This window comes from Bradyrhizobium sp., from assembly GCF_035570375.1.
Classification (GTDB): domain Bacteria; phylum Pseudomonadota; class Alphaproteobacteria; order Rhizobiales; family Xanthobacteraceae; genus Bradyrhizobium.
On sequence record NZ_DATMLW010000043.1, the window covers coordinates 1 to 51,703 of the forward strand.

Annotated in this window: 48 protein-coding genes; 27 read left to right on the top strand and 21 right to left on the bottom strand. The window is 61.7% G+C overall.

The features are described from left to right. Window positions 1–164: 164 nt before the first annotated feature. Window positions 165–4,058, bottom strand: coding sequence for a methionine synthase (metH, locus tag VNX23_RS05170; RefSeq protein WP_325628110.1), 3,894 nt, complete (start codon window positions 4,056–4,058; stop codon window positions 165–167). Between the two features lie 3 nt (window positions 4,059–4,061). Further along, the gene (metF, locus tag VNX23_RS05175; RefSeq protein WP_325628111.1) at window positions 4,062–4,976 is read right to left on the bottom strand and encodes a methylenetetrahydrofolate reductase [NAD(P)H]; all 915 of its coding nucleotides are present in this window, start codon (window positions 4,974–4,976) and stop codon (window positions 4,062–4,064) included. Between the two features lie 387 nt (window positions 4,977–5,363). On the opposite strand from metF, the gene VNX23_RS05180 reads away from it, so the two are divergent. Next, complete coding sequence (locus VNX23_RS05180; protein WP_325628112.1) at window positions 5,364–6,383, top strand: LLM class flavin-dependent oxidoreductase; 1,020 nt, start codon at window positions 5,364–5,366, stop codon at window positions 6,381–6,383. Between the two features lie 76 nt (window positions 6,384–6,459). Further along, complete coding sequence (locus tag VNX23_RS05185) at window positions 6,460–7,341, top strand: hypothetical protein (protein WP_325628113.1); 882 nt, start codon at window positions 6,460–6,462, stop codon at window positions 7,339–7,341. Window positions 7,342–7,584: 243 nt separating this feature from the next. Here VNX23_RS05185 and VNX23_RS05190 read toward each other — a convergent pair whose 3' ends face one another. Together VNX23_RS05190 and VNX23_RS05195 are read right to left on the bottom strand one after the other, a co-directional pair. Beyond that, window positions 7,585–8,445, bottom strand: coding sequence for a prephenate dehydratase (locus tag VNX23_RS05190; RefSeq protein WP_325628114.1), 861 nt, complete (start codon window positions 8,443–8,445; stop codon window positions 7,585–7,587). A 34-nt stretch (window positions 8,446–8,479) separates the two neighbouring features. After that, window positions 8,480–9,220, bottom strand: a complete 741-nt coding sequence (locus VNX23_RS05195; RefSeq protein WP_325628115.1) for a 3-deoxy-manno-octulosonate cytidylyltransferase — start codon at window positions 9,218–9,220, stop codon at window positions 8,480–8,482. Window positions 9,221–9,452: 232 nt separating this feature from the next. Between VNX23_RS05195 and VNX23_RS05200 the strand changes: the two genes are divergently transcribed. From VNX23_RS05200 to VNX23_RS05225, 6 genes are all read left to right on the top strand, one after another. Further along, window positions 9,453–10,001, top strand: coding sequence for a cytochrome c family protein (locus VNX23_RS05200; RefSeq protein WP_325628116.1), 549 nt, complete (start codon window positions 9,453–9,455; stop codon window positions 9,999–10,001). Between the two features lie 246 nt (window positions 10,002–10,247). Beyond that, on the top strand, window positions 10,248–12,143 hold the full coding sequence (locus tag VNX23_RS05205) for an extracellular solute-binding protein (protein ID WP_325628117.1): 1,896 nt from the start codon (window positions 10,248–10,250) through the stop codon (window positions 12,141–12,143). Between the two features lie 14 nt (window positions 12,144–12,157). Further along, entirely contained in the window at window positions 12,158–14,041 is a 1,884-nt protein-coding gene (locus VNX23_RS05210) for an extracellular solute-binding protein (protein ID WP_325628118.1), read from the top strand. 3 nt (window positions 14,042–14,044) lie between these two features. Then, window positions 14,045–15,154, top strand: a complete 1,110-nt coding sequence (locus VNX23_RS05215) for a microcin C ABC transporter permease YejB (RefSeq protein WP_325628119.1) — start codon at window positions 14,045–14,047, stop codon at window positions 15,152–15,154. A 145-nt stretch (window positions 15,155–15,299) separates the two neighbouring features. After that, a complete protein-coding gene (locus VNX23_RS05220; RefSeq protein WP_325628120.1) occupies window positions 15,300–16,496 on the top strand; it encodes an ABC transporter permease in 1,197 nt (398 codons plus the stop codon). A 9-nt stretch (window positions 16,497–16,505) separates the two neighbouring features. Next, on the top strand, window positions 16,506–18,143 hold the full coding sequence (locus VNX23_RS05225) for an ABC transporter ATP-binding protein (protein ID WP_325628121.1): 1,638 nt from the start codon (window positions 16,506–16,508) through the stop codon (window positions 18,141–18,143). A gap of 121 nt (window positions 18,144–18,264) precedes the next feature. Here VNX23_RS05225 and VNX23_RS05230 read toward each other — a convergent pair whose 3' ends face one another. After that, window positions 18,265–19,110, bottom strand: coding sequence for a C40 family peptidase (locus VNX23_RS05230; RefSeq protein ID WP_325628122.1), 846 nt, complete (start codon window positions 19,108–19,110; stop codon window positions 18,265–18,267). Next, on the bottom strand, window positions 19,103–20,488 hold the full coding sequence (locus VNX23_RS05235; protein WP_325628123.1) for a leucyl aminopeptidase family protein: 1,386 nt from the start codon (window positions 20,486–20,488) through the stop codon (window positions 19,103–19,105). Before VNX23_RS05235 ends, VNX23_RS05230 begins: the two co-directional genes overlap by 8 nt. A gap of 340 nt (window positions 20,489–20,828) precedes the next feature. Between VNX23_RS05235 and VNX23_RS05240 the strand changes: the two genes are divergently transcribed. Then, complete coding sequence (locus VNX23_RS05240; protein WP_325628124.1) at window positions 20,829–21,032, top strand: hypothetical protein; 204 nt, start codon at window positions 20,829–20,831, stop codon at window positions 21,030–21,032. A gap of 207 nt (window positions 21,033–21,239) precedes the next feature. Beyond that, window positions 21,240–22,049: a tetratricopeptide repeat protein gene (locus VNX23_RS05245; RefSeq protein WP_325628125.1), complete on the top strand. Its 810-nt coding sequence runs from the start codon at window positions 21,240–21,242 to the stop codon at window positions 22,047–22,049. 69 nt (window positions 22,050–22,118) lie between these two features. Here the strand turns inward: VNX23_RS05245 and VNX23_RS05250 are convergent, their stop codons facing one another. The 10 genes from VNX23_RS05250 to VNX23_RS05295 all read right to left on the bottom strand — a co-directional run bounded on the left by VNX23_RS05250 (window position 22,119) and on the right by VNX23_RS05295 (window position 31,005). Beyond that, complete coding sequence (locus tag VNX23_RS05250) at window positions 22,119–23,093, bottom strand: type II secretion system F family protein (RefSeq protein WP_325628126.1); 975 nt, start codon at window positions 23,091–23,093, stop codon at window positions 22,119–22,121. A 9-nt stretch (window positions 23,094–23,102) separates the two neighbouring features. Further along, window positions 23,103–24,080, bottom strand: coding sequence for a type II secretion system F family protein (locus tag VNX23_RS05255; protein ID WP_325628127.1), 978 nt, complete (start codon window positions 24,078–24,080; stop codon window positions 23,103–23,105). Between the two features lie 10 nt (window positions 24,081–24,090). Continuing rightward, complete coding sequence (locus VNX23_RS05260; protein WP_325628128.1) at window positions 24,091–25,566, bottom strand: CpaF family protein; 1,476 nt, start codon at window positions 25,564–25,566, stop codon at window positions 24,091–24,093. 23 nt (window positions 25,567–25,589) lie between these two features. Next, window positions 25,590–26,855 carry an AAA family ATPase gene (locus tag VNX23_RS05265; protein ID WP_325628129.1) on the bottom strand — a complete coding sequence of 422 codons (1,266 nt, stop codon included), beginning with the start codon at window positions 26,853–26,855 and terminating at the stop codon, window positions 25,590–25,592. Then, window positions 26,852–27,592 carry a CpaD family pilus assembly protein gene (locus VNX23_RS05270; protein WP_325628130.1) on the bottom strand — a complete coding sequence of 247 codons (741 nt, stop codon included), beginning with the start codon at window positions 27,590–27,592 and terminating at the stop codon, window positions 26,852–26,854. Before VNX23_RS05270 ends, VNX23_RS05265 begins: the two co-directional genes overlap by 4 nt. A gap of 21 nt (window positions 27,593–27,613) precedes the next feature. Further along, on the bottom strand, window positions 27,614–29,080 hold the full coding sequence (locus VNX23_RS05275; RefSeq protein WP_325628131.1) for a type II and III secretion system protein family protein: 1,467 nt from the start codon (window positions 29,078–29,080) through the stop codon (window positions 27,614–27,616). 15 nt (window positions 29,081–29,095) lie between these two features. Next, window positions 29,096–29,887: a Flp pilus assembly protein CpaB gene (gene cpaB, locus VNX23_RS05280; RefSeq protein ID WP_325628132.1), complete on the bottom strand. Its 792-nt coding sequence runs from the start codon at window positions 29,885–29,887 to the stop codon at window positions 29,096–29,098. A 127-nt stretch (window positions 29,888–30,014) separates the two neighbouring features. Then, complete coding sequence (locus VNX23_RS05285) at window positions 30,015–30,539, bottom strand: prepilin peptidase (RefSeq protein ID WP_325628133.1); 525 nt, start codon at window positions 30,537–30,539, stop codon at window positions 30,015–30,017. An 83-nt stretch (window positions 30,540–30,622) separates the two neighbouring features. Next, window positions 30,623–30,763, bottom strand: coding sequence for a hypothetical protein (locus VNX23_RS05290; RefSeq protein WP_325628134.1), 141 nt, complete (start codon window positions 30,761–30,763; stop codon window positions 30,623–30,625). A 77-nt stretch (window positions 30,764–30,840) separates the two neighbouring features. Then, window positions 30,841–31,005, bottom strand: a complete 165-nt coding sequence (locus VNX23_RS05295; RefSeq protein ID WP_325628135.1) for a Flp family type IVb pilin — start codon at window positions 31,003–31,005, stop codon at window positions 30,841–30,843. Between the two features lie 318 nt (window positions 31,006–31,323). Here VNX23_RS05295 and VNX23_RS05300 point away from each other — a divergent pair, with 318 nt between their 5' ends. Together VNX23_RS05300 and VNX23_RS05305 are read left to right on the top strand one after the other, a co-directional pair. After that, on the top strand, window positions 31,324–32,151 hold the full coding sequence (locus VNX23_RS05300; protein ID WP_325628136.1) for a sterol desaturase family protein: 828 nt from the start codon (window positions 31,324–31,326) through the stop codon (window positions 32,149–32,151). A 131-nt stretch (window positions 32,152–32,282) separates the two neighbouring features. Beyond that, window positions 32,283–32,783, top strand: coding sequence for a pilus assembly protein N-terminal domain-containing protein (locus tag VNX23_RS05305; protein WP_325628137.1), 501 nt, complete (start codon window positions 32,283–32,285; stop codon window positions 32,781–32,783). A gap of 171 nt (window positions 32,784–32,954) precedes the next feature. Here VNX23_RS05305 and VNX23_RS05310 read toward each other — a convergent pair whose 3' ends face one another. From VNX23_RS05310 to VNX23_RS05320, 3 genes are all read right to left on the bottom strand, one after another. After that, on the bottom strand, window positions 32,955–33,167 hold the full coding sequence (locus tag VNX23_RS05310; RefSeq protein ID WP_002714433.1) for a cold-shock protein: 213 nt from the start codon (window positions 33,165–33,167) through the stop codon (window positions 32,955–32,957). Window positions 33,168–33,441: 274 nt separating this feature from the next. Beyond that, entirely contained in the window at window positions 33,442–33,741 is a 300-nt protein-coding gene (gene infA, locus VNX23_RS05315; RefSeq protein WP_325628138.1) for a translation initiation factor IF-1, read from the bottom strand. Between the two features lie 37 nt (window positions 33,742–33,778). After that, a complete protein-coding gene (locus VNX23_RS05320) occupies window positions 33,779–35,197 on the bottom strand; it encodes a DEAD/DEAH box helicase (protein WP_325628139.1) in 1,419 nt (472 codons plus the stop codon). A 550-nt stretch (window positions 35,198–35,747) separates the two neighbouring features. Between VNX23_RS05320 and urtA the strand changes: the two genes are divergently transcribed. From urtA to VNX23_RS05390, 14 genes are all read left to right on the top strand, one after another. Further along, entirely contained in the window at window positions 35,748–37,067 is a 1,320-nt protein-coding gene (gene urtA, locus VNX23_RS05325; RefSeq protein ID WP_325628140.1) for an urea ABC transporter substrate-binding protein, read from the top strand. 201 nt (window positions 37,068–37,268) lie between these two features. Next, entirely contained in the window at window positions 37,269–38,882 is a 1,614-nt protein-coding gene (gene urtB, locus VNX23_RS05330; protein ID WP_325628141.1) for an urea ABC transporter permease subunit UrtB, read from the top strand. Then, window positions 38,879–40,048, top strand: a complete 1,170-nt coding sequence (urtC, locus tag VNX23_RS05335) for an urea ABC transporter permease subunit UrtC (RefSeq protein ID WP_325628142.1) — start codon at window positions 38,879–38,881, stop codon at window positions 40,046–40,048. Before urtB ends, urtC begins: the two co-directional genes overlap by 4 nt. Window positions 40,049–40,052: 4 nt before the next feature. Beyond that, entirely contained in the window at window positions 40,053–40,814 is a 762-nt protein-coding gene (gene urtD, locus VNX23_RS05340) for an urea ABC transporter ATP-binding protein UrtD (protein ID WP_325628143.1), read from the top strand. Window positions 40,815–40,817: 3 nt separating this feature from the next. Further along, window positions 40,818–41,513 carry an urea ABC transporter ATP-binding subunit UrtE gene (urtE, locus tag VNX23_RS05345; protein WP_325628144.1) on the top strand — a complete coding sequence of 232 codons (696 nt, stop codon included), beginning with the start codon at window positions 40,818–40,820 and terminating at the stop codon, window positions 41,511–41,513. A gap of 41 nt (window positions 41,514–41,554) precedes the next feature. Then, window positions 41,555–42,391: an urease accessory protein UreD gene (locus VNX23_RS05350; RefSeq protein WP_325628145.1), complete on the top strand. Its 837-nt coding sequence runs from the start codon at window positions 41,555–41,557 to the stop codon at window positions 42,389–42,391. A 131-nt stretch (window positions 42,392–42,522) separates the two neighbouring features. Next, window positions 42,523–42,825: an urease subunit gamma gene (locus VNX23_RS05355; protein ID WP_325628146.1), complete on the top strand. Its 303-nt coding sequence runs from the start codon at window positions 42,523–42,525 to the stop codon at window positions 42,823–42,825. Between the two features lie 111 nt (window positions 42,826–42,936). Further along, window positions 42,937–43,242: an urease subunit beta gene (locus tag VNX23_RS05360; RefSeq protein ID WP_325628147.1), complete on the top strand. Its 306-nt coding sequence runs from the start codon at window positions 42,937–42,939 to the stop codon at window positions 43,240–43,242. 43 nt (window positions 43,243–43,285) lie between these two features. Then, a complete protein-coding gene (gene ureC, locus VNX23_RS05365) occupies window positions 43,286–44,998 on the top strand; it encodes an urease subunit alpha (protein WP_325628148.1) in 1,713 nt (570 codons plus the stop codon). A 65-nt stretch (window positions 44,999–45,063) separates the two neighbouring features. Continuing rightward, window positions 45,064–45,666: an urease accessory protein UreE gene (locus VNX23_RS05370; RefSeq protein ID WP_325628149.1), complete on the top strand. Its 603-nt coding sequence runs from the start codon at window positions 45,064–45,066 to the stop codon at window positions 45,664–45,666. A 76-nt stretch (window positions 45,667–45,742) separates the two neighbouring features. Then, complete coding sequence (locus VNX23_RS05375) at window positions 45,743–46,432, top strand: urease accessory protein UreF (protein WP_325628156.1); 690 nt, start codon at window positions 45,743–45,745, stop codon at window positions 46,430–46,432. After that, window positions 46,429–46,845 carry a hypothetical protein gene (locus VNX23_RS05380; RefSeq protein ID WP_325628150.1) on the top strand — a complete coding sequence of 139 codons (417 nt, stop codon included), beginning with the start codon at window positions 46,429–46,431 and terminating at the stop codon, window positions 46,843–46,845. The genes VNX23_RS05375 and VNX23_RS05380 overlap by 4 nt, the downstream gene beginning before the upstream one ends. A gap of 24 nt (window positions 46,846–46,869) precedes the next feature. After that, window positions 46,870–47,526 (top strand): urease accessory protein UreG, encoded by a 657-nt coding sequence (gene ureG, locus VNX23_RS05385; RefSeq protein WP_325628151.1) that lies wholly within the window; start codon window positions 46,870–46,872, stop codon window positions 47,524–47,526. Window positions 47,527–47,801: 275 nt separating this feature from the next. After that, on the top strand, window positions 47,802–49,460 hold the full coding sequence (locus tag VNX23_RS05390) for a CHASE domain-containing protein (protein ID WP_325628152.1): 1,659 nt from the start codon (window positions 47,802–47,804) through the stop codon (window positions 49,458–49,460). A gap of 20 nt (window positions 49,461–49,480) precedes the next feature. Here the strand turns inward: VNX23_RS05390 and VNX23_RS05395 are convergent, their stop codons facing one another. Then, complete coding sequence (locus tag VNX23_RS05395) at window positions 49,481–50,026, bottom strand: sigma-70 family RNA polymerase sigma factor (protein WP_325628153.1); 546 nt, start codon at window positions 50,024–50,026, stop codon at window positions 49,481–49,483. Beyond that, window positions 50,027–50,233, bottom strand: a complete 207-nt coding sequence (locus VNX23_RS05400) for a NepR family anti-sigma factor (RefSeq protein WP_325628154.1) — start codon at window positions 50,231–50,233, stop codon at window positions 50,027–50,029. Between the two features lie 247 nt (window positions 50,234–50,480). Here VNX23_RS05400 and VNX23_RS05405 point away from each other — a divergent pair, with 247 nt between their 5' ends. After that, on the top strand, window positions 50,481–51,281 hold the full coding sequence (locus VNX23_RS05405) for a response regulator (RefSeq protein ID WP_325628155.1): 801 nt from the start codon (window positions 50,481–50,483) through the stop codon (window positions 51,279–51,281). Window positions 51,282–51,703: the final 422 nt, after the last annotated feature.

Consider the following 51,703-nt stretch of genomic DNA (forward strand, 5'->3'; position numbering starts at 1 on the left):
TTGAATCCATCGTCGTCCCGGGCAAGCGAAGCGCGACCCGGGACCCATAACCACCGATGTCGATGTTGTGCGAAGCTGGGGCCGCCGATCCCTTCAACACAGGCGTTGGTGGTTATGGGTCCCCGCCTTCGCGGGGACGACAAAGAAGGTGTTGCCGGATGAACTTACCCCGCGCCCACCTTTTTCCTGCGATACGCCAGATGCACCGCGCAATTGCAGCCCGGCGGATGCGACTGCAACTCCGGCGAGGCGATGTCGTTGGCGGGTTTTGCGGACGAGGGCGCAAGCTTCGGCATCGCCTCTTTGAGGCTGCGATCCTGCGCCGACTGGTCTTGCGCAGGGATGTAGTTCAGGACCGGCGCGAGCCAGCGCTCTGTTTCCGTCACGCTAAAACCCTTGCGCGCGGCATAGTCCTCGACCTGGTCGCGCTCGATCTTGCCGACGCCGAAATAGAAGCTTTCGGGATTGCCAAAATAGAGCCCGGACACCGACGAGCCCGGCCACATCGCAAAGCTCTCCGTCAGTTTCACGCCGGTCTTCTTCTCGGCGTCGAGCAGCCTGAACAACGTCGCCTTTTCGGCGTGATCGGGCTGCGCGGGATAGCCGGGGGCGGGGCGAATGCCCCGATATTTTTCGAGGATCAACTCCTCGTTGGAGAGCGCTTCGTCCGGAGCGTATCCCCAGAACTCGCGGCGCACCCGCGCGTGCATGCGCTCGGCGAACGCTTCGGCAAGGCGGTCGGCGAGCGCCTTGCAGATAATCGAGGAGTAGTCGTCATTGGCCTTCTTGAAGTGGTCGGCAACTTCGTCCTCGCCGATCCCGGCTGTGACCACGAAGGCGCCGATGTAATCGGGCAGGCCAGAGGAGGCCGGCGCAACGAAATCGGACAATGCCGCATTGAAGCGGCCCTCGCGTTTTTCAAGTTGCTGGCGCAGCGTATGGAAGGTCGCAATCGGCCTCTCGCGCGCTTCATCGGCATAGACGACGATGTCGTCGCCTTTGGCATTCGCCGGCCAGAACCCGATCGTGGCCTTCGCGGTGAACCATTTCTCCGCGACGATGCGCTCAAGCATCCTGCGCGCATCCTGATAGAGCGATCGCGCCACCTCGCCGACCTTCGGATCGTCGAGGATGGCAGGGAAGCGCCCGGTCAATTCCCAGGTCTGGAAGAACGGCGTCCAGTCGATGGTGTCGACGAGTTCGCCAAGGTCGTAATCGCCAAAGGTCTTGACCCCCAGGAAGGCCGGCTTCTTCGGCGGTGTCTTGGCGAAATCGATCTTGACGGCATTGGCGCGCGCATCCGCGAGCTTGAGCCGCTTCTTGTCGGCCTGGGCGCGGAAGTGGGCCGCGGAGATTTTTGCATATTCGGCGCGCACCTCGGCGGCAAAGGACTCGCGCTTGTCCGGCGAAAGCAGCGACGAGGCGACGCCGACGGCGCGGCTTGCGTCATTGACATGCACCACAGGTCCGCTGCGGTAGTTCGGATCGATCTTCACGGCGGTATGGACGCGGCTCGTGGTCGCGCCGCCGATCAAAAGCGGCAAACTCAGCCCCTCGCGCTGCATTTCGCCGGCAAGAAAACTCATTTCGTCGAGCGAAGGCGTGATCAGGCCGGAAAGCCCGATGATATCGGCGCCTTCACGTTTGGCGGTTTCGATGATCTTCGCCGCCGGCACCATGACGCCGAGGTCGATCACCTCGAAATTGTTACACTGCAGGACGATGCCGACGATGTTCTTGCCGATGTCGTGGACGTCGCCCTTCACCGTCGCCATCACGATCTTGCCGGCAGAGCGGCGGCCGTCGCCGCTGATGCCGTTGGCCAGATTGTTGGCCTTCTCCGCTTCCATGAACGGCATCAGATAGGCGACGGCCTGTTTCATCACGCGCGCGGATTTGACGACCTGCGGCAGGAACATCTTGCCGTCGCCGAAGAGGTCGCCGACAATGTTCATGCCGGCCATCAGCGGTCCTTCGATCACGTCGAGCGGGCGCGCGGCGAGCTTGCGGGCATCTTCGGTGTCGGCCTCGATGAATTCGGTGATCCCGTGCACCAGCGCGTGGCTGAGTCGCTTGTCGACCGGCCATTCGCGCCAGGCGAGATCCTGTTCGTGCGCCTTCCTCTCCTTGCCGCGGAATCTCTCGGCGAGCGCCAGCAGGCGTTCGGACGCGCCCGCGTCGCGGTTGAGGATGACATCCTCGCAAGTTCGTCGCAGTTCCGGATCGATGTCGTCATAGACGATCATCTGTCCGGCATTGACGATGCCCATGTCCATGCCGGCGTGAATGGCATGATAGAGAAATACCGAATGCATCGCCTCGCGCACCGGCTCGTTGCCGCGGAACGAGAACGACAGGTTGGAGACGCCGCCGGACACATGCGCGCCCGGCAGGTTGTGGCGGATCCAGCGCGCCGCCTCGATGAAATCGGCGCCGTAGTTGTTGTGCTCCTCGATTCCGGTCGCGATCGCGAAAATGTTCGGGTCGAAGATGATGTCTTCCGGCGAATAGAAGAGGCGATTGACGAGGATGTCGTAGGCGCGGGCGCAGATCTCGGTCTTGCGCTTGAACGTGTCGGCCTGTCCGGCTTCGTCGAACGCCATCACCACCACGGCCGCGCCGTGACGCCGCGCGACCCTCGCCTCGTGGATGAATTTTTCTTCGCCCTCCTTCAACGAGATCGAATTCACCACCGGCTTGCCCTGAACGCATTTCAGGCCGGCCTCGATCACGTTGAATTTCGACGAGTCGATCATCACCGGGACGCGCGCGATGTCGGGCTCGGCGGCGAGGAGGTTGAGGAAGGTCACCATTGCCTGTTCGGAGTCGAGCAGGCCTTCGTCCATATTGATGTCGATAACTACCGCGCCGTTCTCGACCTGGTCGCGCGCCACCTGCAAGGCGGCCGCGTAATCGCCGGCGGTGATCAGCTTGCGGAATTTGGCCGAGCCGGTGACGTTGGTGCGCTCGCCGACATTGACAAAGGGAATGGCCTTCGTCAGCTCGAACGGCTCGAGTCCCGAAAGTTTCAGACGCGGCTCGATCACAGGGATGGCGCGCGGCTTGTGCGGCTCGACCGCCGCGGCAATCGCCGCGATGTGCTCGGGCGTGGTGCCGCAGCAGCCGCCGACGATATTGACGAGACCGGACGCCGCAAACTCGCCGATCAGGCGCGCCATGTATTCGGGGCTCTCGTCATACTGGCCGAATTCGTTCGGAAGCCCTGCGTTGGGATAGGCGCACACCAGCGTGTCGGCGACGCGGCCGATATCGGCGATGTGAGCGCGCAGGTCTTCGGCGCCAAGCGCGCAGTTGAAGCCGATGGTGATTGGCCTTGCATGCCGAACCGAATACCAGAACGCTTCGGGGAGTTGCCCGGACAGCAACCGGCCGGATTTGTCGGTAATGGTGCCCGAGACCATGACCGGCACGTCGATGCTGCGCTCCTCGCTGATTTCGGCGATCGCGTAAAGCGCAGCCTTCGCGTTCAAAGTGTCGAAAATGGTTTCGAGCAGCAGCAAGTCAACGCCGCCGTCGAGCAATCCCTTGATCTGCCCGCCATAGGCCTTGCGCAGGTCGTCGAAGGTGACGGCGCGATATCCTGGATTGGAGACGTCGGGCGAGATCGAGGCGGTGCGATTGGTCGGTCCGATCGCACCGGCCACGAAACGCGGCTTGCCATCTTCGCGGCTCACTTGTTCGGCGGCCGCGCGGGCGAGCTTTGCGCCTTCGCGATTGAGTTCATAGGCAAGCTCCGACATCTCGTAATCGGCTTGCGCAATCGAGGTCGAGGAAAATGTGTTGGTGGCGACTATATCGGCGCCAGCGCGCAAATAGGCGGCGTGGATATTCTCGATCGCCTTCGGCTGGGTCAGGATCAGAAGATCGTTGTTGCCGCGGATGTCGCGACGGAAATTCGCAAAGCGCGCGCCGCGGAAACCCGCTTCATCGAATCCCAGCGCCTGGATCATGGTGCCCATGGCACCGTCGAGCACGAGGATGCGCTCGCGGGCTGCCGCCAGCAGGGAGGTTCGCGCGGGCGAGACGGGTATGGTCATGACTCACGCGGCCTTCTGCGCGCCGGCGGGGCGAATGCCAAGCAAATGGCAGATCGCGAACACGAGGTCAGCGCGGTTCATGGTGTAGAAGTGAAAGGTGTCGACGCCGTGCTTGTTGAGTTTTTGCACCTGGCCCGCCACCACCGTCGCCGCCACCAGCTTGCGCGTCTCGGCGTCGTCGTCGAGACCTTCGAATTTCTCCGCGAGCCAGCCGGGCACGCTCGTTCCGGCCCTGGTCACGAAAACTCTCGCCTGCCTGAAATTGTGCATCGGCATGATGCCAGGCACGATCGGAATCAAGACGCCCCGCGCACGAACCCGGTCGAGATAGCGGAAGTAAAGCTCGTTATCGAAAAAGACCTGGGTGATCGCCCGCGTCGCTCCGGCATCGACCTTGGCCTTCAGCATGTCGATGTCGGCATCGAAGTCGCGGCTCTCGGGATGCTTTTCCGGATAGGCCGAAACCGAAACTTCGATGTCGGGATATCGCATCTTGATGCCCGCCACGAGCTCGGCCGAGGTCTGGTAGCCGTCGGGATGGGTAGAGAACGGCGTGCCGATGCCGCCGGGCGGATCGCCCCGAAGCGCGACGATATGGCGGACACCGATCTCGTGATAACGGCTGACGATCTCGTCGATCTCGCCGCGCGCCGCCCCCACGCAGGTCAGATGCGCCGCCGGCAGCAGCGTGGTCTCGCCAAGGATGCGGGCGATGGTGGAATGGGTGCGCTCGCGGGTCGAGCCGCCGGCGCCATAGGTCACCGACACGAAACTCGGGGTGAGTGGCGCGAGGCGCTTGATGGTCTCCCACAGGTTCTGCTCCATCTCGCCGGTTTTTGGCGGGAAGAACTCAAAGGAGATGGCGGGATGCTTCAGCACGCGCGGCCCATCTTCAGTCGGGGGCGTTACCTCGGTCATGGCACTCTTAAAGCTCCGCAAAGCGATCGGGCGTCCGGCTGTTTTTGGGTGAGCTAAGATAGGCGAAGGAGGCTTAATCAAACAGCCCATCGGATATGGGAAATTGCCCACCATAAGCTATATTTTTGGAAATCACGGCAAAGATACCGAAAGAATGGGCAAACAGGAAAAGAACTATTTGCAAGTAAGTTGTTGAATTAATGAAATAATGACGGATATAGCTTTAGGACCAGGAAATCAAATTGGTGGGCAGAATGACAACGTGACCAATTTACCTTTCATCGGCCCACTCTGGTCGAGGCCCAAACGGCCGCCGACCATGCCGCCGCGGCCCTGATCTGCGAGACGCGCCTTTGTCGGTTCACCCGGCCGCATTAGGTTAGCAAAATGATCCCGCTTTCCGTCCTCGACCTTTCCGTCGTCACCACCGGCACCAAACCAGCCGCAGCGCTGCGCAACTCGATCGATCTGGCGCGCCACGCAGATCAGCTCGGCTATGTCCGGTATTGGCTTGCCGAGCATCATAATCTCGCTTCGGTGGCGAGCCCTGCGCCCGACCTCATGATTGGGCAGATCGCGTCGGTGACCAAGAATATTCGCGTCGGCTCGGGCGGGGTGATGTTGCCAAACCACGCGCCGCTGGTGGTGGCCGAACGATTCAAGATGCTCGAGGCGCTTTTCCCGGGGCGGATCGATCTCGGGCTCGGCCGCGCGCCGGGCACCGACGGCGCCACCGCGCACGCCTTGCGCAGCCGGCTCGATCGCCGCGAGGGCGACGATTTTCTCGAACGGCTGCACGAACTGACCTTGTGGGAAACGCGCGATTTTCCGCCCGGCCATCCCTACAACCAGGTGGTGGCGATGCCGGACGACACGCCGCTGCCGCCGATCTGGCTTCTGGGCTCGAGCGATTACAGTTCAGAACTCGCAGCCCAGGTCGGCATGGGTTTCGCGTTCGCGCATCATTTTGCGACCTATGACGCAATTGCCGCGCTGACGAATTATCGCGCACACTTCCAGCCGTCGGGCTGGCGCTCTATTCCGCACGGCATTCTCGCCGTGGCAGTTGTCGCGGCGGAAACGGACGCGGAGGCCGAGCGGCTCGCCGCGTCGATGGATCTCAACCGCCTGCTTCGGGACCAAGGGCAATATCGTCCCTTGCCCAGCGTCGAAGAAGCGCTTGCCTATCCCTACACCGAACGCGATCGCGCCGCGATCGCACGCAACCGCTCGCGGCTGTTTGTCGGCAGCCCGGCAGCGGTGATGCAAATGCTTGAGCCAATGATTGCGGCGAGCCAGGCAGATGAGTTGATGGTGATCACGGCGATCTTCGATCACGAGGCGCGCAAAAGGTCCTACAGCCTGCTTGCCGACGCCTTCGGGTTGAAGAAGAAAGCTGCGGCGTGAGTCCTCGTCGTCCCGGTCACGCGCGGGCACCCCCGTCTTGTTTCGTCGATCCGGACCAACTTTCAGGACGAATGCAATGAATCCAAACCTGCCCCGATTGAAGCCGAACCCGATTCCGAAGATCGGCCCCATTCCCGAGCATCTGGCGGAGCCAGCGCTTAAGGAGATATACGAAGACACCAAGGCTGCGCTGCAAGTTCCATGGATGGGCGTCGTCGCTATGTCCTTTGCGCGCTATCCGCAATTTTACGCCACGCTGTGGGGAGGCTTTCGAGAGTTGTCAGCCAGCGCGCAATTCCTGACGGCGTGTCATGAACTCAGGCAAGAGGCGGAGTCGATTAGCCTGCTCAGGGCGCCATCAATCCTTCGGAAGCTGTACGAACTCGGCTACACGGAACCGGAAATCGCCGAGATACACGCGGTAATTGAGATCTTCTCGCACGGCAACATGCCTTATCTGCTTCTTGCCACGGCTGCTAGGCTTCTTCTGGAGGGCAACGAGATCGGGACGTCGCGAGGTATTTCAAAGCCCGTGCGGTCCCTCCATGGACCTGCAGCCGGTGGAAGAGTGACGCTGATGGAGCCCCATCATGCCGAACGACAGTTGCAAGACCTCTACGAGGATCTCAAGTCGACGCTCGGCTTGCCCTTTTTGAATACCGATTATCGCGCACTGGCCCGCTGGCCCAGCTACTTCGATGTAGCGTGGCGCTCGCTGAAGCCGCATATCGGCACGCCCGCCTATGACGAGGTAGTTGAGAGAGTTCACAAAAAAGCTGTGGCCCTGGTGTTAGCGCTGCCCAATCCGACAGGGTTAACCAGTGCTAGGCTCGTTGCTGCGGCGGACGAGGATATAGCGGCAGAAAGGGTTCTTGACGTCGTACGACTCTTCCAATGGCTTTTGCCCGGCCTCGTCGTTAACGTCGCGTTCATGAGAGAGCGAATGCTGACCTCATAGTCCTTACGGACCATTGGCCCCCACAGACATTCACAGCCGAAACAGTAAATCAGGTGGATGATGTTGAAGGCCTTTCGGTCGGCAACGTGCCGAGCAGCCTCGCTTCCGGGCTGTTTTTCAGGTGTTCGGGAAGCTACTCCAGGAGGCCCGCGGCCGCATACATAAATAAAGACGTGGATGGCCGGGACATAGGCGAGCGCAAGCGACCGGCCATGACGGTGGAGTTGAGGCGATTGACCAGCATTACTCCAGCCTCTCGCTGAAAGTGGCGCGGAACGGATGCGCGGGATAAACGCCGACGATGCGAAGCTCGCGGGAGAAGAATTTCAGCTCCTCCAGCGCGAAAGCCAGGCCCTTGTCGTCGGGATGGCCATCGACATCGGCGTAGAATTGCGTTGCAAAGAAATTGCCGTCGATCATGTAGCTTTCCAGCTTGGTCATGTTGACGCCGTTGGTGGCAAAGCCGCCCAGCGCCTTGTAGAGCGCGGCTGGAAGATTGCGCACCCGGAAAACAAAAGTGGTGACAAGCGGCCCGGAGCCTTGTCTGGCCCAGTTCGCCTCGCGCGCCAGCACCACGAAGCGCGTCGTGTTGTGCTCTTCGTCCTCGATGTCTTCGGAAAGAATGTCGAGCCCGTAGATGTCGGCGGCGAGGCGCGAGGCGATTGCGGCACGGCTCTTGTCGCCGCGCTCGGCCACGTCTTTGGCGCTTCCCGCGGTGTCGGCCGCCACGATCGGCTTGATGCCGAGCTTGCGGATGATCCGCCGGCACTGCCCGAGCGCGTGGACGTGGCTCTCCACCGACTTGATGTCGTCGAGCCTGGCGCTGCGCGGCGCCATCAATTGGTGATGGACCGGCAAAAACCATTCGCCGACGATGAACAGGCCGGACTGCGGCAACAGATGATGGATGTCGGCCACTCTGCCGGCGACCGAATTCTCGATCGGGATCATGCCGAGATCGGCTTCGCCCGAAGAAATCGCGGCAAGCGCATCCTCGAAGGTCGGGCAGGGCAGTGCTTCCGCGCCCGGATAGGCCTCGGCAATCGCGATGTGGGAGTTCGCCCCCGGCTCGCCCTGGAATGCAATTTTGGTCAATTTGGTCATCGTTGGTGGTCCTGGCCCGCCTTGTATCAGCCACTCAGTTTTTGGCCAGTAGCCGCCGCGCGGTTTCGAGATCGGCCGGCGTGTCGACGCCGCGCGGCACGCTGTCGACGATGGCAATGTCGATCCGCATGCCGGCCTCAAGCGCCCGCAACTGCTCGAGTTTCTCCTGAACTTCAAGGGGCGAAGGTGGCAGCCCCACGAAGCGCTGCAGCGCGGCGCGGCGATAGGCATAAAGTCCGATGTGATGATAGCGCGGCCCATCGCCGTAAGGCGCGGTGGCGCGGGTGAAATAGAGCGCACGCAGCCGGCGCGGCCCGATCGGCGAGCCGACAGCCTTCACCACGTTCGGGTTCAAGGCCTCCTCCTCGGTGTGGATTTCCGCGGAAAGCGTGGCGATGTCGACCGCCGGATCGTCGAGCGGCGCCAGCACGCCCCGGATATGGTCGGGCAGGATGGTCGGAAAGTCCCCCTGCAAATTGACAACGATCTCGGCGCGGCCGTCGGCATCGAGCTTGCCCATCGCCTCGTAAATCCTGTCCGATCCGGAAGGGTGATCGGCACCGGTCATCACCACCTCGCCGCCATGGGCCACCACCGCCTTTGCAATCTCGGGCGTATCGGTTGCGACCGCGACCCGGCCGATCGCGGCTTCCTGGGCCCGGCGCAGCACGTGGACAATCATGGGCAGGCCCGCAATGTCCAGGAGCGGCTTGCCCGGCAATCGGGTGGAAGCCATCCGGGCCGGAATCAGTACCAGAATGCGGGGATTGGTCATCAGCGTGAGGTCTGGCGTGGAATGTCAGAACCGGGACACTAGACCCGGTCGATAGGGAAAGGGTGGGGATTGGGTGAAAGCTGATGTATTTATACGGGTTGCCAGAGCACGGGCAAACCGATATCTGGACGGGGCTCGGGGTGCGGTGCGAAGGCCCAATTCCTGACGCTCATTCGCGGCCGTTTCTCTCCGGCCAATAACCGACATTTTCCGGCCTGGGGCCTGCTCAAAAATGGACTCCTTCGAACTCAACAAGATTCTCGGTGCTATCCTGGGCACCTGCCTGGTTTTGCTGATCACGAGCTTCACCGCCAGCGCGCTGTTCGCGCCCGAGAATCCGAAAAAGCCGGGTTTCGAGATTGCGGCGAAGGAAGAGGGAGAAGGCCACGGCAAGGGCACGGCACCGGCTCCCTCCGAGCCGATCGAGAAGCTGTTACAGACCGCCTCCGTCGAGAAGGGCACGGCAGCGGCCAAGAAGTGCGGCGCCTGCCACGACTTCACCAAGGGCGGTCCCAACAAGGTCGGTCCCAATCTCTACGGCGTTGTCGGCCGTGACCGCGCCAGCGAACCCGGTTTCAATTATTCCGCCGCGATGAAGGCCAAGACCGGCAAATGGAGCTATGACGACCTGAACCAGTTCATCACCAATCCCAAGGGCTTCGTTCCGGGTACGGCGATGGGTTTTGCCGGTATTCCAAAGGACAGCGAGCGTGCCGATGTGATCGCCTATCTGCGGTCACTTTCCGACAACCCGGTTCCGTTGCCGACCGCGTCGAAGTAGCTGTTCGAAGGCTTCATTACGGACTTTCACAGCAACCGGCCGGGCTCATGCCTGGCCGTTTTGGCCTTCCGGACCAAAAGACAAAGCGGTTCCCGGGTTCGGAGGTAGTTTTGCCCCGTCGCATTCTCGTTACCGAGGCTTTTGGCCGCATGAGGGCTGCGATCATGAGCAAAAAGCAACTTAATCGGTCGAAACCTTGCCTTATATTGCCGCCTCAGTAGCGCACCCTGGTCAGAGGATCCTCCATTGGCACTTTCCCGACGACATCTTTTGCAGAGCGGGGCCTTTGCCGCGCTCGCTCCCGCGCTTGGCTCAACCGCTGGCCTCGGTCTGACCGGTTCTGCGAGAGCGCAGACACCGGTGGGCGAGCCCGCCTGGCGTCATGCGCTGTCGCTGTTTGGCGACGTCAAATATCCCGCCGACTTCAAGCGTTTCGATTACGTCAATCCGCAAGCGCCGAAGGGCGGCGTCGCGCGCCAGATATCGCTCGGAACCTTCGACAACTTCAACATCGCGGTCGCGGGCGTCAAGGGCTCGCTCGCACCGGCGGCCGCCTTGATCTACGAAACGCTGATGGAGCGTTCTCGCGACGAGGTCGCCACCGAATATGGGTTGCTCGCGGAAGCCGCGATGCATCCGGATGATTTTGCCTGGGTGACGTATCGTCTGCGCAAGGAAGCACGCTGGCACGACGGCAAGCCGGTGACGCCGGAAGACGTGATTTTCTCGATGGAGGTGCTGAAAAAGTACAGCCCGATGTACGCTTCGTACTATCGCCATGTGGGGAAGGTCGAGAAGACCGGCGAACGCGAAATCAAATTCACGTTCGATTCTCCCGGAAATCGCGAGCTGCCGCATATCGTCGGTGAACTCCTGGTCCTGCCGAAACATTACTGGGAGGGTAGCGACAACGAGGGCCGCAAGCGCGACGTCTCCGCCACCACGCTCGAGCCGCCGCTCGGTTCGGGTCCTTATCGCATCAAGGACTTTGTCGCCGGCCGTTCTGTCCGCCTGGAGCGAGTGAAGGACTATTGGGGCGCGAACCTCCCAGTGCAGGTCGGTCAGAACAATTTCGATGAATTGCGCTTCGAATTTTTCCGCGACAACGTCGTTGCGCTCGAAGCGTTCAAGGCCGATCAGGCCGACTGGATTGCCGAGAATTCCGCCAAGCAATGGGCAACCGCATATGATTTTCCTGCGGTTTCGGAAAAGCGCGTGGTCAGGGAAGAATTTCCGATCAACGATTCCGGCCGCATGCAGGCTTTTGCCCTCAATTTGCGCCGCGAACAGTTCAAGGATGCGCGGTTGCGTCGCGCCTTCAATTACGCTTTCGATTTCGAGGAGATGAACAAGCAGCTGTTCTATGGGCAGTACGCGCGCATCAACAGCTACTTCCACGGAACCGAGCTTGCTTCCTCCGGCCTGCCACAGGACCAGGAACTGGCGATCCTGGAAACGGTGCGCGACAAGGTGCCGCCCGAGGTCTTCACCACGCCCTATCAAAACCCCGTCGGCGGAAATCCCGAGGCGGTCCGTGCCAATCTGCGTGAGGCGGCGAAGCTGCTGAAGGAGGCAGGCTACGATATCAAGGACCGCAAGCTGGTGGATGCGGCTGGAAAGCCGGTGACGGTAGAGATTCTGGTTGAGGATCCCTCCGCCGAACGGATCGTGCTGTTCTACAAACCATCGCTCGAACGCATCGGTGTGACGGCTTCCATCCGCGTCGTCGACAATGCGCAGTACGAAAACCGGCTGCGCAGCTTCGACTACGACACGATCATCGATCAATGGCCTGAGTCGCTTTCGCCCGGCAACGAGCAGCGCGAATACTGGGGATCGCAAGCCGCCGACCAGCCTGGATCAAGGAACGCCATCGGCATCAAGAACCCGGCCATCGATGCGCTGATCGACAGGGTGATCTTCGCCAAGGATCGCGCCGAACTCGTGGCCGCAACCCGGGCGCTCGATCGCGTGCTGCTGTGGAATTTCAACGTCGTGCCGCAATTCACCTACGGCTTTTCACGCTATGCGCTCTGGGATCGCTTCGGCCATGCCGAATTGCCGAAATACGCCCGTTCCGGCCTGCCGACCTTGTGGTGGTTCGACGCCGAAAAGGCCGCCAGGATCGGCAAACGATCTTGATGAGATTTTCCCGCATGGCGCCCATTTCACGCCGGCACCTGCTCGCGCTTGGCGCAGGTAGCGTTTCCGCGTGCGTCATGCGGCCCGCAGCAGCGGCAGGCGCTGCCAGCGAAGCGAATTGGACGGACGCCCATGGCATATCGGTGTTCGGCGATCTGAAATATCCGGCCGATTTTCAACGCTTCGAGTACGTCAACGTCGCGGCTCCCAAGGGCGGGACGTTCTCGCTCATACCGTCGGTTCGCGCCTACAACCAGTCCTACCAGACGTTCAACTCCTTCAACGCCTACATTCTCAAAGGCGAAGGCGCCCAGGGCATGGACATGACCTTCGCACCGCTGATGGTGCGCGCCGGCGACGAACCGGATGCGATGTATGGGCTCGTTGCGAAATCGGTGCGGATTTCGCCTGACAAGCTGACCTATCGTTTCACGTTGCGCGGGGAGGCAAGATTTCATGACGGCTCGAAATTGACGGCCCATGATGCCGCATTCTCGCTGAATACGCTCAAGACCAGGGGGCATCCGCTGATCCTCCAGCAGATGCGGGACATGGTGAAGGCGGAAGCAGAAGATGACGCGACCCTGATCGTCACCTTTGCCGAAAAACGTGCGCGCGACGTGCCGCTCTATGTCGCAGGCTTGCCGATCTTCTCAAAGGCTTATTACGCCACCCGGCCGTTCGATGAATCCTCGCTCGAGGCCCCGCTCGGTTGCGGGCCGTACAAGGTCGGCAAATTCGAGGTCAACCGCTTCGTCGAATTCGAGCGCGTGAAGGATTGGTGGGCTGCCGGGCTTCCGGTCGCGCGCGGCAGTTACAACTTCGATGTCGTGCGTTATGAATTCTACAGGGATCGCGAGGTCGCGTTTCAGGGATTCACCGCCGGGAACTACCTCTATCGGGAGGAGTTCACCGCGCGGGTATGGGCGACACGCTATGACTTCCCCGCCATTCGCGACGGCCGCGTCAAGCGCGAGACGATGCCGGACGAAACCCCGTCCGGCGCGCAGGGCTGGTTCATCAATACGCGACGCGACAAATTCAAGGACCCGCGCGTGCGCGAGGCGTTGATCCAGGCGTTCGATTTCGAATGGACCAACAAGACCATCATGTATGGCGCCTATGCGCGCACCCATTCACCGTTCCAGAACTCCGACATGATGGTCAACGGTCCGCCATCGCCGGAGGAATTGAAACTGCTCGAGCCGTTTCGTGGCCAAGTGCCGGACGAGGTATTCGGCATGCCATTCGTGCCGCCGGTGTCCGACGGCTCGGGGCAGGACCGTTCGTTGTTGCGCAAAGCCTCACAATTGCTGCAGGAGGCCGGACTCGTCATCAAGGACGGCAAGCGGCTGTTGCCCAGCGGCGAAGTGTTCAAAATCGAATTTCTCGCCGACGAGCCGTCACTCGAGCCGCACCATGCGCCCTACATCAAGAATCTCGGCACGCTGGGGATCGAGGCGAGCTTGCGGCTTGTCGATCCCGTGCAGTACCGTGCCAGGGTCGAGGATTTCGATTTCGACATGACCATCGAGCGCTTTTCCATGTCCGCGACCCCGGGCGACGGCATGCGGCCATTCTTTTCCTCGCAGGCAGCCAGGACCAAGGGCTCGTACAATTTGGCCGGGATCGCGAATCCGGTCATCGATGCGCTGATCGAAAAGATTCTTGCCGCCGAGAATCGTGGCGAACTCACCATCGCCTGCCGCGCCTTCGACCGGGTGTTTCGCGCCGGGCGTTACTGGGTGCCGCAATGGTATGCGCACACGCACCGGCTCGCTTATTGGGACCTGTTTGCACATCCCGAGAAACCCCCGCGTTACGCCCAAGGGGTCGGCGCACCGGAAATCTGGTGGTCCGATGCTGGTAAGGCCGCGAGAGCCGAGCAGGCGAAATAAATCATGACCGCCTATATCGCACGCCGCATTTTGCTGATTTTCCCGACCATGCTCGGGATATTGTTCATTTCTTTCGTCGTGGTGCAGTTCGCACCCGGCGGCCCGGTGGAACGCGTGATCGCGCAGCTCTCCGGCGCCGATACCGGAGGCACCTCGAGGATTTCGGGTTCGAGCGGCGGCGATTTCGGCGCTCGCAGCCAGGTCGGCGCGTCGGCGGATGCGGTCAATTCGAAATACCGGGGCGCGCAGGGGCTCGATCTCGATTTCGTCAAGAGCCTCGAGAAACAGTTCGGCTTCGACAAGCCGGCGCCCGAACGCTTCGCGCTGATGGTATGGAATTTCGCGCGGTTCGATTTCGGCAAGAGCTATTTCCGCGACGTCAGCGTGCTGCAACTGGTCAAGGAGAAGCTGCCGGTTTCCATGTCGCTCGGAATCTGGATGACGCTCCTGACCTATCTGATCTCGATACCGCTCGGGATCCGCAAGGCGGTGATGGACGGCTCGAGATTCGACACCTGGACATCGGCCGTCATCATCGTCGGCTTCGCGATACCTGGATTCTTGTTTGCGATCCTGCTGATCATCCTGTTTGCCGGCGGTTCGTTCTTCAACATCTTCCCGCTGCGTGGATTGACCTCGGATGGCTGGGCGCAATTTCCCTGGTACTGGAAGATCATCGACTATTTCTGGCACATCACCTTGCCGATCGTCTCGATGTCGCTTGGTGCTTTCGCCACCATGACCCTGCTCACCAAGAATTCCTTTCTCGACGAAATCCGCAAGCAATACGTCATGACCGCGCGCGCCAAGGGCTGCAGCGAGCGGCAGGTGCTGTACAGTCACATTTTCCGCAATGCGATGTTGATCGTGATCGCGGGATTCCCGGGGGCGTTCATCCACGCCTTCTTCTCCGGCTCGCTTTTGATCGAAACGATCTTTTCGCTCGACGGGCTCGGCTTGCTCAGCTTTGAAAGCGTGCTCAACCGCGACTATCCGGTCGTGTTCGGAACCCTGTTCATCTTCTCGCTGGTGGCTCTGGTGGTCAATCTGATCTCCGATCTGACCTACATGTGGGTCGATCCCCGGATCGACTTCGAGGCGCGGGAGGTCTGATGACTGTCACCAGCGCCGCCGAGCTGAAGTTCCTACAGCGCTTGCCGCAAAGTTCCCTCGGGAACTTCAGCTCGCCAAGCGGCGCTGGAATCATAGATCTGGCGGTGTGCTTTGCTTTCCGAAGTTCGTACAGGTGGGCGCGGCAATGACCTACGAACTTCGGAAAGAGGACACCGCTCCGCCTCCCGTCGAAACCACCACGCGGACCCCGCTCGGCGAAGCGGTTCCGGTGACGCGCCATGGCTTCAAGGTTTCGCCGCTCAACCTGCGGCGCTGGCAAAATTTCAAATCGAACCGCCGCGGCTACTGGTCGCTCTGGATTTTCCTGATCTTGTTCTTCGTCTCGTTGTTTGCCGAGCTGATTGCCAATGACCGTCCGCTGCTCATCAGGTTCGACGGACATCTGTATTGGCCGGCCTTTGTCGGCTATTCCGAAACCACTTTCGGCGGCGATTTCGAGACGGCGGCCGACTACCGCGATCCATACCTGCAGAAGCTGATCAAGGACAAGGGCGGCACGATCATCTGGCCGCTGATCCGCTATTCCTACGATACCCACAATCTCGATTTGCCGACGCCCGCGCCGTCGAAGCCGACCTGGATGTTGACGGAAGCCGAATGCAGGGACGTGGTGGTGAGGAAGCACCTCAACAGCTGCCGCGATCTCGAATACAACTGGCTCGGCACCGACGATCAGGGCCGCGACGTGGTGGCGCGCTTGATCTATGGCTTCCGCATCTCGGTGCTGTTCGGACTGAGCCTGACCATCATCTCCTCGATCGTCGGCGTCGCCGCCGGCGGCGTGCAAGGTTATTTCGGGGGCTGGATCGACCTCGGCTTCCAGCGTTTCATCGAGATCTGGAACGCCATTCCCTCTCTCTATCTGCTCTTGATCATTTCGGCAGTGCTGCCCCCGGGCTTCTTCATCCTGCTCGGGATCATGGCTCTGTTCTCCTGGGTTTCGCTGGTCGGGCTGGTGCGGGCGGAATTCTTGCGCGGGCGCAATTTCGAGTACATCCAGGCGGCGCGGGCTCTCGGCGTCTCCAACGCGGTGATCATGTTCCGGCATCTGTTGCCGAACGCCATGGTGGCGACCATGACATTCCTTCCCTTCATCGTTTCTTCTTCGGTGATGACGTTGACCGCGCTTGATTTCCTCGGCTTCGGGTTGCCGCCGGGCTCGCCGTCGCTCGGCGAACTGCTGGCGCAGGGCAAGGCCAACGTGCAGGCACCCTGGCTCGGTTTCACCGGCTTCTTCGCGGTGGCGATCATGCTGTCGCTGTTGATTTTCATCGGCGAAGCGGTGCGCGATGCGTTCGATCCGCGCAAGAGTTTCAGATAGGACGCCGACATGGACGCCATCAACCAGCCTCTGCTCGACGTCAGCAATCTGTCGGTGGCTTTTCACCAGCCCAGCGGCACCTCGGCGGCGGTGGACCATGTCTCGTTTTCGATCCGCCGCGGGGAGTGCGTCGCGCTGGTCGGCGAATCCGGTTCCGGAAAATCGGTCAGCGCGCTCTCGATCCTCAAGCTGCTGCCTTATCCGACCGCGTCGCATCCATCGGGAAGCATTCGCTTCCAGGGCCGCGAATTGCTCGATCTGTCGGAGCGCGAGATGCGCGGCATTCGCGGCAACGACATTTCGATCATCTTCCAGGAGCCGATGACTTCGCTCAATCCGCTCCACACCATCGAGTCGCAGATCGGTGAAGTCCTCCAGCTGCATAACCCGGTCACTTCCGAGATGGCGCGGGCGCGCACGCTCGAACTGCTCAGCCAGGTCGGCATTCCCGAGCCGGAAACGCGGCTCGGCAGCTACCCGCATCAATTATCGGGAGGCCAGCGCCAGCGGGTCATGATCGCGATGGCGCTCGCCAACGAACCCGATCTGTTGATCGCCGATGAGCCTACCACGGCGCTCGACGTCACCGTGCAGGCGCAAATCCTGGCTTTGCTCGCCGATATTCGCAAACGGCTCGGCATGAGCCTGTTGTTTATCACCCACGATCTCGGCATCGTGCGCCGCATCGCGGATGTGGTCTGCGTCATGAACGGCGGCAAGATCGTCGAGCAGGGGCCTGTGGAGCAGGTCTTCACCGCGCCGAAACACCCCTACACCCGCGCGCTGCTCGCCGCCGAGCCGAAGCCCGATCCGGCGCCGCCGCGGCCGCTGTCTCCGGTGGTGATTTCGGCCGATGATCTCAAGGTCTGGTTCCCGATCAAGCGCGGCTTGCTGCGTTCCACGGTGGGGCATATCAAGGCGGTCGATGGCGTTTCTCTCGCCGTGCGCAAGGGCGAGACGCTCGGCGTGGTCGGCGAGTCCGGCTCCGGCAAGACCACGCTCGGACTGGCATTGCTGCGGCTGATCTCCTCCGACGGGCCCATCGTCTTCCTGGGGAATTCGATCCAGGGTCTGCGCTTCAAGGAGATGCTCCCGTTCCGCCGCGACATGCAGATCGTGTTTCAGGACCCGTTCGGCTCGCTGAGCCCGCGCATGTCGGTCGGCGACATCGTGGCCGAAGGCCTAACCGTTCACCAGAAATCGCTTTCGGAAGAAGATCGCCAGTTGCGCGTGATCCGGGCATTGCGCGATGTCGGATTGGACCCGGCGACCCGCTTCCGCTATCCGCATGAATTTTCCGGCGGCCAGCGTCAGCGCATCTCAATCGCGCGGGCCGTGGTGCTGGAGCCGAATTTCGTGGTGCTGGACGAGCCGACCAGCGCGCTCGACATGCTGTTCCAGGCGCAGATGGTCGATTTGCTGCGGGAATTGCAGCGCAAGCGCGATCTCACCTATATGTTCATCTCCCATGACCTGCGCGTGGTCGCTTCGCTTGCGAGCCATCTGATCGTGATGCGTCAGGGCAAGGTGGTGGAGGAGGGGCCGGCTTCGGAATTGTTCAAACACCCCAAGACCGACTACACCCGCGCGCTGTTCGCCGCCGCTTTCCGCTTGGAGAGCGCCAATGGCGACGTTGTCGCACAATAGCAGGCAGTCCTCTGAAGCGGGATGATCTTTAGTCGAATCGGTTTATCAGCCGATCTCGGTTCACCTCTCCCGCAAGGGGAGAGGGAGCGCACTTTCATAGCGGCTCCAGTTCGACCTGATTTCACCCCAATCGCTTGATCGACGTGATCTCGCTGCCGGCGGCCTTGATGCGCGCCAACGCCTCGCGCGTGTTCTCGATTGCGGTCGCCATGTGGTGCGCGTTGGCATGAACGATCGTGTTGGCGTCGCGCACGATCGCGACATGGCCCTTCCAGAAAATCAGGTCACCGCGCTTGAGTCGTTTCGCTTCGGCTTGCTCCAGGGCCGCTCCGAGCCCGAGTTCTTGCAGGTCGCTGTCGCGCGGGCAGCCGATGCCCGCGGCATTCAGCGCGATTTGCACAAGACCGGAGCAATCGATGCCGAAGCTGGTCTTGCCACCCCAGAGATAGGGCGTGCCGACGAATTGTTCGGCCACGCTCACGAAATCGCCGACATGGCTGCCGATCGCGCCGAGATGGCTCCGCGGCAGATACCAGCCCTCGCGAGTCACCGCGAACGAAGCCTCTTCGCGCAACACCGTGACCAACGAACCCATCGCCAGCGTATCCGTCGGCGGCAGTTTGATCGAGGCGCCGGGAAAGGCGAAGGTCCGTAAGGCGGTGACCTTGTGGGTCGCCCGGCTTTCGGGCTTTGCCAGAGCGCGATCCGGAAGCCAGCCGACATAGCCGTCACCGGAGAGTTGACCCCAGGCCCAGCCTTCGCCGTTGCGATCATAGACCATGGCGCGCTCGCCCTTGAGCGCCTGCGTCGCCAGTTCGGCGTCGGCAGAAGGCGCCGAGCGCAGCGGCGCGATCGCGTCCACAATCTCGAATTCCTCGCCGGCGACGAACCGTTTCGCCTTGACCTTGCCTTCGAGATATTGCGCGGCAACCTCAGGCCGTGCCGGCGTCAGGCGCGGATCATCCATAGCGTTCGCTCAAGAGCTTGTAGATCGCCCGCGCGGCCTGGCATTCGCCGCCCTCGGGGCGCGCCGGTTTTGCTGACGGCGTCCAGGCGAAGATATCGATATGCAGCCAGCTTTCCGCAAGTTTCACGAAGCGCTTCAGGAACAGCGCGCAGGTAATCGAGCCCGCGAAAGTGCCCGGTGCCGAATTGTTGACATCGGCGACTTTCGAATCGAGCCAGCTGTCGTAAGGTGCCCAGAGTGGCAGCCGCCACAAGGGGTCGTTCTCGGCCTTGGCGCAAGCCGACAGCTTTTGCGCCAGCTCCTCGTCGTCGGTGTAAAATGGCGGCAGATCGGGGCCGAGAGCCACCCGCGCCGCGCCCGTCAGGGTGCCAAGGTCGATCAACAGGTCGGGCTTCTCCTCGTCGGCAAGCGTCAGTGCGTCGGCCAGCACCAGCCGGCCCTCGGCGTCCGTATTGCCGATTTCCACGTTAAGACCCTTGCGCGAGGTGAAGATGTCGAGCGGACGGAAAGCGTTGCCGGCAACCGCGTTCTCGACCGCCGGAATCAGGACCCGCAGCCGCAATTTGAGCTTCGCATCCATCACCATCTGTGCCAGCGCGAGCACGTTGGCGGCCCCACCCATGTCCTTCTTCATGATCAGCATGCTGCTCGAAGGCTTCAGGTCGAGCCCGCCAGTATCGAAACAAACCCCCTTGCCGACCAGCGTCACCTTGGGATGAGCGGGGTCGCCCCAGGTGAAATCGATCAGGCGGGGCTTGCGCGGCGAGGCCATGCCGACCGCATGAATAAGCGGAAAATTCCTTTCCATAAGCTCGGCGCCGACCACGCAATTGAAATCGGCACCATAGCGTTGCGCGAGTTCCTGCGCTGCCAGCGCCAGTTCTTCCGGGCCCATGTCATTGGATGGCGTATTGATGAGATCGCGGGCGAGCGCGGTCGCTTCGGCGATCCTCGTGATTTCAGCGACGTCAACGCCATCCGGCGGCACCAGCCTGACCTCCAGCGCATCGGCTTTGCGGTAACGGGAAAACCGATAGCTGCCGAGCGCAAACGCAAGTGCCGCAAGTCGCGCATCCCGTGTTTCGGCATTGGCGAAGCGGTAGATGCCAGGAGGAAGCAGGCCCGGCAATTGACCGGGGCGGAACGGGTCGCGAAACTTGCCGTTCTCGCCGTCGAGGCCGAACAACACTTGCACGATCTCGCCATTGCCGCTTGGCAAGGTGAGGTGCGCGCCGGGCTTGGCCGAAAAGGCGTTGGCCCTTGCAAATTGCCGGGCCTGGGCGGGAAGTTCAGCCGAAATCGCATCCCAGCTCGACTTGGTCACGAAGGTGATGGGAATGGCGCGCGCCGCGGGCGAAGTCTCGAAAACGGAATGCATATTTGTCCCGGTGTTCAAGTGAACCAGAGGCTTGAGGCTTGGTCCAGGAGAGAGGCGACCGCGCAAGCCTTCTGAACTCTTACAATGGCATATCGCGCCAAACCAGTGGATTGGATTTGGCATTCGCCACGCAGCCAGCCGCAAAGCTCGTGGAGCGCGGATGGCCAATCCAAACCGCACCTGATCCTATGTTTTCTGGTGGTCGTGAGATTGCAACCTTCGCGAAGGTTCTAGCCGCAACTGGAGATGAATGTCAGAACCCTGGCACTGGAGCAAACGGTGCCCTCTACACGTTGTCGCGTCGCGATGGTAGCCTGCAGGCCTCAGGACGAGGATTGCGATGGATTTCCTGTTGAGTGCCATTGATGCCGTCGGGCGCGCTATCGAAGTGGTGTTGCTCTATGTCGAGAACCACCACTGGGTCTTCGCGTTTGCGGCCGGCGGTTACGTCTTTTACCTTCACGACAAGGCGGTGCACGCCAGATTTGATGCGCTGGAAAAGAGGATCGACGAAGTCCGCAAACGTCTTGCCGTCGAGTGGTAAGGCGCAGAGGGGAATTCTGGCTGCGGCCCGGAGAAGCCTGGGCCGTTCTTTGCCCTTGTTGACACGGCCCTGCCGCGGTGCCGCCTGAAAATCTCCAAATCGGAAGCTTTTGCGAGGAAAGACAGCGTTAACCCCGCGTTAGGGTTAACAGACTATTGCTGGGCGCATTCGGCTCGATCAGCCGCCAGATACCATGAGTCAAAGTGCATGCGTCAGCAGTCCAGTCTCGCCCGGCTTCTCGCAACCGCGGCCTTGACGGCGATCTTGGCCGCTGGGCTCGGCGGTTGTCAGACCATGTCCGACATCACGGGATCGCTGTCGTCGAAGCCCGAAGCCAGCTCCGAAGCCAACCCGCACCGCGCGGCGGAGATTTACGGCGAGCGTTATCGGTCCGATCCCAAGAATGCCGAGGCAGCCCTGGCCTATGGTCAGGCGCTGCGCGCCTCAGGGCAGCGCAGCCAGGCGGCAGCCGTGCTCGAGCAGGCGACCATCGCTCACCCCGGCGACAAGCCGCTGCTGGCCGCCTACGGGCGGGCGCTTGCCGACAACGGCAATTTCCAGCAGGCATTCGACGTTCTCAGCCGTGCGCACTCGCCCGACAATCCCGACTGGAGGATCCTTTCGGTTCAGGGCGCTGCGCTCGATCAGCTTGGTCGGCATGAGGACGCGCGCCGGTATTACGCCAGCGCCCTGAAGATCGTGCCGGACGAGCCCTCGGTGCTGTCCAATCTCGGCCTTTCCTACGTTCTCTCCAAGAACCTGCCGAAGGCGGAAGAAGTGCTCCGTCAGGCCTATGCCACCGGCCGGGCAGACGCGCGGGTGCGGCAGAATCTGGCGCTCGCAATCGGCCTGCAGGGGCGCTTCGCCGAAGCCGAGCAGATCGTCCGCGCCGATCTGCCTGCCGAGGAAGCGGCAGCAAATGTGGCCTATCTCAAGCAGATGCTGAACCGCAAGGACGAACCGCGCACCGGCGCCGTGGCCAAGATGCCCATCGCTTCCCTCAACCGTCCGGAGTAACGGCTCGCTTTCTGCGGGCACACCCATCATGCTGGGCGAATGATCGGCGCGGTTTGCCGCGCCGGCCAATCATTGCATGGCGGCGACCCTGATGCCGGTCGGCCCGAGGATAACGACGAACAACACCGGCAGGAAAAACAGGATCATCGGCACCGTCAATTTCGGCGGCAGAGCCGCCGCTTTCTTCTCGGCCTCGTTCATGCGCATATCGCGGTTTTCCTGCGCCATGACACGCAGGCTCTGGCCGAGCGGCGTTCCGTAGCGTTCCGATTGCTGAAGTGCGAGGCAGACCGACTTGACCCCCTCAAGCCCGGTACGCTTGGCGAGGTTCTCGTAGGCGACCTTGCGGTCCTGCAGATATGACAGCTCTGCCGTGGTCAGCGTAAATTCTTCCGAGAGCGCAACCGATTGCGACACGATCTCGATCGAAACCTTGCGGAATGCGGCCTCCACCGACATGCCCGACTCGATGCAGATCAGCAGCAGGTCGAGCGCATCCGGAAAAGCGCGCTTGATCGAGAGCTGACGCTTCGAAATCGCGTTCTTCAGGAAAAGCATCGGCGCCTGCAGACCGAGATAGGCCGCGCCGATGCAGATGCCGATCTTGATCGGAAACGACTGTTGCAGGTGCGAGATCAGGAAAACGTAGAGCACCGTTGCGATGAAGAGCACAATCGGCGTCACCAGGCGGGCGAACAGGAATGTGACGTAGGGAGCCTGTCCGCGGTACCCTGCCATGGTCAGTTTTTCGCGCGCCGCTTCCTGGGCCAGCCACTTTCCGAGATTGAAGTCTTCGACGACTTTGGAAACGATCTGTTTCGGCGTCTGGCGCAGCGAGACCTTTTCCGTCCTGGAGAGCCGCTCGCGTTCCCGCGCCCGAATGCGTTCGCGTTCGCTGGCGACTGCCTTCATGCGCTTCGCCAGGTCCTGGCCCACAAGCAGCGGCATGATCAGCGTATACGCCGTCGCGCTTGCCGCGATCGCGGCGAGCAGCATGGTCATGAAGTGTGCGTCGTGGAGTTTGTCGACCAGAAAGCTAATCATGCTGCACCGTCAGAAATCGAAATTGATCATTTTCTTCATCACCATGATGCCGATCGACATCCAGATCACGCAGCCGACCAGCATCAACTGGCCGGTCGGATGGGTCCATAACAGCGAGATGTAGCCAGGCGTCGTGAGATACACGAGCAGCATGACGATCGGCGGCAACGAGCCGATGATGCCGGCCGACGCCTTGGCTTCCATCGACATGGCTTGAATCTTCTCGGCCATCTTCTTGCGGTCGCGCAGCACCTTGGAGAGGTTGCCCAGCGCCTCGGAGAGGTTGCCGCCGGATTTTTGCTGGATCGCGATCACGATGCCGAAGAAATTCGCCTCTGGAACCGGCATCCGCTCGAACAGACGTCCGCATGCTTCGCCGAGCGGCATGCCAATGGCCTGGGTTTCGATGATCGCCAGGAATTCGCTCTTGAGCGGCTCCGGCGAATCGGCTGCGACCACCTTGATCGATTCAAACAGCGGCAAGCCGGCCTTGATGCCGCGAACGATCACGTCGACGGCGTCCGGCAGCGCGCGCAGGAAGGCCGTTTCCCGCCGTTTCTTCAGAAAACTCAGGGTCCAGCGCGGCAGACCGAATCCGGCGGCGAATGCCAGGCCGATGGCTGCAAGCGGTCCCCCACCGGCCAGCATCGCCAGGGCAAAGGCGATCGCTCCCAAAATGCCGGACACAATCATGAATTTGCGCGGCTCCCAATTCAGGCCGGCCCGGGTGAGGCGAGCGGCCAGCGTGACCTTGCTGCTCTTCTGGTGCCGCGCTTCGAGTTCCTTCAGCGATCCTTCGATCTGTTCGCGACGCGAGCGCGCGTCACGCTGGTTCTGGCGAACCGCAACCGGCTCTGCCTTGGCGACCGAGGCGCGCCGACCCTCGGCCTTCCTCTCCCCGGAAAGCACGGGATAGAGGAAAACCCAGGCCACGCCGCCGATCGCGGCGGCCGCAAGGAAGGCCAGTGCGAGTGTTTGCAAGTTCATGGCGGTTTCCTCACACCTCGCCGCGAATTTCGGCGGCGTCGAGAGCCGCGGCAAGGCGCTTCTCTTCGTTGTAATATCGCGCACGTTCCCAGAAGCGTGGCCGTCCGATGCCTGTGGAGCGATGCCTGCCCTGGATCGTGCCGTTGGCGTCTTCGCCCATCATTTCGTACAGGAAGATGTCCTGGGTGATGATGGTTTCGCCTTCCATGCCCATCACCTCGGTGATGTGCGTGATCCGGCGGGAGCCGTCGCGCAGGCGGGCGGCCTGAATGATGACGTCGATCGAGGCGCAGATCATCTCGCGGATGGTTCGCGAGGGCAGTGAAAATCCGCCCATGGTGATCATCGATTCACAACGCGACAACGCTTCTCGCGGGTTGTTGGCGTGCAGCGTCCCCATCGAGCCGTCGTGACCCGTGTTCATGGCCTGCAGCAGGTCGAACGCCTCGGGTCCGCGGACTTCGCCGACGATGATGCGTTCAGGCCGCATACGAAGGCAGTTGCGGACCAATTCGCGCATCGTGACCTGGCCTTCGCCCTCGATGTTGGGCGGGCGGGTTTCCAGCCGCACCACATGCGGTTGCTGCAGTTGAAGTTCGGCAGCGTCCTCGCAAGTGATGACGCGCTCCTCGTCGTCGATGTAGTTGGTCAGACAATTGAGCAGCGTCGTCTTGCCGGAGCCGGTACCGCCCGAGATCAGCACGTTGCAGCGGCAACGGCCGATGATCTGCAGGATTTCGGCGCCCTGCGCCGTGATAGCGCCGAACTTGACCAGCTGGTCGAGGGTCAGCTTGTCCTTCTTGAACTTGCGGATCGTCAGCGCGGGACCATCGATCGCCAGAGGCGGGACGATGGCGTTGACGCGCGAGCCGTCGGCGAGGCGCGCGTCGCAGATCGGGGACGATTCGTCGACGCGGCGGCCGACCTGGCTGACGATGCGCTGGCAGATATTGAGTAGCTGCTGATTGTCGCGGAAGCGGATGCCGGTGCGCTGAATTCGCCCGCCGACCTCGATATAGACCGTGCCGGCACCGTTGACCATGATGTCGGCGATGTCGTCGCGCGCCAGAAGCGGCTCGAGCGGACCATATCCAAGAACGTCGTTGCAGATGTCGTCGAGCAGCTCTTCCTGCTCGGCGATCGACATGACGATGTTCTTGATCGCAATGATCTCGTTGACGATGTCGCGGATTTCCTCGCGTGCGGATTCGCCGTCGAGCTTGGCAAGCTGGGCCAGGTCGATCGCTTCAATCAAGGCGCCGAAGATCGTCGCCTTGACCTGATAGTAGGAGTCGGAGCGCCGTGTCTCGACGGTGGGCGGTGGCGGCGCCGCCTTGACCGGCGCCAGGCTTGGTGAAGCAACAGCCGGCGGCGAGGGGGCCCGCGGCGCGGTTGGCGCCGCCGTCACCGAAGCCGGCTCCGGCGCGCTCATGGCGGGCCTTGCGATCCGCGAGTCGCCTTCTGTTCCGCTACGCTTACCAAACACGACTGTACTCCAGGCGGGTCAAGTCACTTTGCCCGCAGCTTTTCGATCAGGGGTGACAGGAACGAACTCCGCGGCTTCTTGCTCTCGCCGCGGCCGGTCAGCCGCTGCGCGATCTGCAGAAACATTTCGGTACTGCGATGGGTTGCCGAGATTTCGGCGATCATCTGCCCGTTATTGGCCGCCGCGCCGAACATCTGCGGGTCGAACGGAATCGATGCGATCGGTTCGCTCTCGATGGCCTTGGCGAATTCGCTCGCGTTGATCTCCGGCCGCTTGGGTATTCCGACCTGGTTGAGACAATAGAGCGGCATCCGGTCGTTGGGCCGCGCCGCCTTCAGCAGGTCGAATATGTTCTTGGTGTTGCGCAGGTTGGCGAGGTCCGGCGCGGCGACGATCAGAAGGTCGTCGGCGCCGATCAGCGCGCGCTTGGTCCAGCCCGACCATTGATGCGGGATGTCAAGCACGATGCATGGCATCGTCGTGCGAAGGGTATCGAAGATCGCGTCGAAGGCGTCGGCGCCGAAATCGTAGACGCGATCGAGCGTCGCCGGCGCCGCGAGCAGGTTGAGATGGTCGGTGCATTTCGAGAGCAGGCGGTCGATGAAAGCGGTATCGACGCGGTCGGGCGAGAAAACCGCGTCGGCAATGCCTTGCGGAGGGTCCTGATTGTAGTCCAGGCCGGCGGTGCCGAACGCAAGGTCGAGGTCGGCCACCACGGAATCGAGCGCCAGATCGCGCGCGATCGCCCAGGCCACATTGTGCGCAATGGTGGAAGCGCCGACGCCGCCCTTTGCACCGACGATGGCGATGATGCGGCCGACAGCCTTGGCTTCGGGCGAGGAGAACAGCCCGCAGATCGAGCGCACGATATCCAGCGGATTGATCGGCGCGATCACGTAGTCGCTGACGCCGCGACGCACCAGTTCGCGATAAAGAGCGACGTCGTTGATGCGGCCGACGACGATGACCCGCGTGCCGGAATCGCACACGGCTGCGAGCTGGTCGAGGCCGGCGAGGATATCGTTGCGGCCTTCGGTCTCGATGATGATCACGTTGGGAGTAGGCGCGCTGCGATAGGCTTCAATCGCCGCTGCCATGCCGCCCATTTGGATCTTAAGATGAGCCTTGCCGAGCCGCCGGTCCTCGCCGGCCGACTGCACGGCCGCCGCCGATTCCACGGTCTCGCAGAACGCCTGCACCGATACGCGCGGCGCAGGCGCAATGTGATCGTCCGCGGGCGGCGAAGTGACGTCAGGCTGCTCGAGGTTCTGGCGTGCGTAGCTGGTCATTTGCCTGTGTCGCTGAGTTTGGCCTTTTCGGCTTCGGGATAGACGGTCGAGGTAGAGGTGCCCTTGCGATATTTCTCGAAGCCTTCGGTGCGCCGGACCGTATAGGCGGGCGTCTCGGGCCGCGGCTGCAGCAGGTCGGACGGGTTGTCCACCATTGCCGCCATGTTTCGCTGATAGGCGCAGCCGAAATTGTAGTAGGACCTGTTCTCGATATAGCCCCTGTTGTTGATGGAGGGACCAAGATCCTCCGGCCATAGCCCGCAAGGCCCGGCGGTGGCCGAGATTCTCGGATAGCTCAGCCGCACCGTTGCCAGCTGACGCGGGTTATCCGGATGGTAGTGGTGGACGGTGACGCCGTTGGGCGGCACGCCCGCCGCCGAAAGCATCGCTCGGGCTTCCCGGAACGCGCTCTCCGCCGCCCGCGCGTTGGGCGTGCCGACCGGCACATCGGCCACAATCCCGCCGGTCCCCTCATGGAGCCAGGTCTGCGCCAGTCCCATCACGTCGGCGCGCTGTTCGGCCGACAGACCGCCGCGCGAATGACCGACGAAGATCACGACGGAACGATCCGCCTCCTGGATCGCGATCGGATGCCTCAGGCGATAATCCTCCGGGATGCTCGCCGTCGCTACAACTTCGTCCGTATGCGTGCAGGCGCCGAGCACGATGGTAAGACCGACAAGCGCGCCTGCGATGCGGAACGCGCGCCTGCATTCGACGGGTATGTTGCTCGCCATATTATTTGTCCTCGTCCCGCCTCAATCGGTAATAAAGCCGTAAGCGCCGCGATAATTCCGGGCCGGCTCGACGCGGCCGGGAACGCCATAGATGCGGTTGATAGTGCCGAGCAGCTCCGTCTGCGGGTCCGAGGCCGAGGCAAAGCCGTCATCCGGGCGCGACAGATCCTTCTGCGCGACGGCACGAACGACATAAGGCGTGACCAGAACCATCAGCTCGGTCTGGTTGTTGATGTAGTCGCGGCTGCGGAACAGCGTGCCCAGCACGGGAAGTTGCGAGAGTCCGGGAAGCCCGTTGATCGCCTGCTTGGTCTGGTCCTGGATCAGGCCGGCCATCGCCATCGATCCGCCCGAGGGGATTTCCAGCGTGGTTTCGGCGCGGCGGGTCTTGATGGAGGGAATGGTGGTGCCGCCAGAGCCGCCGTTCAGGGAATTTTCGTTAGATATTTCAGATACTTCTGTCATAACCCGGAGGCTGATCCGACCTTCGGTCAAAACCACCGGCGTGAAGTTCAGCGAGATACCGAATTTCTTGAAACTGACCGTCTGGACACACTGTCCGATCGCGCCCGCGGTCGTCGTCTGGCAGGTCACGCCGGTCGGGATTGGAAATTCGCCGCCTGAGATGAAGGTAGCGGATTCACCCGAGATTGCCGTCAGGTTCGGCTCTGCAAGCGTCCGCACCACGCCGGCACTCTCCATGGCGCGCAGCGTTGCCTGGACGGTCGGCGCTCCGCCAAATGTCGTGCTGAGAGCGTTACCGGGAACGAGTGGCGCGTTGTTGACCGTGAACGGGTTGATGTTGTTGAAGTTCACGACGGTCGTGCCGTAGGTAAGGTTGGCGCTGAGGTCGATGCCCAGTTGCTTGATGATCGATCGCGCGACTTCGGCGACGGTGACCTTCAGCATCACCTGATCGCGGCCTCGGACAATGATGGAGTTGACGACCTTGTCGGCTCCGCCCGCCAGCCGCGCGGCAAGATCGCCGGCCTGCTGGGCGTCGATCGGGTTTGCCGCCGTGCCGGTTAGGATCACCCCATCGCCTAGCCCGTCGATCTGAATGTCGGAATTCGGCAATGTCTGCTTCAGCGCGGCGCGGATGCCATTGAGGTCGCGCTTGACGGCGATGTCATAGGCCGCGATCTGCTGGCCTGCGGAATCGAAGAACACGATGTTGGTCTGGCCGACAGCTGCGCCGATGATGTAGGCGCGCTGCGCCGAGCGCACGACGGCGTTGGCGATCTTCGGATCGGCGACCAGCACGTCCTTGATATCGCGCGGCAAGTCGATCACGATCGATTTGCCGACGCCAAGCGAGAGAAAACGCGCGTTCATCTGTCCGTCGGCGGCGGCCTGTGGGACGGGGCGGTAGTCGGCCGCCACCGCCGGGATCAGGGCCGGGTTGAGCGTCATGGCTGCTGCGGCCGAAAACGACAGGGTGCGGACCAGAAAGGTCCGCATTTTCAGCTGATTTTCCCTGCTCCTCATATCGTCAGTCCTCGGTCACTTCTCTATCGTGGTGGGGTTTGCGACGCCGTATCGAACCACATTGATGCTGCCGAGCCGGCGGGACCGGTCGTCGAGCCCTATCTCGGCCTGGTTGGCGTCGGCGATGCTGCGCAACGCCAGCGACAACACCCCGGCCTGGCGCGCACCGGCGAGAATCGTCACCTGCTCGGGCTTGAGCTCGAGCGTCACCGTCTTGCCGACGACGGCGTTCTGGCCTTCTTTTTCCTTGGGCGCCTGATCAATCGCCAGCACGCGGATATTGGTCAGGACGATCTCCGGCAACACGACGTCGCCCGCGGCCTTGGGATCGGGATTCTTCAGGCGCCGCGTCAGGACGACGTCGACGCGGTCGTTGGGCAGGATGAATCCGCCGGCACCGGTCTCCGGTGAAATCTCGGTGGAGATGGCGCGCATTCCGGTCGGCAGGATGGCAGCCATGAAGCCTGATCCATTGGCCTTGATCAGTTTCGGCTCGCGGATCGGCTCTCCGGCGATAAAAGGCGAGCGCGCAATCGAGCCGGCGATCTGGGTGGTCGCGTCGGGGCGTTCGTTGCGGCGAATGAAGGTGCTGCTCGCCGTTGCCGCGGGCCAGGTCTGCCAGATCATGTCGTCGGCCGAGAGCGTCTGGCCAAGTGCGATGTCGGATTTGGCCACGAGAACATCGGCGGTCTGAAGTTGTACGACCGGTTCTGTCGGTGGCCTGGTATCCGATCCACTCGCGAGGAAGGCAGCGACGCCACCGGCTCCGATAGCGATGGTCAGGACGACAATGCGTGCCCTATTCATACGCTTCACTTTCCACATTACGCTGCGACGCGTCGGTCGCCGTAATTGGAGTTGACCAGCTATTCGTCAAAGCATGGTTAATGAGGCGTATCTAAATCGCCTTAACGGGATTTTACCTCTGCATCGATCAGCGAATGACGAAGTGCGTCAGATCGACAGCCTTGATCCACTCAGTTTCCGGATAGACCGCCAACGCGCCGATCGCGAGCGCGATCCCGTACGGAATACCGCTTTCCTTGGCGTGCAGCTTGAGCAGCCAGGCCTGGCCGGCCAGCATATACGGCAGCGGCCATTGCCGGAACTGGAGCAGCGACAACGTCAGCACGCCACCGAACAGCGAAGCATAGACCAGGTAGTTCAACAGGTGATCGAAACCGAACCAAAGCGCCCCGGCGGCCGCCACCTTGGCGTCTCCGCCGCCGATCCAGCCGAACGCAAAGCAGGCAAAGCTCACCACCAGCACGCAGGCGCCGGCGCCGAGATGGGAGAGAATTTCGGAAATCCCCGTGCCGCTCGCGAGCGCGAGCAGCAAAAAGGCCGCCGCGAGCGCCAGAGACACGCGGTTCGAAATCGTCATCGTGAACAGATCGCTCGCCGCCGCGAACGCCATCAGGGCGGGGAACAGCAGGAGGCGTGCAACGTCGAGGATCATGGAGTCATGCTGCCCGTGCCGATGACCGAAGGGAAGAACGCGGCAATCTAGCTTTCATAGATGAAGAATCGGGAAATGGCCGCTCACCAGACACTCGCAATGCGGCAAACAAGAAAGAGAAGCGCCAGCGTCAAGGCGGTAAAGACCACAAGCGCAGGTGAATCGTTGCCGTCGCGAGCCTGCGAGGGCTTCATCGCGGCAGATGCGGAAGGTGGGATACGCATTTCTCACGCCACAAACTAAGGTGCGAAAAAAAGGCCCCGGATTTTCCGAGGCCTTTGATTCTGGATCATAACGCAGCTTACTTCAGCTGGGTGTTGACCGAGGTGAACTTGTTGTTCAGGTTGGTGCCGAGGCCATTAACGACCGCGATAATCGCGAGCGAGATGCCGGCTGCGATGAGGCCGTATTCGATGGCGGTAGCGCCGGACTCGTCCTTCACAAAACGCGCAATCAGATTCTTCATAGGTGTGACTCCATGTGAACACGTGGCTGGTCGAACTAACTGTGGTCTTGCCGGCGTTCTCAGCACCGTGACCATGTCGTCACCCTAACGGCCGGACGATTGCGGTGGGGTTAATTCGATCGAGTAAACACTGTGACAACTCGCAGTTCTTGAGCAGAGTAAATTTGGCATTAAGGCATTGCATCAAATCAAATCGAGACGCGGTCGCGATGATATCGGCGATCAACGAGACAGACGCAAGGCGGTCGCGATTTTTCGCTTTACGGCTCCTTAAGCGATGCAGCGTAGCCGTAGAGATACAAGATCAGATGAGGTCGCATGTCCAATCTAGCGCTGGAAGTCGTCGAGATGCTTGGCCAGACCATCGCCAAGGTTGTGCCGATTACAATCGTGCTGGCGCTGGTCTTCTCGGTGCTCACCCATTTCTGGGCCTGCAATCCCGGCACGCCGTGGTGGCGCAAGCGCGAACTCGTCACCGACCTCTGCTACTGGTTCTTTGTGCCGCTGTTCGCGCGCGTGCTGCGCATCGGACTGCTGATAGTCGGCGCGGGCGTCGTCTTCAACATTCACGGTGCGGACGAACTGATTGCCTTTTACGAAAACGGTCACGGCCCTCTCTCGCAACTGCCCTTGTGGCTGCAGGGGCTGATGTTCGTGGCCCTGTCGGATTTCATGCTGTACTGGCTGCACCGACTGTTTCACGGCGGCGGATTCTGGAGATATCACGCGATCCATCATTCATCCGAGGATCTGGAATGGATCTCTGCGGCGCGCTTCCACCCGGCCAATCTTTTCCTGGGAACGATCGCGGTCGACGTCATCCTGTTGATGGCCGGCATCTCCCCCAACGTGATGCTCTGGGTCGGGCCGTTCACGACGTTTCACTCGGCCTTTGTCCACGCCAATCTGAACTGGACACTTGGCCCGTTCAGATACGTGCTCGCCACCCCGGTCTTTCACCGCTGGCATCACACGCCGCCGGAGGAGGGCGGCAACACCAATTTCGCCGGGACGTTTCCGATCTGGGACCTCCTGTTTGGCACGTTCCGGATGCCGGAAAACAGGCTGCCTGAAAACTACGGCGCTGGTGATAGGAACATTCCGAACGAAATTGGTGGGCAACTAGCTTACCCTTTTCGGCAATAGGCCCTTGGCCGGCGGGGAATGTCGGGCCCGTTTGCAGTTCATTCACTATTTGAAGTCAGATTTGCCTTGGTCGGGCGCCGGTTCCGCTGCGTATTTGCTTTTGCCGGCTTGTCAACGTCCCGGGGTATCTCATGTCGCTCAAGTCCTTGCGCATTTTATTGCGTTCCTGTTTCCCGATTGCCTCGCTTGCGGCTTCGATGCTGCTGTTGCCGGCAGCCGCCTTCGCCGAGCCCTCCGCTGACACCATTGCGGTCAGTGTCGATCAGGCGAGACTCGTCAAGCTGCCTGCCCGGGTCGCCACCATCGTGGTCGGAAATCCGCTGATTGCGGACGTCTCGCTGCAGGCCGGCGGGGTGATTGTCGTGACTGGAAAAGGCTACGGCGCCACCAATTTCATTGCGATGGACCGCAGTGGCGAGGTCCTGGTCGATCGCCTGATTCAGGTCGAAGGTCCGACCGACCAACTCATTACCGTTTATCGCGGCGTCGATCGCGAATCCTACAGTTGCATGCCGATTTGCCAGCGCCGCGTCACGCTCGGCGACGGCGATACCTTCTTCAAGTCGACCATGGACCAGGCCGGCAATCTCAGCAGTCAGGCGGGCGGCAGCGCCGCAGCGGCGTCCAAGTAGCAGCACCAATCAGTTCTGGCCACCCATCCAACTTCGTGACGGCCCTCGGTTGCTGGAAGCGGTTGCGATCGTCGCATCACGGGACAAGAAAAAAGGCCGCGCCAAAAGCGCGGCCTTTCTTGTCTGACAGTTTGCCGAAAAATTTTCCCCGCGCCTTCTGCGCGGACGGGCTTAGCCGGCGGCGCGTAGATTGTCGGCCGAAGATTTGCCGGAACGGCGATCCGCCACGATTTCGTAGCTGATCTTCTGGCCTTCACGCAGTGTTCCAAGTCCAGCGCGTTCAACGGCACTGATATGCACGAATACGTCATTACCGCCATCATCGGGCTGGATGAAGCCGTAACCCTTGGTAGCGTTAAACCACTTCACGGTTCCCATGCTCACGGGATAGTCCCTTCTCAAGATAGAAATAGTAAAGCCCACACTCGCAGGCTGGTGAGATCGAATTTTTGGAAGGGTCGTCAGCGTCTAAACCGGCTGTACCGGTGGATAGCTAATGTCGTCCGGCCGAAAATCGATTGGTTCATATTATTCCAAAGTAGGGCTTCGAACAATCCTGAGGCGCGATTTTTTGAACGCGTCATCGGATCGTCGCCACGATTTTGTCACGAATGTCGGTTCGTGCCGCACAGCTTGAACAAGCCGCGGCGAGCAATCCTCACCTGCGGCGGAACTGGCCGCGCTGTGCAGCGCCACGCGGAGCGCCTCCGGTACCGCCGCCACCACCGCTCGGACGCTCGTCCTTGTGACGGAAGATGAGGCGGCCCTTTTCCAGATCGTAAGGGGACATCTCGATCGTCACCCGGTCACCCGCCAGCGTCTTGATGCGGTTTTTCTTCATCTTGCCGGCGGTATAGGCGACGATCTCGTGTCCCGCGTCCAGCTGGACGCGGTAGCGGGCATCGGGGAGGATTTCAGTGACCAGTCCTTCGAACTGGATCAGCTCTTCTTTAGCCATGTTTATCTCCAGGTCGACCGACGGCTAGTGGGGACCATTAGCGTGGCCGTTGGGTGCGGTTGGGTTGGGTTTTGGGGCGGCTCTCCCGGTGCAAAAAAGAAACGCCCTGCAATCCTCCGGCCTTGCCGCCTTGCGACGGACGAAACGGCTCGTGCCGGTTGACCTCGTTCCGGTTGGTTATTGGAGCACCATTATTACCACCAGGACGGCGGCGGCGAGGGCCTTTCGTCGCTGGCGAGACATCATTTGCGCGCCCCGCATGCGCACGCGAGGCAGGCCGCCCGGTGCGATGTTGTGCCACCGCCCCGGCGGCCTCGCGATGACCGGGCGAACGCCGATCTTCCCGCGGCAGGGCGATGCGGATCAGTTTTTCGATGTCCCGGAGATAAGCGAGTTCCTCACCTCCGGCGACCAGCGAGATCGCAACGCCATCGGCGCCGGCGCGCGCGGTGCGGCCGATGCGATGGACATAGGTCTCGGGGACGTTGGGAAGATCGAAATTAACCACATGGCTGATGCCATCGACGTCGATGCCGCGGGCCGCGATGTCGGTAGCGACCAGCGTTCGGATCTGGCCCGAACGGAACGCCGACAGCACCCGCTCGCGATGGTTCTGCGACTTGTTGCCGTGGATGGCTTCGGCGGCGATGCCGGCCCGCGCGAGGCCCTTCACCACCTTGTCGGCGCCATGCTTGGTCCGGGTAAACACCAGCGCGCGATCGACGGGCTCCTGCGTCAGGAGCTGCGCCAGCCAGGCGGGCTTCGCCGAATGATCGACCTGAATGATCCGCTGGACGATGCGCTCGACCGTCGAGGCGACCGGCGTCACGGCGACCCGCGCCGGGTCGCGCAGCATCGCGTCCGCGAGCTCTGCGATGTCCCTGGGCATGGTGGCCGAGAAGAACAGCGTCTGACGCCGTATCGGTAGCTTGGCGACGATCTTCCGGATGTCGTTGATGAAGCCCATGTCGAGCATACGGTCGGCCTCGTCGAGCACGAGGTACTCGACCTGCCCGAGTTTGAGCGCGTTGCTTTGCACGAGGTCGAGCAGGCGGCCGGGGGTCGCCACCATGACCTCGATGCCTGGCATGATGGAGCGGACCTGACGTCCCATCGGGACGCCGCCGATCGCGAGCGCCGAGGTGAGGCGAACATGACGGCCATAGGCATTGAAACTGTCGAGTATCTGCCCCGACAGTTCGCGGGTCGGGCTGAGCACGAGTACGCGGCAGCTCTTTGGCTGCGGCTTGATCCGGTTTTGCAGCAGACGGTGGAGGATCGGCAACGCGAAAGCGGCGGTTTTGCCGGTTCCGGTCTGGGCGATGCCGACTACGTCGCGGCCGGCAAGTGCAAGGGGAATGGTTTGGGCCTGGATGGGCGTGGGAGTCAGGTAGTTCTCTTCCTTGAGCGCACGCGAGATGGGATCGGCAAGTCCGAAGTCCTGAAAGGAGGTCAAAAGCTGGTACTTTCCATAAAAGGGGGCAGGCGCCCGACATGGTCCGTCGGGAGCGCGCGGTGGTGTCTCAAGACACCCGCGTGTTTGGGGCGTCGGTTCTGTAAGCTGAAGGGGCAAGCCAGAAGCCCTGGAGGGCTTTAGAACACGCGGCTCGTGGTGACCCGGTGATTCGAAGGTCACACAGTCATATGGATCGAGAACGCGGCACTTTCAAGGTGAATGACGGACCGCGTGCCGGAAGGGAAATCAAAGGCTTAATTCCCGATGGTCCTCCAGAGGCGGCTGTGCCAAAATTTTGGGCCGCCGAGTCGGCCGGATGTTACATCTGCTTATTTATTGATCATTTCGCAAACGAAGCATTCATTTTTTCCGCCGAAATCTTAGGCACTGACCTCGGCCAAGCGGGTTGGCGAGGCTGGATTTGCCAACGAAGCCATTCGCTTACTCCATACCCACACCGTGGCACGGTTCTTGCGATTCCTTGACGCGCAAGGCGGCCATGGGGCCGTTTCGCAGCGTTTCACGCCTGCGTCAGGGAGACGACACAATCATGCTTACACAGCTTACTCACGACACCGCGGCGCTGAGCCGCCGTCGCTGGCTCGGGGCGACCGCTGGCCTGGTTCTCGGCCTGGCCGCGTTCTCGCCCGCCAAGGCGGCCGACGACACCATCAAGGTCGGCGTGCTGCATTCGCTTTCCGGCACCATGGCCATCAGCGAAACCACACTGAAAGACACGGTCCTCTTCCTGATAGACGAGCAGAACAAGAAGGGCGGAGTGCTCGGCAAGAAGCTCGAGGCCGTCGTCGTCGATCCGGCCTCGAACTGGCCGCTGTTTGCGGAAAAGGCGCGCGAACTGATCACCAAGGACAAGGTCGCTGTGGTGTTCGGCTGCTGGACCTCGGTCTCGCGCAAATCCGTGCTGCCGGTGTTCAAGGAGCTGAACAACATCCTGTTCTATCCGGTGCAGTACGAGGGTGAAGAGAGCGAGCGCAACGTCTTCTACACCGGCGCTGCGCCCAACCAGCAGGCGATCCCCGCCGTCGACTACCTGATGAAGGACGAAAAGGTGAAGCGCTGGGTGCTGGCCGGCACCGATTACGTCTATCCGCGCACCACCAACAAGATCCTTGAAGCCTATCTGAAGTCGAAGGGCGTCAAGGACGAAGACATCATGATCAACTACACGCCATTCGGTCACAGCGACTGGCAGACCATCGTGGCCGACATCAAGAAGTTCGGCTCGGCCGGCAAGAAGACGGCAGTGGTCTCCACCATCAACGGTGATGCCAACGTTCCCTTCTACAAGGAGCTCGGCAACCAGGGCATCAAGGCGACCGACATTCCGGTCGTCGCGTTCTCGGTCGGTGAAGAAGAACTCGCCGGCATCGATACCAAGCCGCTGGTCGGCCATCTCGCCGCCTGGAACTACTTCGAGTCGATCAAGACCCCGGCGAACGAGAAGTTCATCAAGGATTGGCAGGCCTATACCAAGAATCCGAAACGCGTGACCAACGACCCGATGGAAGCGCACGTCATCGGCTTCGCCATGTGGGTAAAGGCGGTCGAGAAGGTGAAATCAACCGATCCGGACAAGGTCATCGACGCGCTGCCGGGAATCGAAGCGCCGAACCTGACAGGCGGCGTTTCCAAGATGCTGCCGAACCATCACATCACCAAGCCCGTGTTCATCGGCGAAATCAAAGGCAACGGCCAATTCGACGTGGTGTGGAAGACCCCGGGCCTGGTGGCTGGCGATGCATGGTCGAAGGAACTCGAGGGCTCCAAGGACCTGATCGGTGACTGGGTCGGCAAGAAGTGCGGCAACTACAACACCAAGACCAACAAGTGCGGCGGTCAGGGATCCTGATCCCCGGGTCAGGTTTCCGAGTCCCCGTGGGATGATCGCAAACCGCGGCCCGGTATCCCCAAGATGCCGGTGTCCCGCGGCCCGCGCGAGGCGTCTGCCAAGGGCTTTTGCCGGGAGATCATGCTAGCCTTCGTCGACTAGCCCACGAGACCTGGAAGGCGGCGATGTCGCCGCCTTCCTCTACTTCTGCCGGGGTATCCAGTGGTCGCCAATGTCTTTGACCGCCTTCGCGCGCTTGCACTCTGCCTGTTTTTGATCGCCGCCTTCGCCCTGCCAGCGTTTGCTGGTCCCTTCGAGGATGCGGTCGCCAAATTCGCCAATGACGAGTTTTCCGACACCGAGGAGGCGATCGGTGCGGTTGCGAGTTCCGGCAATCCGCTCGCCTTTCCCATTATCAGCGCGCTTCAGGATGGCCGGCTGTCGGCCGATCCCGACACCAAGAAGGTCTATATCACCCAGGAAGACGGCAAGGTCATCGACGCCGCAACCGGGGCTGTGGTGGACAAGCTGCCGGAGAATGCCGGCGCGGTACGCCTCAACAATCGCCTGCGCCGCAGTGTCGAGGCCGCACTTGGCGGCCTCACCCTTCTGTCACCCGATCCCAATAAGCGCATCGCGGCCGCGCAGTCGGTGTTCAGGTCGCATGACGAAAACCTGCTGCCGGTGATCGATGGCGCATTGGCCAAGGAAACCAACAAGGCGGCAAAGGCGGCCTTCATCGAGGCCCGCGCTGCGGTCCTGCTCTACAAATCCGACGCCACCGATGTCGAGAAGCTTGATGCCATTGCCGTCATCAAGGCGCGGGGTGATCAGGAAGCGCTGGCGCTCTTGACCGGCCTTGGCGCTGACCAGCCGCCCATCATCGCCAAAGCGGTGAGCGGCGCGATTTCCGCGATCCAGAGCACGCTTGCGGTGTGGTCGGCGGTGCAGAACGCCTGGTACGGCCTCTCGCTCGGTTCGGTTCTCCTGCTTGCCGCGATCGGCCTTGCCATCACCTTCGGCGTCATGGGCGTCATCAACATGGCCCACGGCGAGATGGTGATGATCGGTGCCTATACCACCTTCGTGGTGCAGGAAGTCATCCGCACCCGCAATCCGGACCTGTTCGACTATTCGCTTCTCATCGCCGTGCCGCTCGCGTTCCTCGTCGCCGGCGGCATCGGCGTCCTGATCGAGCGAACCATCATCCGCTTTCTCTATGGTCGCCCGCTGGAAACGCTGCTGGCCACCTGGGGCCTTTCGCTGGTGCTGCAGCAGGCGGTGCGTACCGTGTTCGGACCCACCAACCGCGAAGTCGGCAATCCGAGCTGGATGAGCGGCGCCTTCGAACTCGGACAGATCACGATCACCTATAACAGACTCTGGATCCTGTGTTTCACGCTTGCGGTGTTCGTCGTGCTGCTCGCGATGCTGCGATTCACGGCGCTTGGGCTCGAAATGCGCGCGGTGACGCAGAACCGCCGCATGGCGGCGTCGATGGGGATCGCGACATCGCGGGTCGATGCCTTGACCTTCGGGCTCGGCTCGGCAATCGCGGGCATTGCCGGGGTGGCGCTGTCGCAGATCGACAATGTCAGTCCCAACCTCGGCCAGAGCTACATCATCGACTCCTTCATGGTGGTGGTGTTCGGCGGCGTCGGCAATCTATGGGGCACGCTGGTCGGCGCCTTCACGCTTGGCATCGCCAATAAATTCCTGGAGCCCGTCGCCGGTGCCGTGCTCGGCAAGATCGCGATCCTGGTGCTGATCATCCTGTTCATTCAGAAGCGGCCGCGCGGCCTGTTCGCGCTCAAGGGACGGGCGGTCGAAGCATGATGTCGCGCGTGCTCACGCGTTCGCTGGATCGCAGCGCGACCATATTCTTGATCGTGGTCGCCGCGTGCGGCGTGCTGATTCCGTTGTCGAACCTGCTGTTGCCGTCCGGCTCGATGCTGCAGGTGCCGACCTATCTGGTCGCGCTGTTCGGAAAATATGCCTGCTATGCCATCCTGGCGCTCGCGATCGACCTGATCTGGGGTTATTGCGGCATCCTCTCGCTTGGCCATGGCGCCTTCTTTGCGCTCGGCGGCTATGCCATGGGCATGTACCTGATGCGCCAGATCGGCAGCCGCGGCGTCTACGGCAATCCGATCCTGCCCGACTTCATGGTGTTCCTGAACTATCCGAGACTGCCCTGGTACTGGCACGGCTTTGATATGTTCTGGTTCGCTGCCCTGATGGTCATTGTCGTGCCGGGCCTGCTTGCCTTCTGCTTCGGCTGGCTGGCCTTCCGCTCCCGCGTCACCGGCGTCTATCTCTCCATCATCACCCAGGCGATGACCTATGCCCTGATGCTGGGGTTTTTCCGCAACGATTTCGGTTTCGGCGGCAACAACGGCCTGACCGATTTCAAGGATATTCTCGGATTCAACGTGCAGACCGACGGGACGCGAGCCGTTTTGTTCGCATCCAGTTGCCTGGCGCTGGCCCTCACTTTCGTGATCTGTCGGGCGGTGGTGACCTCGAAACTCGGCAAGGTCTTGATCGCGATCCGCGATGCCGAATCCCGCACGCGCTTTCTCGGTTACCGCGTCGAATCCTACAAGCTGTTCGTGTTCACCTTGTCGGCCTGCATGGCCGGCGTTGCCGGCGCGCTGTACGTGCCTCAGGTCGGCATCATCAATCCCGGCGAATTTTCGCCGGGAAATTCCATCGAGGCGGTGATCTGGGTCGCGGTCGGCGGCCGCGGCACGCTGGTCGGGGCGGCGCTCGGCGCGATCGTCGTCAACTACGCCAAAACCTATTTCACCTCGGGTCCGCTCGCGCCCTATTGGCTGTTCATGCTGGGCGCGCTCTTCATCCTGGTGACGCTGCTGTTGCCCAGGGGCATCGTCGGCACCTTCAACTGGCGGTGGGAGCCGTGGAAGGCCAAGCGGCTGTCGCCAGGCGCCGAGAGCGCCGCGCGCGAAGACGGCGTCAGCGAACCAGATATGGCGGGGTAAACGGATGAACGTCAGGGATACCCGTGCCACTTCCGCGCTGCTCTATCTCGACGGCGTGCACGTCTCGTTCGACGGTTTTCACGCCGTCAACAACCTGTCACTGACCCTCGAGCCAGGCGAAATGCGTGCGATCATCGGCCCGAACGGCGCCGGCAAGACCACCATGATGGATATTATCACCGGCAAGACCAGACCGGACGAGGGCACGGTGCTGTTCGACGGCGTCACCGACCTGACGCGGCTCGACGAGACGCGGATTGCCGAACTGGGAATCGGCCGCAAATTCCAGAAGCCGACCGTGTTCGAAAGCCAGACCATCGAGGACAATCTGCTGCTCGCTCTCAACGTCGATCATGGCGTCAAGGGCACCCTGTTCTGGCGTGAAAGCCGGGGCGAGACCGAGCGGATCGATCGCGTGCTCGAAACCATCCGTCTGAAGGATGCGCGCGATCGCCTGGCGGGCAGTCTCTCGCATGGCCAGAAGCAGTGGCTCGAGATCGGCATGCTGCTCGCGCAGGATCCAAAATTGCTGCTGGTCGACGAGCCGGTGGCGGGAATGACCGATGTCGAGACCCATCAGACCGCGGAGCTTTTGAAGGAGATCAACAAGGACAAGACCGTCATGGTCGTTGAGCATGACATGGCCTTTGTGCGCGAACTTGGCGTCAAGGTTACCTGCCTGCACGAAGGCAGCGTGCTTGCCGAGGGCACGATCGACCAGGTGTCGTCGAATGAGCGCGTCATCGAAGTATATCTCGGACGGTGATCCATGCTGAAGGTCGACAACATCAGCCTCTATTACGGCGCGGCGCAAGCGCTCCGCGGCGTGACGATCGCGGCGGAGCCGGGCAAGGTGACTTGCGTATTGGGGCGCAACGGCGTCGGCAAGACCAGTCTGTTGCGCGCGATGGTCGGGCAATATCCGATTTCCGGCGGATCGATCACGCTGGAGGGCACCGACATCACAGCCCTCAGGCCCTATGAACGGGCGCGGCGCGGCATCAGTCTGGTGCCGCAGGGGCGGGAGATTTTTCCACTGCTCACCGTCGAGGAAAACCTGAAGACCGGCTTTGGCCCGCTCAAGCGCCAGGACCGCTATATCCCCGACGACGTGTTCTCGCTCTTCCCGGTATTGCAGTCGATGCTCTCGCGCCGCGGCGGCGATCTCTCCGGCGGCCAGCAGCAGCAGCTCGCGATCGGGCGTGCGCTCGTGATGCGGCCGAAATTGTTGCTGCTCGACGAGCCGACCGAAGGCATCCAGCCCTCGATCATCAAAGATATCGGCCGCGCGATCACCTATCTTCGCAGCCTTGGCAACATCGCCATCGTCCTGGTCGAACAATATCTCGACTTTGCCTGCGAGCTCGGCGACAATTTTGCAGTGATGGACAGGGGCGCGGTGAAATTCGCCTGCGATCGAAATAATCTCGACCCGGGCGAGATCAGCCGGCAAATGGCGCTGTAATCGATCTCTGTCGCGTGCGGCTTTTGGGGTGAAGCGGGCGAATGCGGACCGATACGACAGATGCGAATTCGGCGATTTTCGCCGCCAACCGTGCCCGCGGCGCGGTGAGTTTTGACGTGCACCAGGCCGACGGCGTCACCCGGCGCCGCGCCTTGCATGAATCGGGGTCGCTGCGCGTGCGCTTTCCCTCGCCTGAAGGTGAGGGCCTGTCGGCGGTGTTCGTCAACACCGCAGGCGGAATTGCAGGCGGCGATCGCTTCGACATCGATATCGTGGCCGGCGAAGGCGCGCGCCTCACCCTGACAAGCGCGGCGGCGGAAAAGGTTTACCGCACCGAAAGCTCCGCCTCGGTACTCAACATTGCCCTGAAGGCGCAAGCTCATTCGCATCTCGCCTGGCTGCCGCAGGAGACCATCCTGTTCGACCGCGCCCGCGTCCTTCGACATATCGACATTGATCTTGCAGAAACCGCCTCGCTCCTCTTCTGCGAGATCGTGGTGTTCGGCCGCGCCGCGATGGGGGAGCGGATGCAGCGTGGTGAATTCGTCGACCACTGGCGGATGCGCCGCGGCGGCCGGCTGGTCTTTGCCGAGAACATCCACCTCGACGGCGATATCGGCGAGAAACTCGCCCGACCTGCGATCGCCAACGGCGGCACAGCCATCGGCACTGCGCTGGTCGTGCCCGGCGATGAGGCACTGGTGGAGCGGATTCGCGGGCTTTCGGAATCGCTTGCCGGCGAGGTCGGCATCTCCGCATGGAATGGATTTGCAATGGCCCGTTTCTGTGCCCAAGATGCGGCGGCCCTGCGCGCCGACATGACGGCGGTGCTCGGCCGCGCCAGCTCTTCGGCATTGCCGCGGCTCTGGCTCAACTAGCGCATGATCCGGAAAAGCGTGCGGCGGTTTTCCGAAAGATCATGCGCAAACAAGAGATTCGACCTAAAGGCAATCGCGCGCTTTAGAAACCAGGCTCAACGAAACAAGCTCAGCTCAAGCAGAGTGCTCGAATGAATCTTTCCCCCCGCGAAAAGGACAAGCTCCTGATTTCGATGGCGGCGATGGTAGCGCGGCGGCGTCTCGATCGCGGCGTCAAGCTCAACCATCCGGAGGCCGTGGCCATCATCTCGGACTTCATCCTCGAAGGCGCGCGTGACGGCCGCACGGTGGCCGAGCTGATGCAGGCCGGCGCGCAGGTGTTGACCCGCGCGCAGGTGATGCCGGGCATTGCCGAGATGATCCACGATATCCAGGTGGAAGCGACGTTTCCGGACGGCACCAAGCTTGTCACCGTGCACGAGCCGATAAGATGACATCGGTCATTCCGGGACGCCGGGAAGCGGCGGACCCGGAATCTGGAAGTTTTTGGATCGAGATTCCGGGTTCGATGCTTTGCATCGTCCGGAACGACAAGAGGAGGCAGAATGATCCCCGGTGAACGCTTCATCAAGGACGGCGAGATCGAGCTCAATGCGGGCCGGAAAACCGTGACGCTAACGGTCGCCAATTCCGGCGATCGTCCGATCCAGGTCGGCTCGCACTATCATTTCTTCGAGACCAATCCGGCGCTGAAATTCGACCGCAAAAAGGCGCGCGGCATGCGGCTCGATATCGCCGCCGGCACGGCGGTGCGGTTCGAGCCGGGGCAGACGCGCGAGGTACGGCTCGTGGCGCTCGCGGGCAAGCGTACCGTCTACGGTTTCCGTGGCGAGGTGATGGGGAAGCTGTGACTCATATTGGGGGAGGGATCATGTCTGCCGCTGGAGCCAGGTCATGTCCGTGAAAATCAAACGTTCCGTCTATGCCGACATGTTCGGACCCACCGCCGGCGACAGGGTGCGGCTGGCCGACACCGATCTCATCATCGAGGTCGAGAAGGATTTCACAACCTACGGCGAAGAGGTGAAATTCGGCGGCGGCAAGGTGATCCGCGACGGCATGGGCCAGTCACAAGCCACCAACAAGCAGGGCGCGGCCGACACCGTCATCACCAATGCGCTGATCATCGACCACTGGGGCATCGTCAAGGCCGACGTCGCGATCAAGGAGGGCATGATCAGCGCGATCGGCAAGGCCGGCAATCCCGATATCCAGCCGGGCGTCACCATCGTGATCGGCCCCGGCACCGACATCATCGCAGGCGAAGGCAAGATCCTCACCGCCGGCGGCTTCGACAGCCACATCCATTTCATCTGCCCGCAACAGATCGAACACGCTCTCATGTCCGGCGTCACTTCGATGCTGGGCGGCGGCACCGGGCCGTCCCACGGCACCTTTGCGACGACTTGCACGCCCGGGCCCTGGCATATCGCGCGGATGATCCAGTCGTTCGACGCGTTTCCGGTCAATCTCGGAATTTCCGGCAAGGGCAACGCCTCGCGTCCGGCTTCGCTGGTGGAGATGATCAAGGCGGGCGCCTGTGCGCTCAAGCTGCATGAGGACTGGGGCACGACACCCGCGGCAATCGACAATTGCCTTGATGTTGCCGACGACTACGATGTCCAGGTGATGTTGCATTCGGACACGTTGAACGAATCCGGTTTCGTCGAGGATACGATCAAGGCGTTCAAGGGCCGCACCATCCACGCCTTCCACACCGAGGGCGCCGGCGGCGGTCACGCGCCTGATATCATCAAGGTTGCCGGTTTGAAGAACGTTTTGCCGTCTTCGACCAATCCGACCCGCCCCTTCACCCGCAACACCATCGACGAGCATCTCGACATGCTCATGGTGTGCCATCACCTCGATCCCTCGATCGCAGAAGATCTGGCCTTTGCCGAGAGCCGCATTCGCAAGGAGACGATCGCGGCGGAAGATATCCTGCATGATCTCGGCGCGCTCTCGATGATGTCCTCGGATTCACAGGCCATGGGCCGGCTCGGCGAAGTCATCATTCGCACCTGGCAGACCGCCGACAAGATGAAGAAGCAGCGCGGCGCGTTGCCGGAGGAGAAGGGCAACAACGACAATTTCCGCGTCAAGCGCTACATCGCCAAATACACCATCAATCCCGCGATCGCCCAGGGCGTCTCGAAACTGATCGGCTCGGTGGAGAAGGGCAAGCTCGCCGATCTGGTGCTGTGGCAGCCCGCCTTTTTCGGCGTCAAGCCCGAATGCGTCATCAAGGGCGGCTCCATTGTTGCAGCTCCGATGGGCGATCCCAACGCGTCGATCCCGACGCCGCAGCCGGTGCATTACCGGCCGATGTTCGCAGCCTTCGGCAAATCGCGCACCGCCTCCTCGGTGATCTTTTCCTCGAAGGCGGCGGTCGGATCGGGGCTTGGCAGAAAACTCGGGATCGCCAAGAAACTCTACGCGGTGCAAAACACCCGCGGCGGCATCTCCAAGAAGAGCATGATCCACAACAACGCCACGCCCGATATCGAGGTCGATCCCGAGACCTATGAGGTGCGCGCCGATGGCGAACTCCTGACCTGTGCGCCCGCCGAAGTATTGCCGATGGCGCAGCGTTACTTCATGTATTGAGGTGATTCGTGCATGAATGACTCCATTGAAGCGTTTCGAGAGGCCCCATCGCGGGACGGCTTGCGATGATCCGGGCCGTACAAGTTCGGGGACAACATCGCTGGAGCGAGTCAGCGGCCGATAGCGTCGTGCTCGATTTTGACGATCGCCACCGTCGGCGGATGGTGATGAAGGGCACGCGCGGGCTGGAATTCCTGCTCGATCTGGAACATGCGATCGCCTTGCGCGGCGGCGACGCGCTGGTGCTCGAAGATGGCAGACTGGTCGAGGTGGTGGCCGCGCCCGAGCCGTTGTTGGAAATCCGGGGGCGCGATCCGCAGCATCTGGTCCGCCTCGCCTGGCACCTCGGCAATCGGCACCTGCCGACCCAGATCACGGAGAGGGGACTGCGCATCCGCCGCGATCATGTGATCGAGGAGATGCTGAGAGGGTTGGGCGCGCGCCTGATCGAGATCGAAGCGCCGTTCGATCCGGAAGGCGGCGCCTATGCCGGCCACGCGCACCCAAATGATGCGCACGATCATGCGGGGCACGGTCATTCCACGCACGAGCATGGCGCTCACCATCACGGCCACGATCACAACCATGCTCACGACCATCATCACCACGACGAACATTGCGAACATGATCATGCCCACGGCGATTGCCATGCTCATGGCCGCAAATAAGCCTGCACCGCAGCGGCGTCGCGCGCCAAGGCGAACCGATCGAGGCTCATTGTCGAAATCCGAAAGCGCGAGCGGAATGCGGGCGGCAGAAGCTGCCGCGCTGTATCGGCTGATGACATGGCTCTCGCCGTCTTTTCCGGTCGGCGCCTTCTCCTATTCCAGCGGCATCGAATGGGCGGTAGAGGCCGGCGATATTGCTGATGCCGCATCGCTGCAGGCCTGGCTCACATCCATGCTGACGGATGGAGGGGGATTTTGCGACGGCGTCTTTCTTGCGCATGCGCAGCGAGCCGCTTCCGCCGGCGACGAGCCAGCGCTCGCCGGAATCGCCGAACTCGCTTCGGTCTTTACGGCTTCGCGCGAGCGTCACCTGGAAACCTCGATGCAGGGAAGGGCGTTCGTCGAGGTTGCGCGTGCGGCCTGGAATTGTGCCTCGCTTGATCGGCTGATCGCTTCGTGCGGCGGCGCCATTGTCTATCCGATCGCGGTGGGCATCGTGAGCGCGGCGCACACGATCCCCCTTGAGCCTGTTGTTCACGCCTTCCTGCATGCGGTGGTTTCGAACTGGATTTCGGCCGGTGCGCGTCTGGTGCCGCTCGGTCAGACCGAATGCCAGCGCCTGCTGGCGCGCCTGGAGCCGGCGGTGACCGCCACTGCAGGACGCGCGCTCAACGCCTCGCTCGACAATCTCGGCAGCGCGACCTTCCGCGCCGATCTGGCGGGCATTCGGCACGAGACACAGTATACCAGATTGTTCAGGTCATGATGATTGAGACCAAGCTGTGGACCCGGCGAAGTGCCCTGGTATTGGCGGGGTCAATTGCGATTACGGCCACGCCGGCGCGGGGCGATGGGACTCTCGAACTCTCTGAAGTACTTGTCGCCGTTGAACAGGCGCCGAGGCTGGTTGCAGAAATCAACACCGAACTCGGCAAGGTCCACCTGAAGCCTGAGGAGGTGACGTGCATTGGCGCGCGGCATGGGAACCATTGGACTTACCTTGGCGGCGCCCGCGCAGCGCCCTACGAATGCACGATCGGCCGGCGTACCGTGAAGATCGAGGCTGATCGTATATATTTCGACCCGAGCGCCAACGTGCTTGGTGGTCTGGATAAGACCGATCCGAAACAGGCAGAGACATTTCGGGAAAGCAATTTTCGCTGGACTTGGGAACCGTGAACGGAAGACGGAAGAAGAGCTGAGATGAGCAGTCATTCGCACGGCCCGCTTCGGGTAGGTATCGGTGGCCCCGTCGGCTCGGGAAAGACGGCGCTGATGGATTTGCTTTGCAAGTCGATGCGCCAGAGCTACGACATCGCCGCCATCACCAACGACATCTACACCAAATGGGATGCCGAATTCCTGGTGCGATCCGGCTCGCTGACGCCGGACCGGATCGCAGGCGTCGAGACCGGCGGTTGCCCGCACACGGCGATACGCGAAGACGCCTCGATGAATCTTGCGGCAGTCGCCGACATGCGCGCCAGATTTCCCGACCTCGATCTGGTATTGATCGAATCCGGCGGCGACAATCTCGCAGCGACTTTCTCGCCGGAGCTTGCCGATCTCACCATTTACGTCATCGATGTCGCGGCAGGCGACAAGATTCCCTCGAAAGGAGGGCCGGGTATCACCCGCTCGGATCTGCTCGTTATCAACAAGATCGATCTTGCTCCCCATGTCGGCGCGTCGCTGCAGAAGATGGACACCGACGCCAGGCGAATGCGCGGCGAGCGGCCGTTCGTCATGACGAACCTGAAGAAGAGCGAAGGCCTGGATCGCATCATCCGTTTCATCGAGACCAAGGGCGGTCTCAGCCCGAAAGCCCAGGGTCGCAGCAGACCAGGCGCGGCCCGTTAACAATTGTGGCGGCCCATGGCACTAAGGAAAACCGACAGCTTTTCGGCAGGCCATAGCGGAACAAAAGCCCTCGACCGCAGTTAACACTCTTCGGCGCAAGCATCACGCTGGCAATCACTTGTCCTTGGTTTCGTATTCGCGCCGGTCACGGTTGCCTATCGATGATTGCTACTCCACTATGCTGAAAGGTCGAACATCATTGCGTCCCGGTTTACGGCCACTGTCGCCCATTGATTTGTTCAGCTTCATGCCAACACCTCTGATCGAGTGAGCGAGTGGTTCGGCTGGGTTTTATCACCGGTTTCATCGCCCTTATCGGAGTGCTGCTCTCCGGCCTTGCGGCGTATCGAGTCCACGACCAGGAATTGACCGTCGAAGGCATCGCACTGGCGCGCGCGATCGACGTCAACGCGAGCCTCGTTCAGGACCGGCTGACCGAACGTGAACTGCTCGCTCGCGTTGCGTCCGGCCTGTTCCGTTCGCCTTCCGTGGTCAAGGCCAACATGCTGCAGCCGCTGCGATCCTCGATCTATGCCTTCAAGACCGATTTCGTGCTCGCCGGCTGGGTCGCGCGATTGCGCCCGGAAGAGTTGGAAGCCGCACGTGCTCAGCTTGCGAATGCGGGGTTTCCGAATCCGACCATCCGCAATTTTGACGACACCCCGCTGGATCTAGCCGCCATCACGCACCCGGTCGAGGTCTTGATGGATGTCGAACCGCGCAGCGACCAGGCCAAGGATCTTGCGGGCCGCACCCTGGACCAGCATCCGATCCTGGGGCCGATGCTGATGCGAGCCATGACAGAAAACAAATCGGTTGCTTCCAATCCCATGCCGCTGCTGCGCCCGGACGGGCCGATCGGTCTCGTGCTCGCGGCGCCGGTGTTGCAGGAAGGCGAGGCACAGGCGGCAGGCTTTGTGACGTTCTCATACGAATTGGCGCCCTTGATGCTGGCCAACGACGATCTGTCCCTGTTCTCGGTGGCGCTCAAGGACCCGGACACCGACAATGGCGAACTGGTGGCCAATGACCAAGGTCTTGTGGTTTCGAGAACGGCGAACCCGCAGACCGCGGCGTCTGCGGTGACGAGGACGGTGGCATTCGGAGGGCGTGACTGGTCGCTCACCTACTATGCCAAGACCGATGCGACGCTGCGTGCCCGGCAGACCGCCGCGATCGTGGCGGCGATCGGACTGGCATTGACGGCGATCGTTTGCGGCCTGTTCGGATATGTCGCCTACAACAACCTGCGGCTGAGCCGTGAAATCCAGGCGCGGATCGGCTTCGAGCGGCGCCTCACTGCGGTCATCGACGAACTCAACCACCGCGTCAAGAACATCCTCGCGGTGATCCAGTCGATCATCACGCGCACGCTGCGCCACGGCTCGGATATCGACGTCGCGCGCGAGCTTTTGATCGGCCGGATCCACGCCATGTCGAATGTCGTGTCGCTGCTCAGTGAAAGCCAGTGGCAGGGGGTGAAACTGAAGGGCCTGTTCGAAGCGCGCGCAATACCGCACGCCGACCGGATCGCGATCACCGGCCCCGACATCACCGTCAGTGCGCGGGCGGCGCAGTCACTGTCGCTGCTGTTTTTCGAACTCGCCTCGCATTCCGACGAGGGGTTGTCGCTGGTCGGCAAGCACCCGCACATCATGGCGCATTGGGAAGTCAACGGCGAAAAGGCCGATGCAATCTTCCATTTTCGCTGGGAAGAATTCAACACCAGCGCAGCGACCCGCCGCGCCGACAGCGATTTCGGCGTCATCCTGCTCGACCGCGTCGCGCCGGAGGCGCTTGGCGGAACATCGAAGCGGTACTTTACCGACGTGAGCTACGTGTACGAGCTCACCGCGCCCATGGACACCGTGGTTGACATGTCGGAGAGAGATCGCACGGAGCAGTTTTCGGCGCCGCTCAAGCCGGTGCGTTGAGCGTTTGCGCCGGGGCGAAACTAGCCGCTGCCGCCGATCACCGCGCGGACGGTTTCGTCAGGTCCGAAATCCTCGGCGCCATCGACATAAAGCAACGCGGACAGTTTCGATCGGGCCCGGTTGACACGGCTCTTAATGGTGCCGACCGCGCAGCCGCAGATCGCCGCGGCGTCCTCATAGGAGAAGCCCGAAGCGCCGACCAGGATCAACGCTTCACGCTGGTCCTGCGGAAGTTTGTCCAGCGCCGCACGAAACTCCTCGAACTCCAGATGCGCACCCTGCGCGGGCTGAGTCTTCAAGGTTTTGGCATAGCTGCCGTCCGCATCCTCCACCTCGCGCCGCCGCTTGCGATAGTCCGAGCGAAACAGGTTGCGCAGAATGGTGAAAAGCCAGGCCGGCAGATTTGAGCCGGGCTGGAACGAGTCGATGTTGGCCAACGCGCGCAGGAGCGTCTCCTGCACCAGATCGTCGGCGCGGTCGCCATTGCCCGAAAGCGAGATGGCGAACGCGCGCAGACTTGGCACTGCCGCCAGGATGTCGTCACGAAGCGAGTCTGTGAGAGGCATTCAGTCCCTCCCATTGTTCTTGATTGTTTCGCCGCCCGTGTCTTCCACGTGGGGACCCGGAGGTGGAACATCAAGCTTCCGGACCAGCTCGACAAAGCGTTCGGGGACTCCCTGGCGGACAATATCGTCGTACATGGCGCGCAGCTGGTGACCTATTCTGGACTGAATCTCGGCATTCAGGCCGCCCTGCTTTTTTGCTTCTCTCATGTCTTGTCCCGCGCTTCCCCGAGTGTTAAGTCCCGCATTTCCTCGAGTGTTAAGCTTTTGTATTTTCACGATAAATCCTCGAAATTGCCATGCGCCGGCTACCTCTGTGTAACGGCTAATTCAAAGAGACATGAAAAGTTCCAAAAACATTGGGAACTTTTGTCACCCCAAAGCGTAGTTCACCCACTTTGGGGGAGCGGGTCGGTCCCCGTCGAAAGCCTGGACCCAAACTAAGGATGGAGTGGGGATGCCCCGATCACAGGTTGTTGCAGAACATCTGCCGCTGCTGCGCCGATATGCCCGCGCGTTGACCGGAACACAGGCGTCGGGCGACGCCTATGTCGGGGCCATGCTGGAAGCCCTGCTTCAGGATCCGTCGCTGCTCGATGAACGCTATGGGCCGCGTGCCGGGCTGTTTCGGCTTTTCACCCAGATCTGGAATTCGGTCTCGATCAACGACGACCCCGACGTCACCACCTTGCCGATGCCGCCGGAGCGACGGCTTTCAAATATTACGCCGATGCCGCGCCAAGCGTTTTTGCTGTTGTCGCTGGAAGGTTTTTCCGAAGAGGAAGTGGCGTTCATTCTCGGCACCGATGTCGACGAGACCCGCAGGCTCGCCGATGCTGCCGGGCGCGAGATGGCGGCGGAAATCGCCACCGACGTGCTCATCATCGAGGACGAGACCTTCATCGCGATGGATCTCGAGAGCCTCGTGAAGAATCTCGGCCATCATGTGATCGGCGTCGCCCGCACCCATGCCGATGCGGTCGCGCTCGCCAAGAACAAGAAGCCCGGCCTCATTCTGGCGGATATCCAGCTCGCTGACGGCTCTTCGGGCCTCGACGCCGTCAACGAATTGTTGCGGAGTTTCGAGGTCCCGGTGGTGTTCATTACCGCCTATCCCGAACGTTTCCTGACCGGCGAGCGCCCTGAACCGGCGTTCCTGATCTCCAAGCCGTTCCAGCCGGCAATGGTATCCGCGGTCGCGAGTCAGGCGCTGTTCTTCCAGCGCAACTCGCGCAACCGCACGCCACGGGTCGCTTGAGGACCAAGGGTGGCTTGAGAGCGGCAGGCGAGGCGTACCCGCGTCCATGTCGGCGGCGAATGCCGGGCGCGAAAGGCGCGGTCCGGCATTTTATTTTATCGCGGAGCGCCATGGTCCGGATCGCTTCGGCGCATTCGCCGATGGATTGAACCGTCTCCCGGCGTTCAGGCGGTAGGCGCCGGTCGCCTCCCGTCCTTCCCCCGGCGATACCAGCCGGTCACCCTTGCCGGCCCATTTGCATGTTTTGCGGATTGAGCCCGATCGCGTCGTAGCGATGATCAGGCGCAGATCGCCCTCGACCGAAACCGGCAGCGATCCATCGCGCCATTATCCGCGGTCGGTGGGTCCGTTGCGAGCCGCCGCTATTTGTTTTTGGAATCGACGGGATAAGAAAAAAGCAGGGCGCGGCTGGCATCACCACA

Excerpts from the sequence above, each read along its gene's own strand:
- VNX23_RS05360 (WP_325628147.1), top strand. The coding sequence starts at position 42,937 with ATGATCCCCGGTGAACGCTTCATCAAGGACGGCGAGATCGAGCTCAAT.
- VNX23_RS05225 (WP_325628121.1), top strand. The coding sequence starts at position 16,506 with ATGGACGCCATCAACCAGCCTCTGCTCGACGTCAGCAATCTGTCGGTG.
- VNX23_RS05265 (WP_325628129.1), bottom strand. The coding sequence starts at position 26,855 with ATGACCAGCTACGCACGCCAGAACCTCGAGCAGCCTGACGTCACTTCG.
- VNX23_RS05200 (WP_325628116.1), top strand. The coding sequence starts at position 9,453 with ATGGACTCCTTCGAACTCAACAAGATTCTCGGTGCTATCCTGGGCACC.
- VNX23_RS05230 (WP_325628122.1), bottom strand. The coding sequence starts at position 19,110 with ATGGATGATCCGCGCCTGACGCCGGCACGGCCTGAGGTTGCCGCGCAA.
- urtE (WP_325628144.1), top strand. The coding sequence starts at position 40,818 with ATGCTGAAGGTCGACAACATCAGCCTCTATTACGGCGCGGCGCAAGCG.
- VNX23_RS05195 (WP_325628115.1), bottom strand. The coding sequence starts at position 9,220 with ATGACCAATCCCCGCATTCTGGTACTGATTCCGGCCCGGATGGCTTCC.
- cpaB (WP_325628132.1), bottom strand. The coding sequence starts at position 29,887 with ATGAATAGGGCACGCATTGTCGTCCTGACCATCGCTATCGGAGCCGGT.
- ureG (WP_325628151.1), top strand. The coding sequence starts at position 46,870 with ATGAGCAGTCATTCGCACGGCCCGCTTCGGGTAGGTATCGGTGGCCCC.
- urtA (WP_325628140.1), top strand. The coding sequence starts at position 35,748 with ATGCTTACACAGCTTACTCACGACACCGCGGCGCTGAGCCGCCGTCGC.
- metH (WP_325628110.1), bottom strand. The coding sequence starts at position 4,058 with ATGACCATACCCGTCTCGCCCGCGCGAACCTCCCTGCTGGCGGCAGCC.
- VNX23_RS05235 (WP_325628123.1), bottom strand. The coding sequence starts at position 20,488 with ATGCATTCCGTTTTCGAGACTTCGCCCGCGGCGCGCGCCATTCCCATC.
- VNX23_RS05305 (WP_325628137.1), top strand. The coding sequence starts at position 32,283 with ATGTCGCTCAAGTCCTTGCGCATTTTATTGCGTTCCTGTTTCCCGATT.
- VNX23_RS05190 (WP_325628114.1), bottom strand. The coding sequence starts at position 8,445 with ATGACCAAATTGACCAAAATTGCATTCCAGGGCGAGCCGGGGGCGAAC.
- VNX23_RS05245 (WP_325628125.1), top strand. The coding sequence starts at position 21,240 with ATGCGTCAGCAGTCCAGTCTCGCCCGGCTTCTCGCAACCGCGGCCTTG.
- VNX23_RS05405 (WP_325628155.1), top strand. The coding sequence starts at position 50,481 with ATGCCCCGATCACAGGTTGTTGCAGAACATCTGCCGCTGCTGCGCCGA.
- VNX23_RS05355 (WP_325628146.1), top strand. The coding sequence starts at position 42,523 with ATGAATCTTTCCCCCCGCGAAAAGGACAAGCTCCTGATTTCGATGGCG.
- metF (WP_325628111.1), bottom strand. The coding sequence starts at position 4,976 with ATGACCGAGGTAACGCCCCCGACTGAAGATGGGCCGCGCGTGCTGAAG.
- VNX23_RS05395 (WP_325628153.1), bottom strand. The coding sequence starts at position 50,026 with ATGCCTCTCACAGACTCGCTTCGTGACGACATCCTGGCGGCAGTGCCA.
- VNX23_RS05185 (WP_325628113.1), top strand. The coding sequence starts at position 6,460 with ATGAATCCAAACCTGCCCCGATTGAAGCCGAACCCGATTCCGAAGATC.
- VNX23_RS05255 (WP_325628127.1), bottom strand. The coding sequence starts at position 24,080 with ATGAACTTGCAAACACTCGCACTGGCCTTCCTTGCGGCCGCCGCGATC.
- infA (WP_325628138.1), bottom strand. The coding sequence starts at position 33,741 with ATGGCTAAAGAAGAGCTGATCCAGTTCGAAGGACTGGTCACTGAAATC.
- VNX23_RS05240 (WP_325628124.1), top strand. The coding sequence starts at position 20,829 with ATGGATTTCCTGTTGAGTGCCATTGATGCCGTCGGGCGCGCTATCGAA.
- VNX23_RS05350 (WP_325628145.1), top strand. The coding sequence starts at position 41,555 with ATGCGGACCGATACGACAGATGCGAATTCGGCGATTTTCGCCGCCAAC.
- VNX23_RS05250 (WP_325628126.1), bottom strand. The coding sequence starts at position 23,093 with ATGATTAGCTTTCTGGTCGACAAACTCCACGACGCACACTTCATGACC.
- VNX23_RS05400 (WP_325628154.1), bottom strand. The coding sequence starts at position 50,233 with ATGAGAGAAGCAAAAAAGCAGGGCGGCCTGAATGCCGAGATTCAGTCC.
- VNX23_RS05300 (WP_325628136.1), top strand. The coding sequence starts at position 31,324 with ATGTCCAATCTAGCGCTGGAAGTCGTCGAGATGCTTGGCCAGACCATC.
- VNX23_RS05295 (WP_325628135.1), bottom strand. The coding sequence starts at position 31,005 with ATGAAGAATCTGATTGCGCGTTTTGTGAAGGACGAGTCCGGCGCTACC.
- urtD (WP_325628143.1), top strand. The coding sequence starts at position 40,053 with ATGAACGTCAGGGATACCCGTGCCACTTCCGCGCTGCTCTATCTCGAC.
- VNX23_RS05180 (WP_325628112.1), top strand. The coding sequence starts at position 5,364 with ATGATCCCGCTTTCCGTCCTCGACCTTTCCGTCGTCACCACCGGCACC.
- VNX23_RS05215 (WP_325628119.1), top strand. The coding sequence starts at position 14,045 with ATGACCGCCTATATCGCACGCCGCATTTTGCTGATTTTCCCGACCATG.
- VNX23_RS05220 (WP_325628120.1), top strand. The coding sequence starts at position 15,300 with ATGACCTACGAACTTCGGAAAGAGGACACCGCTCCGCCTCCCGTCGAA.
- VNX23_RS05270 (WP_325628130.1), bottom strand. The coding sequence starts at position 27,592 with ATGGCGAGCAACATACCCGTCGAATGCAGGCGCGCGTTCCGCATCGCA.
- VNX23_RS05275 (WP_325628131.1), bottom strand. The coding sequence starts at position 29,080 with ATGAGGAGCAGGGAAAATCAGCTGAAAATGCGGACCTTTCTGGTCCGC.
- urtC (WP_325628142.1), top strand. The coding sequence starts at position 38,879 with ATGATGTCGCGCGTGCTCACGCGTTCGCTGGATCGCAGCGCGACCATA.
- VNX23_RS05375 (WP_325628156.1), top strand. The coding sequence starts at position 45,743 with ATGCGGGCGGCAGAAGCTGCCGCGCTGTATCGGCTGATGACATGGCTC.
- VNX23_RS05370 (WP_325628149.1), top strand. The coding sequence starts at position 45,064 with ATGATCCGGGCCGTACAAGTTCGGGGACAACATCGCTGGAGCGAGTCA.
- VNX23_RS05285 (WP_325628133.1), bottom strand. The coding sequence starts at position 30,539 with ATGATCCTCGACGTTGCACGCCTCCTGCTGTTCCCCGCCCTGATGGCG.
- VNX23_RS05290 (WP_325628134.1), bottom strand. The coding sequence starts at position 30,763 with ATGCGTATCCCACCTTCCGCATCTGCCGCGATGAAGCCCTCGCAGGCT.
- VNX23_RS05210 (WP_325628118.1), top strand. The coding sequence starts at position 12,158 with ATGGCGCCCATTTCACGCCGGCACCTGCTCGCGCTTGGCGCAGGTAGC.
- ureC (WP_325628148.1), top strand. The coding sequence starts at position 43,286 with ATGTCCGTGAAAATCAAACGTTCCGTCTATGCCGACATGTTCGGACCC.
- VNX23_RS05380 (WP_325628150.1), top strand. The coding sequence starts at position 46,429 with ATGATGATTGAGACCAAGCTGTGGACCCGGCGAAGTGCCCTGGTATTG.